The 54,899-nt window shown below is 57.6% G+C and carries 59 protein-coding genes and 2 pseudogenes (1 of these 61 cut by a window edge); 31 read left to right on the forward strand and 30 right to left on the reverse strand.

Annotated elements, in window-relative coordinates; all coding sequences use genetic code 11:
- Window positions 1-517: 517 nt before the first annotated feature.
- Both MK6180000_RS13915 and MK6180000_RS13920 read left to right on the forward strand, forming a co-directional pair.
- The gene (locus MK6180000_RS13915) at window positions 518-2,467 is read left to right on the forward strand and encodes a multicopper oxidase domain-containing protein (protein ID WP_212751906.1); all 1,950 of its coding nucleotides are present in this window, start codon (window positions 518-520) and stop codon (window positions 2,465-2,467) included.
- Window positions 2,468-2,496: 29 nt separating this feature from the next.
- Window positions 2,497-3,201: a copper resistance protein B gene (locus tag MK6180000_RS13920; RefSeq protein WP_138935274.1), complete on the forward strand. Its 705-nt coding sequence runs from the start codon at window positions 2,497-2,499 to the stop codon at window positions 3,199-3,201.
- A gap of 66 nt (window positions 3,202-3,267) precedes the next feature.
- Here the strand turns inward: MK6180000_RS13920 and MK6180000_RS13925 are convergent, their stop codons facing one another.
- Both MK6180000_RS13925 and MK6180000_RS13930 read right to left on the reverse strand, forming a co-directional pair.
- Window positions 3,268-4,659 (reverse strand): ATP-binding protein, encoded by a 1,392-nt coding sequence (locus MK6180000_RS13925; protein ID WP_138935275.1) that lies wholly within the window; start codon window positions 4,657-4,659, stop codon window positions 3,268-3,270.
- Entirely contained in the window at window positions 4,659-5,381 is a 723-nt protein-coding gene (locus MK6180000_RS13930; RefSeq protein ID WP_138935276.1) for a response regulator, read from the reverse strand. Before MK6180000_RS13930 ends, MK6180000_RS13925 begins: the two co-directional genes overlap by 1 nt.
- Window positions 5,382-5,563: 182 nt before the next feature.
- Between MK6180000_RS13930 and MK6180000_RS13935 the strand changes: the two genes are divergently transcribed.
- Window positions 5,564-5,863: a hypothetical protein gene (locus tag MK6180000_RS13935; RefSeq protein WP_138935277.1), complete on the forward strand. Its 300-nt coding sequence runs from the start codon at window positions 5,564-5,566 to the stop codon at window positions 5,861-5,863.
- A 328-nt stretch (window positions 5,864-6,191) separates the two neighbouring features.
- Here MK6180000_RS13935 and MK6180000_RS13940 read toward each other — a convergent pair whose 3' ends face one another.
- From MK6180000_RS13940 to MK6180000_RS13975, 8 genes are all read right to left on the reverse strand, one after another.
- Window positions 6,192-7,211 (reverse strand): hypothetical protein, encoded by a 1,020-nt coding sequence (locus tag MK6180000_RS13940; RefSeq protein ID WP_138935278.1) that lies wholly within the window; start codon window positions 7,209-7,211, stop codon window positions 6,192-6,194.
- A gap of 616 nt (window positions 7,212-7,827) precedes the next feature.
- Window positions 7,828-8,643, reverse strand: coding sequence for a phosphodiesterase (locus MK6180000_RS13945; protein ID WP_138935279.1), 816 nt, complete (start codon window positions 8,641-8,643; stop codon window positions 7,828-7,830).
- Entirely contained in the window at window positions 8,643-9,674 is a 1,032-nt protein-coding gene (locus MK6180000_RS13950; protein ID WP_138935280.1) for an ABC transporter ATP-binding protein, read from the reverse strand. Before MK6180000_RS13950 ends, MK6180000_RS13945 begins: the two co-directional genes overlap by 1 nt.
- Entirely contained in the window at window positions 9,671-10,462 is a 792-nt protein-coding gene (locus MK6180000_RS13955; protein WP_138935281.1) for an ABC transporter permease, read from the reverse strand. Before MK6180000_RS13955 ends, MK6180000_RS13950 begins: the two co-directional genes overlap by 4 nt.
- A gap of 3 nt (window positions 10,463-10,465) precedes the next feature.
- Entirely contained in the window at window positions 10,466-11,269 is an 804-nt protein-coding gene (locus MK6180000_RS13960; protein WP_138935282.1) for an ABC transporter permease, read from the reverse strand.
- A 66-nt stretch (window positions 11,270-11,335) separates the two neighbouring features.
- On the reverse strand, window positions 11,336-12,343 hold the full coding sequence (locus MK6180000_RS13965; protein ID WP_138935283.1) for an ABC transporter substrate-binding protein: 1,008 nt from the start codon (window positions 12,341-12,343) through the stop codon (window positions 11,336-11,338).
- On the reverse strand, window positions 12,340-13,425 hold the full coding sequence (locus MK6180000_RS13970) for a LacI family DNA-binding transcriptional regulator (RefSeq protein WP_138935284.1): 1,086 nt from the start codon (window positions 13,423-13,425) through the stop codon (window positions 12,340-12,342). The genes MK6180000_RS13965 and MK6180000_RS13970 overlap by 4 nt, the downstream gene beginning before the upstream one ends.
- A gap of 429 nt (window positions 13,426-13,854) precedes the next feature.
- Entirely contained in the window at window positions 13,855-14,637 is a 783-nt protein-coding gene (locus MK6180000_RS13975) for a helix-turn-helix transcriptional regulator (RefSeq protein ID WP_138935285.1), read from the reverse strand.
- 127 nt (window positions 14,638-14,764) lie between these two features.
- Between MK6180000_RS13975 and MK6180000_RS13980 the strand changes: the two genes are divergently transcribed.
- From MK6180000_RS13980 to MK6180000_RS14005, 6 genes are read left to right on the forward strand one after another with little or no spacing between them, the layout of a single operon-like run.
- Window positions 14,765-15,919 (forward strand): class II histone deacetylase, encoded by a 1,155-nt coding sequence (locus MK6180000_RS13980; RefSeq protein ID WP_138935286.1) that lies wholly within the window; start codon window positions 14,765-14,767, stop codon window positions 15,917-15,919.
- Window positions 15,916-17,229: an ABC transporter substrate-binding protein gene (locus MK6180000_RS13985; protein WP_138935287.1), complete on the forward strand. Its 1,314-nt coding sequence runs from the start codon at window positions 15,916-15,918 to the stop codon at window positions 17,227-17,229. The genes MK6180000_RS13980 and MK6180000_RS13985 overlap by 4 nt, the downstream gene beginning before the upstream one ends.
- Window positions 17,230-17,234: 5 nt before the next feature.
- Complete coding sequence (locus MK6180000_RS13990; protein WP_138935288.1) at window positions 17,235-18,002, forward strand: ABC transporter ATP-binding protein; 768 nt, start codon at window positions 17,235-17,237, stop codon at window positions 18,000-18,002.
- Window positions 17,999-18,715 carry an ABC transporter ATP-binding protein gene (locus MK6180000_RS13995; RefSeq protein ID WP_138935289.1) on the forward strand — a complete coding sequence of 239 codons (717 nt, stop codon included), beginning with the start codon at window positions 17,999-18,001 and terminating at the stop codon, window positions 18,713-18,715. Before MK6180000_RS13990 ends, MK6180000_RS13995 begins: the two co-directional genes overlap by 4 nt.
- Before the next feature lies 1 nt (window position 18,716).
- Window positions 18,717-19,595: a branched-chain amino acid ABC transporter permease gene (locus MK6180000_RS14000; RefSeq protein WP_138935290.1), complete on the forward strand. Its 879-nt coding sequence runs from the start codon at window positions 18,717-18,719 to the stop codon at window positions 19,593-19,595.
- Entirely contained in the window at window positions 19,592-20,602 is a 1,011-nt protein-coding gene (locus MK6180000_RS14005; protein ID WP_138935291.1) for a branched-chain amino acid ABC transporter permease, read from the forward strand. The genes MK6180000_RS14000 and MK6180000_RS14005 overlap by 4 nt, the downstream gene beginning before the upstream one ends.
- 55 nt (window positions 20,603-20,657) lie before the next feature.
- Here the strand turns inward: MK6180000_RS14005 and MK6180000_RS14010 are convergent, their stop codons facing one another.
- From MK6180000_RS14010 to MK6180000_RS14030, 5 genes are read right to left on the reverse strand one after another with little or no spacing between them, the layout of a single operon-like run.
- Entirely contained in the window at window positions 20,658-22,136 is a 1,479-nt protein-coding gene (locus MK6180000_RS14010) for an aldehyde dehydrogenase (protein WP_138935292.1), read from the reverse strand.
- Between the two features lie 9 nt (window positions 22,137-22,145).
- Entirely contained in the window at window positions 22,146-23,180 is a 1,035-nt protein-coding gene (locus MK6180000_RS14015; RefSeq protein WP_138935293.1) for an LLM class flavin-dependent oxidoreductase, read from the reverse strand.
- A 2-nt stretch (window positions 23,181-23,182) separates the two neighbouring features.
- Window positions 23,183-24,106, reverse strand: coding sequence for a flavin reductase family protein (locus MK6180000_RS14020; RefSeq protein WP_138935294.1), 924 nt, complete (start codon window positions 24,104-24,106; stop codon window positions 23,183-23,185).
- Window positions 24,103-24,882: an alpha/beta fold hydrolase gene (locus MK6180000_RS14025; RefSeq protein ID WP_138935295.1), complete on the reverse strand. Its 780-nt coding sequence runs from the start codon at window positions 24,880-24,882 to the stop codon at window positions 24,103-24,105. Before MK6180000_RS14025 ends, MK6180000_RS14020 begins: the two co-directional genes overlap by 4 nt.
- On the reverse strand, window positions 24,854-25,453 hold the full coding sequence (locus MK6180000_RS14030; RefSeq protein WP_138935296.1) for an amino acid synthesis family protein: 600 nt from the start codon (window positions 25,451-25,453) through the stop codon (window positions 24,854-24,856). The genes MK6180000_RS14025 and MK6180000_RS14030 overlap by 29 nt, the downstream gene beginning before the upstream one ends.
- 107 nt (window positions 25,454-25,560) lie before the next feature.
- Here MK6180000_RS14030 and MK6180000_RS14035 point away from each other — a divergent pair, with 107 nt between their 5' ends.
- Window positions 25,561-26,409, forward strand: a complete 849-nt coding sequence (locus MK6180000_RS14035) for a LysR family transcriptional regulator (RefSeq protein ID WP_138935297.1) — start codon at window positions 25,561-25,563, stop codon at window positions 26,407-26,409.
- A 92-nt stretch (window positions 26,410-26,501) separates the two neighbouring features.
- Here MK6180000_RS14035 and MK6180000_RS14040 read toward each other — a convergent pair.
- The 8 genes and pseudogenes from MK6180000_RS14040 to MK6180000_RS14075 all read right to left on the reverse strand — a co-directional run.
- A pseudogene (locus tag MK6180000_RS14040) lies at window positions 26,502-26,648 on the reverse strand (oxidoreductase); the annotation flags it as partial.
- A 180-nt stretch (window positions 26,649-26,828) separates the two neighbouring features.
- Window positions 26,829-27,254, reverse strand: coding sequence for a GlcG/HbpS family heme-binding protein (locus MK6180000_RS14045; protein WP_138935298.1), 426 nt, complete (start codon window positions 27,252-27,254; stop codon window positions 26,829-26,831).
- A gap of 48 nt (window positions 27,255-27,302) precedes the next feature.
- Window positions 27,303-28,517 carry a CaiB/BaiF CoA transferase family protein gene (locus MK6180000_RS14050; protein ID WP_138935299.1) on the reverse strand — a complete coding sequence of 405 codons (1,215 nt, stop codon included), beginning with the start codon at window positions 28,515-28,517 and terminating at the stop codon, window positions 27,303-27,305.
- The gene (locus tag MK6180000_RS14055; protein WP_138935300.1) at window positions 28,514-29,299 is read right to left on the reverse strand and encodes an enoyl-CoA hydratase/isomerase family protein; all 786 of its coding nucleotides are present in this window, start codon (window positions 29,297-29,299) and stop codon (window positions 28,514-28,516) included. Before MK6180000_RS14055 ends, MK6180000_RS14050 begins: the two co-directional genes overlap by 4 nt.
- Entirely contained in the window at window positions 29,296-30,576 is a 1,281-nt protein-coding gene (locus MK6180000_RS14060; RefSeq protein WP_138935301.1) for a TRAP transporter large permease, read from the reverse strand. Before MK6180000_RS14060 ends, MK6180000_RS14055 begins: the two co-directional genes overlap by 4 nt.
- Window positions 30,576-31,142 carry a TRAP transporter small permease gene (locus MK6180000_RS14065; protein ID WP_138935302.1) on the reverse strand — a complete coding sequence of 189 codons (567 nt, stop codon included), beginning with the start codon at window positions 31,140-31,142 and terminating at the stop codon, window positions 30,576-30,578. The genes MK6180000_RS14060 and MK6180000_RS14065 overlap by 1 nt, the downstream gene beginning before the upstream one ends.
- 122 nt (window positions 31,143-31,264) lie before the next feature.
- Window positions 31,265-32,245: a TRAP transporter substrate-binding protein gene (locus tag MK6180000_RS14070; RefSeq protein ID WP_138935303.1), complete on the reverse strand. Its 981-nt coding sequence runs from the start codon at window positions 32,243-32,245 to the stop codon at window positions 31,265-31,267.
- Window positions 32,246-32,306: 61 nt separating this feature from the next.
- Window positions 32,307-33,464: a pyridoxal-phosphate-dependent aminotransferase family protein gene (locus MK6180000_RS14075; RefSeq protein WP_138935304.1), complete on the reverse strand. Its 1,158-nt coding sequence runs from the start codon at window positions 33,462-33,464 to the stop codon at window positions 32,307-32,309.
- Window positions 33,465-33,602: 138 nt separating this feature from the next.
- Here MK6180000_RS14075 and MK6180000_RS14080 point away from each other — a divergent pair, with 138 nt between their 5' ends.
- A complete protein-coding gene (locus tag MK6180000_RS14080; RefSeq protein ID WP_138935305.1) occupies window positions 33,603-36,500 on the forward strand; it encodes an FAD-binding and (Fe-S)-binding domain-containing protein in 2,898 nt (965 codons plus the stop codon).
- 11 nt (window positions 36,501-36,511) lie between these two features.
- The gene (locus MK6180000_RS14085; protein WP_138935306.1) at window positions 36,512-37,204 is read left to right on the forward strand and encodes a GntR family transcriptional regulator; all 693 of its coding nucleotides are present in this window, start codon (window positions 36,512-36,514) and stop codon (window positions 37,202-37,204) included.
- Between the two features lie 182 nt (window positions 37,205-37,386).
- Here the strand turns inward: MK6180000_RS14085 and MK6180000_RS14090 are convergent, their stop codons facing one another.
- Window positions 37,387-37,566, reverse strand: a complete 180-nt coding sequence (locus MK6180000_RS14090) for a hypothetical protein (protein WP_138935307.1) — start codon at window positions 37,564-37,566, stop codon at window positions 37,387-37,389.
- An 81-nt stretch (window positions 37,567-37,647) separates the two neighbouring features.
- The gene (locus tag MK6180000_RS14095) at window positions 37,648-38,088 is read right to left on the reverse strand and encodes a hypothetical protein (RefSeq protein ID WP_138935308.1); all 441 of its coding nucleotides are present in this window, start codon (window positions 38,086-38,088) and stop codon (window positions 37,648-37,650) included.
- A 249-nt stretch (window positions 38,089-38,337) separates the two neighbouring features.
- Here MK6180000_RS14095 and MK6180000_RS14100 point away from each other — a divergent pair, with 249 nt between their 5' ends.
- The 4 genes from MK6180000_RS14100 to MK6180000_RS21030 all read left to right on the forward strand — a co-directional run bounded on the left by MK6180000_RS14100 (window position 38,338) and on the right by MK6180000_RS21030 (window position 40,898).
- The gene (locus MK6180000_RS14100) at window positions 38,338-39,636 is read left to right on the forward strand and encodes a tyrosine-type recombinase/integrase (protein WP_138935309.1); all 1,299 of its coding nucleotides are present in this window, start codon (window positions 38,338-38,340) and stop codon (window positions 39,634-39,636) included.
- A 176-nt stretch (window positions 39,637-39,812) separates the two neighbouring features.
- Window positions 39,813-40,403: a hypothetical protein gene (locus MK6180000_RS14105; protein WP_138935310.1), complete on the forward strand. Its 591-nt coding sequence runs from the start codon at window positions 39,813-39,815 to the stop codon at window positions 40,401-40,403.
- Window positions 40,404-40,487: 84 nt separating this feature from the next.
- A complete protein-coding gene (locus MK6180000_RS21025; RefSeq protein WP_138935311.1) occupies window positions 40,488-40,673 on the forward strand; it encodes a helix-turn-helix transcriptional regulator in 186 nt (61 codons plus the stop codon).
- A gap of 15 nt (window positions 40,674-40,688) precedes the next feature.
- Window positions 40,689-40,898: a hypothetical protein gene (locus MK6180000_RS21030; RefSeq protein WP_138935312.1), complete on the forward strand. Its 210-nt coding sequence runs from the start codon at window positions 40,689-40,691 to the stop codon at window positions 40,896-40,898.
- On the opposite strand, the gene MK6180000_RS20725 is transcribed toward MK6180000_RS21030, so the two are convergent.
- Window positions 40,820-41,170, reverse strand: a complete 351-nt coding sequence (locus MK6180000_RS20725; protein ID WP_246040529.1) for a hypothetical protein — start codon at window positions 41,168-41,170, stop codon at window positions 40,820-40,822. The genes MK6180000_RS21030 and MK6180000_RS20725 overlap by 79 nt on opposite strands.
- On the opposite strand from MK6180000_RS20725, the gene MK6180000_RS21035 reads away from it, so the two are divergent.
- The 6 genes from MK6180000_RS21035 (at window position 41,078) to MK6180000_RS14140 (ending at window position 46,015) form a co-directional block, all read left to right on the forward strand.
- Window positions 41,078-41,773, forward strand: a complete 696-nt coding sequence (locus MK6180000_RS21035) for a DUF7146 domain-containing protein (RefSeq protein ID WP_425466847.1) — start codon at window positions 41,078-41,080, stop codon at window positions 41,771-41,773. The two genes, MK6180000_RS20725 and MK6180000_RS21035, sit on opposite strands and share 93 nt — an antisense overlap.
- Window positions 41,770-43,272: a YfjI family protein gene (locus tag MK6180000_RS14125; protein WP_246040531.1), complete on the forward strand. Its 1,503-nt coding sequence runs from the start codon at window positions 41,770-41,772 to the stop codon at window positions 43,270-43,272. Before MK6180000_RS21035 ends, MK6180000_RS14125 begins: the two co-directional genes overlap by 4 nt.
- Window positions 43,269-43,613 (forward strand): hypothetical protein, encoded by a 345-nt coding sequence (locus tag MK6180000_RS14130; RefSeq protein ID WP_138935313.1) that lies wholly within the window; start codon window positions 43,269-43,271, stop codon window positions 43,611-43,613. Before MK6180000_RS14125 ends, MK6180000_RS14130 begins: the two co-directional genes overlap by 4 nt.
- A 280-nt stretch (window positions 43,614-43,893) precedes the next feature.
- Window positions 43,894-44,001: a type I restriction-modification system subunit M N-terminal domain-containing protein gene (locus MK6180000_RS20535; RefSeq protein WP_215811715.1), complete on the forward strand. Its 108-nt coding sequence runs from the start codon at window positions 43,894-43,896 to the stop codon at window positions 43,999-44,001.
- Window positions 43,998-44,882 carry a DUF6615 family protein gene (locus MK6180000_RS14135; protein ID WP_138935314.1) on the forward strand — a complete coding sequence of 295 codons (885 nt, stop codon included), beginning with the start codon at window positions 43,998-44,000 and terminating at the stop codon, window positions 44,880-44,882. Before MK6180000_RS20535 ends, MK6180000_RS14135 begins: the two co-directional genes overlap by 4 nt.
- The gene (locus MK6180000_RS14140; RefSeq protein ID WP_138935315.1) at window positions 44,882-46,015 is read left to right on the forward strand and encodes a DUF4268 domain-containing protein; all 1,134 of its coding nucleotides are present in this window, start codon (window positions 44,882-44,884) and stop codon (window positions 46,013-46,015) included. The genes MK6180000_RS14135 and MK6180000_RS14140 overlap by 1 nt, the downstream gene beginning before the upstream one ends.
- 264 nt (window positions 46,016-46,279) lie before the next feature.
- Here the strand turns inward: MK6180000_RS14140 and MK6180000_RS14145 are convergent, their stop codons facing one another.
- On the reverse strand, window positions 46,280-46,471 hold the full coding sequence (locus MK6180000_RS14145) for a YgjP-like metallopeptidase domain-containing protein (RefSeq protein WP_138936518.1): 192 nt from the start codon (window positions 46,469-46,471) through the stop codon (window positions 46,280-46,282).
- A 31-nt stretch (window positions 46,472-46,502) separates the two neighbouring features.
- Here MK6180000_RS14145 and MK6180000_RS14150 point away from each other — a divergent pair.
- The 3 genes and pseudogenes from MK6180000_RS14150 to MK6180000_RS14160 all read left to right on the forward strand — a co-directional run.
- Window positions 46,503-46,663: pseudogene (locus MK6180000_RS14150) on the forward strand (IS3 family transposase); the annotation flags it as partial.
- A 53-nt stretch (window positions 46,664-46,716) separates the two neighbouring features.
- The gene (locus MK6180000_RS14155) at window positions 46,717-48,513 is read left to right on the forward strand and encodes an SIR2 family protein (RefSeq protein WP_138935316.1); all 1,797 of its coding nucleotides are present in this window, start codon (window positions 46,717-46,719) and stop codon (window positions 48,511-48,513) included.
- 4 nt (window positions 48,514-48,517) lie between these two features.
- The gene (locus tag MK6180000_RS14160) at window positions 48,518-48,898 is read left to right on the forward strand and encodes a hypothetical protein (protein WP_171054632.1); all 381 of its coding nucleotides are present in this window, start codon (window positions 48,518-48,520) and stop codon (window positions 48,896-48,898) included.
- A 72-nt stretch (window positions 48,899-48,970) separates the two neighbouring features.
- On the opposite strand, the gene MK6180000_RS14165 is transcribed toward MK6180000_RS14160, so the two are convergent.
- A complete protein-coding gene (locus tag MK6180000_RS14165; protein ID WP_138935318.1) occupies window positions 48,971-49,579 on the reverse strand; it encodes an HNH endonuclease signature motif containing protein in 609 nt (202 codons plus the stop codon).
- A gap of 397 nt (window positions 49,580-49,976) precedes the next feature.
- The gene (locus tag MK6180000_RS14170; protein WP_138935319.1) at window positions 49,977-50,690 is read right to left on the reverse strand and encodes a helix-turn-helix transcriptional regulator; all 714 of its coding nucleotides are present in this window, start codon (window positions 50,688-50,690) and stop codon (window positions 49,977-49,979) included.
- A gap of 108 nt (window positions 50,691-50,798) precedes the next feature.
- On the opposite strand from MK6180000_RS14170, the gene MK6180000_RS14175 reads away from it, so the two are divergent.
- Window positions 50,799-51,206, forward strand: a complete 408-nt coding sequence (locus MK6180000_RS14175) for a GFA family protein (RefSeq protein WP_138935320.1) — start codon at window positions 50,799-50,801, stop codon at window positions 51,204-51,206.
- A complete protein-coding gene (locus MK6180000_RS14180) occupies window positions 51,203-51,640 on the forward strand; it encodes a VOC family protein (protein ID WP_138935321.1) in 438 nt (145 codons plus the stop codon). Before MK6180000_RS14175 ends, MK6180000_RS14180 begins: the two co-directional genes overlap by 4 nt.
- Window positions 51,641-51,709: 69 nt before the next feature.
- Here MK6180000_RS14180 and MK6180000_RS14185 read toward each other — a convergent pair whose 3' ends face one another.
- Window positions 51,710-52,597 carry a LysR family transcriptional regulator gene (locus MK6180000_RS14185; RefSeq protein ID WP_342777727.1) on the reverse strand — a complete coding sequence of 296 codons (888 nt, stop codon included), beginning with the start codon at window positions 52,595-52,597 and terminating at the stop codon, window positions 51,710-51,712.
- 95 nt (window positions 52,598-52,692) lie between these two features.
- Between MK6180000_RS14185 and MK6180000_RS14190 the strand changes: the two genes are divergently transcribed.
- The 4 genes from MK6180000_RS14190 to MK6180000_RS14205 all read left to right on the forward strand — a co-directional run.
- Window positions 52,693-53,451, forward strand: a complete 759-nt coding sequence (locus tag MK6180000_RS14190; RefSeq protein ID WP_212751907.1) for a class I SAM-dependent methyltransferase — start codon at window positions 52,693-52,695, stop codon at window positions 53,449-53,451.
- On the forward strand, window positions 53,448-54,176 hold the full coding sequence (locus MK6180000_RS14195) for a DUF2306 domain-containing protein (protein ID WP_138935323.1): 729 nt from the start codon (window positions 53,448-53,450) through the stop codon (window positions 54,174-54,176). The genes MK6180000_RS14190 and MK6180000_RS14195 overlap by 4 nt, the downstream gene beginning before the upstream one ends.
- Window positions 54,177-54,439: 263 nt before the next feature.
- Complete coding sequence (locus MK6180000_RS14200; RefSeq protein WP_171054633.1) at window positions 54,440-54,865, forward strand: DUF4437 domain-containing protein; 426 nt, start codon at window positions 54,440-54,442, stop codon at window positions 54,863-54,865.
- Window positions 54,862-54,899, forward strand: partial view of a metalloregulator ArsR/SmtB family transcription factor gene (locus MK6180000_RS14205; protein ID WP_138935325.1) — the 5' end (the start) only. 283 nt of this gene lie beyond the right edge of the window; the window shows 38 of its 321 coding nt (coding positions 1-38); it begins with the start codon at window positions 54,862-54,864; its stop codon lies off the right edge, out of view. The genes MK6180000_RS14200 and MK6180000_RS14205 overlap by 4 nt, the downstream gene beginning before the upstream one ends.

The following is a 54,899-nucleotide window of genomic DNA, read 5'->3' on the forward strand; positions in this document are numbered from 1 at the left end:
ACGCGCGCGGCATATTCTGGGGATGGTTGCTTGCCTTGACCGTTTTGGTCACGGCAGCGTTCCCGCATATGTCGTTCGCAAATTACGTGCCCAGCCAATCTGAGGCAGCCCAACCTTCATCGATGCATCAGACAATGCAGACCGATCTCGACTGTCACTCGTCTGGGACATCCCATGAGCAAACAGGTGGCTGCGGAGCTATGATGGCACATTGCTCGTCGCTTCTGCCGCAGCCAACTCTGCTGCCAAAGCAAATGCCCATGCAGATTTCGGTTGAGTATAGTTTCGGCATCGTCGTGCCTTATCAGCTGCCATCTTTCAGCGAAACGCCGCCTCCGCGAGGCTGATCCTGTTCGCTTTGCACCCCGCCGAGCAGACGGTCAAAGCAGACCACACACAGTCCTTTGCCTCAGTCAGACGCGCTTTGTCGCGGCATGATCAATTTTTGGACTGCAATCGTCAGCACGTTACGCGGCGCCGCTGCGCTGCTATCAAATCAATTCTGAAAGGACCGGAGATGAAACCCATCCCCCTTCTCAAGACGGCCGTATTGGCCGCCGCCCTCGCCCTATCTGGCGGCATGACACTGGCAGGCACCTACAATGTCAGCGTCGACAGGATCCGCATCGATGCCGGCGAGTTCAAGAAAACCGGCATCGGCTATAACGGCAGCCAGAGCCCGACCGTCCTGCGCTTTAAGGAAGGCGAGCAGGTCACGATCAACGTCAAGAATAACCTGCGAGAAAGCACATCAATACACTGGCACGGGTTGATCGTACCGTTCCGGCAGGACGGCGTTCCCGGCATCAGTTTCAACGGGATTAAACCGGGCACGACATTCACCTACCAGTTCCCAATCAAGCAGGCCGGGACGTACTGGTTCCACAGCCATACCGGCTTCCAAGAGCCGGACGGAGCCTTCGGCGCAATAGTGATTGAGCCGAAGGGCGGCGAGACGGTCCGCGTCCAGCGAGATTATGTCGTGCAACTGACCGACAAGCATCCGCACAACGGCAGCCGGGTTTTCCGCAATCTGAAAATGTCGGCAGACTACTACAATCGCGCGCAGCGCACGCTGGAGGATCTGGTGCGCGACTCGCGCGAGGATGGCTTCAAGCAGGCGCTTCAAAATCGGGCGATGTGGGGCAAAATGCGCATGATGCCGACCGATATCGAGGACGTGCAGGGCTTCGCGCCCCTCATCAACGGAATGGGCACGCAGCAGAACTGGACTGGCATTTTTAAGCCGAGCGAAAAAGTGCGCCTGCGTCTGATTAACTCGTCGGCGATGACCTATTTCGATGTCCGGATACCTGGTCTGAAAATGACAGTTGTTCAAGCCGACGGGAACGACGTCAAACCGGTAGCGGTGGACGAGCTGCGTATCTCGGTGGCGGAAACTTATGACGTGATCCTGCAGCCGCGCGAGGCCAAGGCATACGGCATCATCGCCGAATCCATGGGCCGCACGGCGATGGTTCGCGGATCGCTGTCGCCCACTCAGGGCTACGCCGGTCTCGTTCCGCGGATGCGCCCGCAACCGCTGCTGACCATGGCCGACATGGGCGGCATGATGGACGGTATGGACATGGGAGGAATGGACATGGGTGGCATGGATCACAGCGCCATGACGATGTCATCGCAGAGCAGCACTATGCCCGAAGACATGGATCACAGCAAAATGGACATGTCCGGCGATATGGAAGGCATGGACCATAGCAAGATGGACATGTCCGGTGATACGAAGGCCGTGGACCACAGCAAGATGGACATTTCCGGCGATACGAAGGCCGTGGACCATAGCAAGATGGACATGTCAGGCGATACGAAGGCCGTGGACCACAGCAAGATGGACATGTCTGGCAGCGCTAAGGCCGTGGACCATAGTAAAATGGACATGTCTCGCAGCATGAAGGGCATGGATCATAGCAAGATGGACATGTCAGGTGGCATGGCAGGCATGAATCACAGCGCCCGCGACAGCAAGATCGGCGAATTCTACGCACCGGGCAGCGGGCTGATCCCGAGCGCGGCAAACGGTGGCAAGTTCCTGTCCTACAACGATCTGAAGGCAGCCCGGCCGCTTTATCGCGATCGCCCGGCGACCCGTACGATTGAGCTGCGTCTGACAGGCAACATGGAGCGCTATATCTGGTCCATCAACGGCGTGAAGATGGATGATGCCGCACCGATCCGTCTGAAATATGGCGAGCGTGTCCGCTTCAAATTCATCAACGAGACGATGATGTCGCACCCGATGCACCTGCACGGCATGTGGTCGATCCTAGACACCGGCAAAGGCAAATGGGATCCGATCAAGCACACGGTCAGCATTGCGCCCGGCACCACCGTTTATACCGAAACCGAGGTCGATGCGACGGGCCAATGGGCCTTCCACTGCCACCTGTCCTACCACGCCGAAGCGGGCATGTTCCGCAAGGTGATCGTCGAAGGCGGTCCGGCATGAACGGCGTTATCAAAACAAGGGTTGAACCGATGAAAATGATTTACCTGCCCGCAGTGGCAGCGACGCTGGCGTCCATAATCGGCGCGCCAGCAGCGGCCGAGCCTATCATCTGGGGCTTTCAGGCCGAGCAGCTGGAATACCGTTTCATGGACGGCGAAGACGCCTTCGTGTGGGATTTCGACGCGCTCGCCGGGTCTGATGAGTTGCGCTTCGTCTGGCGCAGCGAGGGCGAGATTGGCGAATCCTCGGGCGACTTTGAGGGGCTGGAGAACCAGCTACGTCTGCAAATGCCGATTTCGACCTTCTTTGACTCGGTCGTCGGTATTCAGGCAAGCACACCGGACGGGGCCCCCGACAGGTACAACGCCGTCTTTGGCGTCAAGGGGCTGGCGCCGCAGTGGTTTGAAATCGACGCTGATCTTTATGTGTCGGACCATCCGTTCTTTCGCTTCGAGGCCGAGTATGAGGCGCTGCTGACGAACCGGCTGATCCTGACGCCCAGCATCGAGATGAACATGCCGCTGAAGGACGATGCCGCCAGAAATCAAGCGGCGGGCGGGCCGACATTCGAGATTGGCGCGCGCATCAGCTATGATCTGATCGACCGCGCCGTATCGCCCTATATCGGCGTCAATTACGAGCGGGCCTTCGGCGGCACGTCCGACATGCTGCGCGCGGCGGGCGAGGACAAGGATGCGTTTTCCATCGTTGTCGGCACGCGCATCATGTTCTGACGAACGCTGTAAAAAAAGAATGCTCCCCGCAGGTCGCTTGCCTGCGGGGGGGGGCATTGGGGCCGGTTAACTCTGGTCCGCACCCTTTCGCGGCAGGATGAGCGCCGCCATCAGCCCGCCCTCTGGCCGGTTCTCCAGACGAACATCGCCGCCATGGGCGCGGGCAATCGTTCGGGCGATTGATAGGCCCAGTCCTGTCCCGCCCGTATTGCGAGAGCGTGATTTCTCAAGCCGAAAGAAAGGCTCAAAGACGCGCTCCAGATCCGCTTCGGGAACGCCCGAGCCGTTATCGACTATTTCGATAGCGATAGTTTCTGCAACGTCCGTAACAGACACCGTGGCACCGCCCCCATATCGCTGTGCGTTCTCGATGAGATTCCGCAAGGCGCGGCGGATTGCGTTCGGACGCATCCGGACATTTACTTGGTCGATCTCGCCGACCTCAAAACCATCATGCATGTCCTGCTGAAGCCTCTTCAGAAAGTCGCGCATTTCAACAGTCTGCGCTTCTTCCGAGGTGGCCATGCCGTGCGCGAATGCCAGGGTGGATTCGACCATAACCTGCATCTCTTCGATGGACGAAATCATGCTGATCCGAATGTCCTCCTCATCGACGATTTCGGCATGCACACGTAGCGCCGTCAGCGGCGAGCGCAGATCATGTCCCAGCGCCGCCAGCACTCTGGTGCGGTCTGCAATGTGGCGGGTCAGGCGGCCTTGCATGTCGTTAAAGGCGACCGTCAGATCGCGCACCTCGCGCGGACCCGTTGCGGGCAAGGCGCCCGGCGTCTCGCCTCTGCCAAAGCTTTCGGCTGCCGATGCCACACGCCTCAGCGGGCCAGTAAGACGACTCAGAAGAAACCATACCGCGCCGATCAGCAGCAAAGCGGCGGTGATGCCAAAACTGAGGGTCGAGATGACCGGCCATTGCAGCGGAGGTCGATTGAACCGCGTATCGACATTCAGCCACCGCCCATCCTGCAATCCAACCGACACGCTCATTTCCAGCGACGACAGCCCGCCTTGCATCATTTGTAGATGCAGATTGCTGGCATCCGCGTTGATATGGGACATTGGCATCAACGTGCCGTCAGCCTCGTGCAGTTCGACCCGGATCGGGCGGTCATCGCCTGGCCCCAGAAGCGTGCGCATACGCGCCTCGACGCTGCCGCCATCTACATGATTCAGATGATCAACAGTCGGCGTGGATGTCACGTCGAACCGCACCAACGGCGAGTCAGCGGCGCGCAGGATCGAGGCCTGTAATTCCGGCGGTGCTTCCTCGATCAGGCGGGCGACGTTCGCGGCCCGCCCCGCCGCCTCAGCCCCCAGTGCCGCGCGAACCGCAAGCCCGCGTTCGTCCACGAAAAGCCACAGGCTGATCGCTTGTGCCAGCATCAAAGAGCCGATGATCAGCAGCACCAATTGGCCCTGTAAGCTGCTCAAAAATCTGCGCATCAGCCTGCATCCTCGACATCAGTAGACAGGCAATACCCCCCGCCCCGCACGGTCGTGATCAGCTTAGGGCGCATGGGGTCCTTTTCGACGCTGCGTCGCAGCCTGCTGACTTGATTGTCGATCGTCCGGTCAAACAGCCCGGGCGTTCGCCCAGCAGTTAGATCAAGAAGCTGCTCACGCGTTAGAACGAGGCGCGGCCGCTCCAGAAGGACTGTCAGAAGCTTAAACTCAGAGACAGAGAGTTGCGACTCGGCGCCCTCATCACTTGTCAACACGCGCGTGTCGGTATCCAACGTCTGATGCCCGAATCTGACCCGCGTTCCGGTGAATGTACCGCCAAACACCTCGGGCCGGGACGAACGTCTGATGATAGCCTTTACGCGCGCCAGTAATTCGCGTGGATTAAAGGGCTTGGCCAGATAGTCGTCGGCGCCGACTTCCAGGCCGACAATGCGGTCCATCTCTTCGCCAAGGGCCGTGAGCATTAAAATAGGTATTGAACCATTTGAGGACAGACGCCGGCACACCGAAAGCCCGTCTTCGCCCGGCATCATGACATCCAGCACGATCAGATCAAACCGGCTCTTCGCCAATTCTGCATCCATTTCAGCCGCATTTTCGGCCTTCGTAACCCGCATCCCGTTCTTCACCAAATAGCGAGAGACCGCATTTCGAATTTCAAGGCTGTCGTCGACAATAAGGATATGATGCACATCAGCCATGCAGCAAGATTATAGGTATTGAACCGGGATGTATCCGCTAATTGACTGAAAAATGTAACGAAACGTATCATGGGGCCGCTAGGTAACAATCCATTACAAAGCCGCCCGCGCGGCCCATTGCGAACGGTTTTGCAATGCTCAAGTTGGGGTCATCGACAACGAGAGCAGAAGGAATCTTCACAATGAAAAGCAATATCATCCAAGCCTTGGCACTTATCGGCGCCATTTCCGCAGGCGGCGTCGCCCAGGCAGATAACGGCTTCAAAACAGGCCATCACCCATTTGTTGCATCGAGCGCCGGGACAAGTTCAGGCGTAATGACGAAAGGCAGCGTCGGGCACAACGGCGCCTTTATCGACGGCAAGGTTCAACCTGACCGCGCTGACGCCCATTCCCAGAGCGTAACCAGGGGTGAGATGACCATGGGGCGCGATATGCAGTCCAATGGCCCGCTTCCGCCCGCAGCAGACGTGAACCGCTGATTACTCCGGCATTATTTTGCACGGCGGAATAACTTCCGCCGTGCATGCAGTCTAATTGCAAACCACCCAGCTACAGCCAAACCTCATTCCTCATCGGGCGTGCGAATTAAAGGACTCAGTTGAGATTTAAGGCAGCTAAAAATCAGCCGGTAATGGCGTTAACTTTCAAAAACGCCCTGTCGATGGCGGCTTCAACCGGACGTCGCGAAACGAAGCAGCCTTCGACCAATGCTCGACACCTGAAACGCTCAAGACGAGCAGAACCGTCAAAATTGGCCGCATCTCGAACAATGAGCCGGGAGGCTGAACAATCCAATTATAGTCCTATTTAATTGACTGTAGGGGCTGTTCCAGAACTTGCTTCACCGCTCGGACTCGTTGAACTTTTTGCAAGCGCTACACTGTCCCAAATCGCCTGAACAACGGACACCTTCATTTCGTGTGAGGTATGTTGGTCCACGATAACTTCAACATTGTCGTCATATACCTCTTTGGCTACAGATTTGAAATGACTTGCCGCTGGCTCCATAAAGCAGCATGGGTCCTGATCATTGAAAACGAAAAATAGTTTTCGCTTTGCGCCCGCATCTGCAGTTTGACTCGCCAGAAAGTAAAGCTGCCAATAGTCGACGTCAGAATATGTTGGGCTGGCCATTTCCTCGTAATCGCCAAAGAACTTCTCGGTCGTACGATATATCATCGGCAAACTGCCAGCGTAGACGATCGCATAGTCGACCTGCGGGATCAATGTAGCCATCCAGGTTGTGTACCACCCTCCGCCGGACAGGCCCAAAAGCGACACTTCGTCATAGTTATCCATCACCGATTTGATCGTGTAGTAATGCGGCGAAAGAAACAGCGACAGTGCGTCTCTTTCTGGCATAGTATTGTCATGGTACAAAAAGAAGTTGCCGTGCCGGTGCGCTTCTCTCCAATTCAGACGCGTTTTCTGCCCTGGATACTTTCCCGATGGAAACTCTACGGCGCCTGTGTTCAAGCCGATCCCCACCATTGACATAGATAAAAAATCGCAACCCGCCTCATTCGAGGAGTCCCGCAGAGCCTCGTGATATTTGAACCCAAATGGGTCCCCACCATGGCCCTGCATATAAACGCGGAGGCAGGATGCGCTCTCGGGCGCTTTGGATAGGATTGCTCTTGTGTTAATGCCGTATAGTTTTGCGCTAATCTCGGTCTGTCGATCGTCGATAGCTTCTGTAGATATTTTCACAAGGTCCTCGGGCAGGATAACACGCTCTTTCAGCCTATCACGTACCGTTTCAAGGTTTTCGTTTAACTCAACCAACCCTTTTGAAATTTCGGCGGTATCTATGGTGAAATCTGCCATCCTGACTGGAGGGTGCGGGGCATACTTTCGGTAAAGGGACCGGAGAAACTCGTGCGGTGGAAGCTCCAAGTGGCGACCAATAAAACCAAAGCTGAACGATGCGACGCATAGCACGAAGCAAAATATAATATATTTCATTTTTATCAAAAGTGATCCAGTTGGATTGGGCTCAACGACGAAACTCGGCCTCAATTACACGCATAACTTGCACGAAAGTTTTCGATGTTGTCAATTCTGGTCTCGCAAGGCGCGCGTTTTTTCCAAAGTGAATGACTAATGTGCCTCATGAATGCTTTGCCTAGATGTTGCTGCAGAATTGAATTGGATTCTGTGCCTTTGGCCGGACATGGGGCCGTCACCTGTGTAGGATCTGACGTATAGGTTCTGCACGTTTGGCGTCACCTCTTATTGCAACGCGACTTCGGCAGCTTGCGTTACCACGTACGGAAAAGAGGGAAGACGGTGTGAGTCGTGCGCGTCGCAGTTGCCAAGCTTCGACTGGTGGTTTTCTGGCCATGCGCATGTCGCTACTGCATCATCGCCGGCAGCCAAAGTGACAGCTGAAGAAACGAGATCTGCACTGCAAGAACCACGAGATCGACGGCAATGAAGCAGTCTACCCATAAAAGGGCCACGGCCCGCCAAAGCGGCCTACGGGAATAACGTTCGACACAAGGCAAGGCTGCGGCGCATTATGCCATTGCCAGAGCGTGACACCTCCTGGCTCCATAATCAGCGAATTCACCGACGTAGGCAGGTGGGACAGATGGACGGCATGGCAGGGCGCGGGCGCAATCTGGCACGTGACACGGCCGATCTGCGTGGTCAGCGTGCGGTGAACATGGCCTGAAATCATGCGCGCTGAGCCGGGATACGCCTCAAGCCGCGCCAGCAGGGCACCGCCGTTGCGCAGGTTATTGGTATCCATCGCGATCACGCCAGAGTGCATCCATGGGTGGTGGGTCGCCACCACCACGGGCTGGCCGTTCGCAGCGGCAAGCGCGGCGTCCAAAAATGCAAATCCCTCGTCGCTGAGTATCCCATGATGTGAACCCTCAACCAGCGTATCGAGGCCGATTAGCATGAACTCACCAAAGTCGCGGCTCCACTGGATTGGGCCAACGTCAGGCATCCAAGCCTCATCCGCAAAGGCCGCGCGCATCGTGTCGCGCGCGTCATGGTTACCGGGAATAGCCATGTATGGCAGATCCAAATCCGCCATTGTCGCTTTTAGCCGTTCGTATTCGGCGCACGTGCCAAAGTCGGTCAGATCGCCGGTGATGATCGCACACTCCACTGGGTCCAGACGCGGCAGGACGCCGTTCACGGTGGCAATAGCCTCGCGCAGCGCGGCTGCGGTGTCAGACTTACCATAGGCCAGTTGCCCCTCGGGCACGATATGGGTGTCGGTGATCTGGATGAACGCGGGCATTAGGCGATCTCCGCCTCAGGGCCAAAGGACAAGATGGCACCCGGCGCTATGCTGAGACGGACCATCTCGCCTACCTTAGGCGCGCTGGCCCCGACATGCAGCAGGGCCAGCGGCTCTGGCGTTATGCCGGACAAGACGATGCGATAGTGTGTGCCCAAGAAGGTGACGGCGTCGATCCGGCCCGTCAGGGGGCCATTCTCGTCCAGCTTCACATCCTCGGCGCGCACGAAGGCCGTACCGCCATCTGCCACATCCAGCGGTAAAACACCGCCGTCTAAATGCAGCGCACCCCCGCTGATCCGCCCAGCCAAGGGCATCGCATCGCCGACGAACCGCGCCACGAAAGGCGACGCGGGCGATCGGTAGAGCGCCTCTGGCGTGCCTATCTGAGCGATGCTGCCATGCGACATGACAGCAACGCGGTCGGCAATCGCCATCGCCTCTGTCTGGTCATGGGTGACAAAGATCGCGGTGATGCCGAATGTGCGCAACAGTACCGCCAGCTCGTCCCGAAGCTGGCCACGCAGAGCCGCATCCAGCGCCGACAATGGCTCATCCAGCAGCAAAATGCGGGGGCGAGGTGCAAAGGCGCGCGCGAGGGCGACGCGCTGGCGCTGCCCGCCCGAAAGCGCATTAATCGGGCGATCCGCGTAGGGGCCGAGGCGGCATAGCGCAATTACCTCATCCACGCGCGCGTTTATCTCGGCCTTGGGCAATTTCTGCATCTTTAACCCGTAGCCAATGTTGCGCCGCACCGACATATTGGGAAAGAGCGCGTAGGACTGAAACACCATCCCGACTTTGCGTTGCACCACCGACAGGGCCGTCACGTCATCGCCGCCAAAACGGATGACGCCGCCGGCATCAGTAGTTTCAAGCCCCGCAATAATACGCAGAAGGGTCGTCTTGCCACAGCCCGACGGGCCCAGCAGCGACACGATCTCGCCCTCGGCTATATCCAGATCGACGGGCGTCAGCGCGCGGATATTGCCGGGAAACGTCTTGGCGACGCCTGACAGTTTAAGCGTCATGTGAGTATCCTTTGCGCGCGGGCCGAGGCCCATTGCATGGCCATCAACAGCGGCACGATCATGATGAAAAACACCAGCGTGTAGGCCGATGCGATTTCCAGCCGCATCGACGCATAGCTGTCAGCCAGCCCGACAGGCAGGGTTTTCAGGTACGGCGTGTGCAACATCCATGTCAGGTTGAATTCGCCAATCGACAGCGTCACAACCGTGAGCGATCCGGCCAGAACGCCGGGCAACGCGTTGGGCACAGCTATGTCAATGAACCGCCGCCATGCGGGTGCGCCGAGTGAGGCCGCCCCCTCCTCCAGCGTTTTGAGGTCGATGGCGGCCATGACCGACAGAACCGACCGAACCATGAAGGGCAGCGTATAAAGAACGTGACCGACAAGGATAAAACTCCAATGCGCGCGAAAGCCCTGGACCGAGCCATAGACTTGCAGCAGCGCCAGAGCGAGGGCGAGGCCGGGGATCGCGAGAGGCAACGAGATAAACTCCTCCAGCACGCGGGACATGCGGCCGGGGTTGCGCGCCAGCGCGTAGGCGGCGGGCACGCCGATAAAAAGCGTGCAGATGAGGCAGCAGAACGCCAGCCAGATCGACAGGAAGATCGACGATGAATAAAGCGTCCAGACTTCGCCGATCCATTTTAGCGTCAGGCCGGATTTGACGCCTTGGAAGTAGTTGACCGTGACACCCGCCAGCACCGATTGCAGCGTCGGCACCAAAAGGAAGGCGCAGGCGATCAGGGTGACAGCCAGTTGCAGAATTTTCGCAGGGGATTTCAGCATATCCTAGCCCCCCGCCGCCACGGTGCCGCCCGCGAAACTGCGCGCGATTAGCAACATGGCCCAAGTGACCAGCCCCAAGACCACCGACAAGGCCGACGCCATGGCAATATTCGCCGATAGGGTAAATTCGGTGTAGATGACCATCGGCAGCACGTCGATATTTGTGGCCAGCGTGAAGGCGGTGCCGAACGCGCCCATCGCCGTGGCAAATGCAATGGCCCCCGCCGCGATCATCGCCGGCATGAGGGCGGGTAATAGCACGTCGCGCACGATGCGATATGGGGAAGCGCCTAACGTCAGAGCCGCCTCCTCCAGCGCCGGGTCAATCTTTTCGGCGGCAGCCATAACCGTCAGAAGGACGCGCGGAATTGAGAAATACAGGTATCCCAGAAAGAGACCGAAGGCCGAGTAGGCGAACACCACATGACCCGGCGTGATCTGGTTTATCAGGCCTTGGCGCCCACCCAGAAGGATGATCATGAAGCCCACCACAACCCCCGGAAACGCCAGCGGCAGCGTCAGGATTGATAGCAATATACCGCGCCCCGGAAACCTATTGCGCACGAGGAACAGCCCCGCGGTGGTCGATATTGCCAGCGCGGCAATAGTAACGAGAACGGAGATCACAACCGTCTGGATCAGCGTTGACAGGTAGCGCGGCTTTTGCAGGATTTCGAGGTAGATCGCCCAGCCAGCCTCGCTCTCGCCAGAGGCGAGGATCAAGCGCACCAGCGGCAGCGCAAGGAAGGCCAGCGTGAAGATTGCCAGCGGCAGAAAACAAAGCGCAACGAATGTGCGGGATGACATGGGCGGACCCTTTCCGAACAGTAAAAAGGGGCAAGGCGCATGGCCCTGCCCCCAGATCACTTAGGCCTACTTCACCTCGGACAGGTAACGCTCGCCAAAGGCGGCTTGCACCTCTTCCATCTTGGCGTAGTCCACGGCCACCGCACGCTCGTAATCGCTGGCGGGCAAGAACTTGGCCGCAACTTCCGCAGGCAGTTCGACCGGGCGGGCGGGCTGAAGGTAGGCGTTGGTCCAGATCGCCTGCCCCGCGTCTGACAAGATGAAGTCAAGCACGCGCTTGCCGACCTCAGGGTGCGGGCCACCCTTGACCAGGCTCATGACATAGGGCACCCGCACGGACCCCTCGCAGGGCAGTACGAACTCGAAATTGCCGTCCTCTTCGTATTTACCGCGATAAGCGTTGAAGTCGTAATCAAACAGGATAGGAATTTCGCCCGATACGACGCGCGCGTATGATGTCTGCTTGGGCACGATGGGCGAATTTTCGGACAGTTCGTTAAAGAACTTGATCGCCGGATCGAAGTTGTCCAGATCGCCGCCGAACGCAATATTGACCGCGACCGCACCCGCATACCCGACAAAGGCAGACGACGGGTCGAGATAGCCGACCATGCCGCGATACTCGGGCTTTTTCAGATCAGCGAAACATTGCGGCACCTCGGCGCCGCCCAGCGCATCAACGTTCACGAAAAAACCGAGCGTGCCGTAGTGGATGGCAAACCATTTGCCGTCCGGATCACGCAGGCCCTCGGGAATTTCGTCAAATAGCGCTGGTTTGTACGGCTCAACCACGTCCATGGCGCCAGCCTTGATACCTGTGGTGACGCCATAATAGGCGACGTCTGCGACAGGGTTCGATTTCTCTGCCAGTAGCTGGCTTAGGGTCTGGCCACTATTTTTGTTGTCATGTGGCATCTGAACGTCAAGCTGCTCGTCAATCGCCTCCAGCATGGAGGCCCAGTCGGCCCATTGCGGCGGGCAATTATAGCAGATCCCTTGCTCGGCAGCGGAGGGCGAGGCAAAAGTTGCGGCGCAGGTGGTTGCGGCCAAGGCCGCCGTGATCATATATCTCATTGGTTCGTCCTTGTTTTGATTTGAACTGAGGCGAGGGGAACAGACGGTGGCGGGGTTGCAGCCCGGCCGCCGTCCACTTTCTCCGGCGCGGCGGCAAGGGTCGCCCCCGCGCGGAAAACGAATGGCAGGGCCGGCGGCTGACAAATCGCCCCACCCTGCATGACATCCAGCAGCGTGCCGGCAGCCTGCCTGCCCATTGCGCCCGCGTCCGTCTCGATCGTCGAGAGGGGCGTGGCCAACAGGCGGCCGATGCCGATGCCGTCGAAGCCTATAACTGACAAATCGCGCGGCACGTCGCGGCCCAAAAGGCCGGCGGCGTTTTGTACGGCCAACGCAAGAAAATCGTTTGACGCAAAAAGGCCCGTGAGCCCGGAATGTGCGCGCAGTACGTCCGCGACGCGGCGGGGGCAGCGGGCGTCGCGCTCCTCCATCTCGATCAGCGCGGGGTCGGGCAGGTTAGCGGCGCGGCATTCGGCCAAAAACCCGGCAAAGCGGCTGCGCGAGCGGTCGGATTCGGCAAAGCGTAGCGCGACGAAACCCAGCCTGTGATGCCCACGCGCTATGAACTGGCGGGCGACCTCGCCAGCAGCGGCGAAGTTATCGACATAGGCGGTGGTACAGCCAGGCAATGGATCGTGAAACATCAGCGACACGGGCACCGCCGCCGTTCCTAGCGCCACACTGCGCGAAGGCGCAGCCATGGTCACGATCAGCCCGTCGACCTGACTGGCGAGCAGGGTACGCAAAATATCCTCGTCCACCGCCTCGTCATAGTTAGACGCACAAACAAGCGGCTGGTAGCCTGCCGCGCGCAGACAGTCCTGCACGCCTTGCATCGCCTCGGCGAACACCGGGTTCGCCAGCGACGGCACAAGGCAACCGATGGTCATGGACCGGCGGCTTTGCAATGCGCGGCCGATGGCGCTGAAGGAAAAACCCAGATCTTGCGCGGCGCGGCGCACCCGCACGGTCATCTCCGCGCTGGCTGGCCCTGACGAATTCAGCACACGACTGGCCGTCGCAACGGCGCATCCCGCCTCGCGGGCCACATCCTTTATTGTGATGCTGGCTTTTTCGATCACACGATTCGCTCCCCCCCTGAAAACGTTTCCATGTCAGGTTAACAGCCCATTTTGCGTCTGAATAGCAGTTGATTTGCGAAGTTTTGGTGATAGTCCTTTCCAGCGAGAATGGCGGCAGTACATCGCATCCAGTGTCTGGGGGCTCTCGGCCTAACAGTACGATCAATCTCGATCAGGTGCTGTTACAAAAAGCGGCCCCCTGCGGACCGCCGGGAACGCACTATAAATATGGCATCGACTATGTGCCTCCAAGCGAGTCGCGGATCAGGAGATAAAGTGCGCAATCTGATGGGCCTGCGCGCCTGCGGCGTTCGTCCGCCGCGCCTGCAAATCCGCTGAGGTTCCGCTTAATGTTGCTGCCCGGCAATCCCATCGATCAGCACCCTATCCGTACAGGGCCCGATCAGATCTGTTGCCAGATAGCGCTTCTCAGTCTCTCATATGTTCAACCAGAAGCGAGAACAGCTCATTCTGGGATGAAATTCGTAGCTTTTTATAGATGTTGCGCCGATGCACCTTGACCGTCTGGTCCGAGATGCCGAGGTGCAGACCCGCCGCCCGGCTAGAATGTCCCTGCACGATCAGCGCGGCTATTTCCGCCTCACGCCGCGATAGATCCTTGTCACCGCCGCCGCGCAGGGTTTGATACCGTTCGATCAGATCAGGCGCGCTCGTCAGCTCCAACATATCCACAGGGCGGCGCGTAATCGCCCTCAGCCGGTTCATCAAAAGGGGAGAAAGTTGGCGAAAGTAACGCAGATTGCCAGCGCGAAACCGCCCGTGGCTGCGCGAGCGTCCCAGTGACAGATGCAGTGCTAGGTTGGCATTTAGCCTTAGGGTCGCGCCCAATTCGTCCACCAGACCTGTGCGGGCGTAATACTGGGCGTGATATTCGCTGGTCTCAAACCGATCTGGCGCAATCTCGCGCAGCTGATGAGCGGTGAAATCGTCGGCGCCAAAGGCGGCGATAGCGAACGGATCCAACAGGTACCCTATTCGGGCGTACTGGGTTTCGAAAAACTGGCTTAGCGCCGTGTCGGGGATATGCGCCAAGAGGGTGACTGGTGGGCCTTCGCGCTTGAACTGGATGACCGTCAGGCATTGCGCAGAAAATGTTTCTTCAAAGTAGTCTACAAGCGGTGCCTTGAGCGCCTCAATCGTTTCGAGCCGAATTAGGTCGTTCAGGAATACGTACTCTCTGGCCTTATCCAATGTACCTTTTCCTCAGATGCTCAAACTACCACCGTATGGTAAATTTGACCCCTAACAATACCAATATGGTGGTATTTTCATATTTTAGCTTCCAGTTGAAACTGGGGCCAAACAGGGGAGGGGTTTGATGCAATTTCATACCAACACGAAATGTGCCCGCCGCACCGGATGGGTCACTTCTGAGCTTTATTATTGGCACGACACCCAGAACTATTGCGGATTTTTCGAGCCAAGCATGACCGTCCAGCCCGGCATGCACTTTGAAAATCCCGAGACCAAACGTCGGTTCCACGGGTTGGTCGAGGCGCTGGATCTTGCGCCGCACCTGCACGCGCTGCGCCCTCATTCCGCGAGCGACGAATCGATCCGCATGGTTCATCCTCAAAGCCACATCGACCACATTGCAAAGGTCTGTGCATCGGGTGGCGGCGACTTTGGCGAGATGACGCCGGGCGGCCCCGCCACTCTTGATATCGCGCGACTTGCCGTGGGCGGTGTTATTGATGCCGTCGATAAGGTGGTCGCGGGCGAGTGGGACAACGCCTATGTGCTGTGCCGCCCGCCCGGCCATCATGCCGAGCCGGAATGGTCGCGCGGCTTTTGCATTTTCGCTAACGCCGCGCTGGGCGTGAAACACGCGCAACAGGCACACGGAATTAAACGCGTCGCGACTATTGATTGGGACGTGCATCACGGTAACGGGTCTGAGACCATCTTTTACGACGACCCGTCCGTTCTGACGATCTCGCTGCATCAAAACCGGCTCTATCCGCCGGATTCAGGTGACTATACCGATACGGGCCGCGACGGCGGCGAAGGGGCGAACCTAAACATCCCTCTGCCCCCCGGATCCGGCAGCGGGGCTTATCGTACCGCATTCGAAGAGCTGGTGATCCCGGCGCTTGAGGCGTTCAAGCCCGAAATGATCTTTGTGCCCAGCGGCTTTGATTCCTGTGCGCTCGACCCGTTGGGGATGCAGATGCTGGCGTCGGGCGACTACGCATGGATGACCGCCCGTCTAATGGAAGTGGCAGACAAACATGCCAAGGGCCGCATTATCATGACGCATGAAGGCGGATACTCTGCTGTTTACGTGCCATACTGCGGGTTGGCGACACTCGAAGCTCTGTCGGGTGCTGACACCACGTTCGAAGATCCATTCGCCGCCATTGTCGCAGCCTATGGTGGGCAGGAGCTGAGTGGAGATCAGAAGCAGGTTATCGACAACGTGAAAAAATCGTTTTTCAAAACGGTACGCTCAACAGTGGAGTCAGAAACATGACGCAACCTAGCAATCCATCGCGCCGCAGCTTTATCCGGGGGGCCGGAGCAACCGCCGGCGGTGCAGCCATGCTCGCCGGACTGAATACCGCCGCAAACGCCCAAGAAGGTGATCCCATCGTGATCGGCTGCCCCGCGCCGCTGACCGGCATCGTGGCCGCTGATGGTATCGAGTTTCGCAACGGCATGGAAATGGCCCGGGACGAGATCAACGAGGCCGGCGGCATTCTGGGACGACCATTACAGGTCGTTTTCGTCGATACAGAAAGCAAGGGCGATGACGTGGTCATCCAAGCTTCGCAGCGCCTGATCGACCGTGACAATGCCAGCGCGCTGATTGTCGGTTATAACCTAGAGACCGGCACAGCGATGCACGACGTTGCCGCAGATGCCGGAATAATCGCCATGCACAGCATGACCGTGGCCGTGCATGACGAGTTGGTGAAATCTGATCCCGACCGCTACTGGGGTACGTTTCAATACGACCCGCCAGAAACCATGTATGGTGCCGGGTTGCTGAAATTCCTCGCCGAAATTGAAAATGCGGGCACATTCAAACGCCCCAATGACAAGATCGCTATCATCACGGGCCCCGGCACCTATTCGGTTAACATCGCAAACGCGCTAAAGGATGGCGCGGCGGAATTTGGCTATGACGTGTCGATGTTTGAGACGGTAAAAGTACCCGTCACCGATTGGGGCCCCACATTGGCCAAGCTGCGCGCAGATCCGCCCGCAGTGATCGCCGTCACGCATTTCTATACCTCCGATCAGGCGCAGTTCATGAACCAGTTCATGACCGATCCGACCGACAGCCTTGTTTATATGCAGTATGGCGCCTCGCTGGCCGCGTTCCGGGACATCGCCGGTGACAATTCGGTCGGCGTGACTTACGCGACCGTCATCGGCGCCCTACAGGACGAGATCGGCACGGCATTTGCGGATGCCTACAAGGACCGCTTTGGCGCAAGCGCATCGCCAAATGGCGGCGGACAGACCTACACGGCAATGTATGCCTATTCAATCGCGGCAGCGCTGGCCGGCGGCCCCGGCGGCCCCTACGAGGAAGACCAGAACCGCCTCGTTGCAGAGCGGCTGAAATCTCTGATCTATCGCGGTCCGATGGGGACACTCCGCATCCACCCCGAAACGCATTCGGCGTGGTCCTACCCTACCGAGACGAACGATCCATCGCTCGGCATGCCCCATATCTTTAGCCAGATCCAAGACAAGACACAGGACGGGGTTCTGATTTCGCCTTGGCCCTATGAAAAGGGCACGTTCCAGATGCCGCCTTGGATGAAGGGCTAAGCGACATGCCGGACGGGCAGGTCAATGCACTTGAGTGCCGCGGCGTGATCAAACGCTACGGTGCGCTCGCGGCGGTCGACGGTGTGGATTTCACCGTCGGCCGCGGTGAGGTTGTCGGCATCGGCGGGCCGAATGGCGCAGGCAAGACGACATTCTTTGACCTTATCAGCGGCCTCTCCACGATGACCGAAGGGACTATACGCTACATGGGCCAAGACATTGCTGGCATCGCGCCACATGATCTGTGTCGCAAGGGACTATCCCGCACGTTTCAATTGAATTCCGGCTTTGACGGGCTGACAGTCTACGAAAATGTGCTCGCTGCCCAAGTCTTTGGTCGTCGCAGTGCTGGCGGCTGGATGCTGACGCGCCGCGCCGACAGGGACGCGGCCCGCGCAATCATCGCGGACATGGGTCTGGAGGATATCGCAGATGATCTGGTCGCTGGTGTGCCCGTGCTGGTCCGCAAGAAGCTGATGGTCGCGACCGCGCTGGTAAACGAGCCAGACATCTTGTTGATGGACGAACCCGTTGGCGGCCTGACCCCGCCCGAGATCGAAGAATTCATCGCTTTGGTGATGCGCCTCAAGGAACAGGGACTGACGCTGGTTTTCATCGAGCATGTGATGCATTTCCTGACATCCGTCGCCGACCGCGCGATGATTATGCATCAGGGCCAAGTCATCTATGATGGCGCGCCGCAAGGCCTGAGCACCGACGCGACGGTGACCGAGGTCTATCTCGGCTCGGCCGGGACGGGGCGAGGCGCATGAGCTATCTGATGGATTTGCGCGATGTGGTGTCGGGTTACCTCAATCGCCCTGTCCTGCACGGCGTGAGCCTGCAATTGATCGAGGGTGAGGTGCTGTCCGTGATCGGCCCCAATGGCCATGGCAAGACGACGCTGCTGCGCACATTATCCGGCTTCCTGCCGTTCCGATCGGGGCAATTAGAGATCGCGGGCAAGCGACTGGAGAAATCCAGCGTGCATACTCGCGTTGAGGCCGGTCTGATCCACGTGCCGCAGGGCGACCAGCTTTTTACCGAGATGTCCGTCGAGGAAAATCTATTGATGGGCGCATATCTGACGCCGAACGGACCCGAGGTGAACCAGCGGCTCGACAAGGTATTCGCGCTCTTTCCCAGGCTAAAGGACCGCCGCACCCAGCCTGCCAGTTCGCTTTCGGGCGGCGAGAGGCGGATGGTGGGGATCGGGCGCGGCTTGATGGCGGATGCCCGCATTTTGATGCTGGATGAGCCGTCGCTGGGCCTCGCGCCTCTCTTGATCGAACAGATCTATGAGGCGCTGCGCGTGCTTAGCGCTGAGGGGTTATCGTTGATCATTGTCGAGGAAAACCCAAGCCGGGTCATGGATATCGCTAGTCGGCTGCTGTTGATGGACGCGGGACATATCGTCTGGTCAGGCACGCCCGATGAGGCGGATAATTCGCAGGACATAATGAAAACATATCTGGGAGGGCATTGAGATGGAAATTATCATCCAGATCATCGTGACCGGCCTCACGATGGGGTCGATGTATGCCCTTGCGGCTGTGGGCCTTTCGCTGATTTACGGCACGCTGGGCATGTTCAACATGGCGCATGGCATGTTTATGACGCTGGGGGCCTATGCGGTGTTCAGCCTCGCCTCTGCGTTTGGCATCTCGCTGTTGCTGGCGGTTCCGGCGGCAGTGATCGCGGGCGCGGTTGTAGGGATGCTAACGCACCTTCTGATCGTGCGCTTCATGCTGCATTCGACCGAGTTTGAGACGAATATAATCGTCGCCACCGCCGGCCTTGCCATCCTGCTCGAAGATTTTGTGCTCAAGATCTACGGCGGCTATCCCTACCCGCAGCCCGTCAAAATTGAGGGCACTTTCTTTGTGGGCGGGGTCAGCATAACGTATCAGGCGGTCGTTATCATGGCTGTTGCTTTGCTCTGTATCGGCGTCGTGGCGTGGTTGCTGCTGCGTACCAAGTTCGGGCGCGCGATCCGTGCCACCGCCCTAAACCGTGATGCGGCCATGCTGATGGGTGTGCGCACAAATACCGTCTATTTGCAGGTCATGGCGCTGGCGGGTGCGCTGGCCGGCGTCGCCGGGCTGATGATCTCGACGCTGGCGACGCTGTCGCCGCAAATGGGGGGCGATCCGCTGCTCAAAGCGTTCGTGATCTGCGTGGTCGCAGGGCTTGGCAATGTCTGGGGCGCCGGCATCTGCGCCTTTGGCTTGGCGCTGATTGAAGCAGCCATTGGCTTCTACTTCGGAGTGCGCTTCGGATTTCCGGCAATGCTGATGCTCGTTATCCTCGTGCTGATCTGGCGTCCCTTGGGCCTCTTCGGCAAGGAAAAGGTAGTGCGGCTATGAGCACGCTTCAGCGTCATTTGATCATCGGTCTGGCGGTGATCGCCGTCTTTGCAGCCCTGCCTCTGGTCATCAGCGAACGCTACCTTCTGGGCGAGGTGATTATTTTCTTTATCTGGGCGATGGTCGCCATGAACTGGAATGTGCTGATGGGCCATGCCGGTGTATTCTCGCTGGCGCAGATGTTGTTCGTCGCTGTGGGGGCCTACGGCATGGCGATGGGCGTCACCTTTGTGGGCCTGTCGGTCTGGGCGGCAATCCCGCTGGCAGCGCTTGCATCCGCGCTATTGGCAGTTGTGGTTGGAATGGCCTGCCTGCGGTTGACCGGCGCTTATGTCGCATTGCTGACCTACGCCATCGCCGAGATGGTGCATGTGCTGATCATCACCGACACTGAATGCTTCACGCTAGTGCGTAACAATTGTCAGCAGCTTTTCGGCGGCTCCACAGGCTTCTCGCGCTTTGATGATTTCGGATTCCGTTCGATGCTTAAAGGTAACTGGATCCTCGGGAACTACTACGCCGTCCTGGTGGCGTTTGCGATCACGGTGTTAGGTGTCGTGGTAGTGATCCACGGGCGGCTTGGCCTTGCCTTTCGGGCGATCCGTGACAATGTCGGATACGCAAGCAGCCGCGGGATTGATCGCAAGAAGTATCAGATTGCAGCCTTCGTTATCACCGCGTTTCTGACCGGGCTTGCGGGCGGGGTCTATGCCGCTCATTTCCGCTTTGCCGGGCCAAGTCTGTTTGATTTTTCGACACTGATGTTCGTTCTGGCAATGGTGGTGGTTGGCGGTTTGGGTTCGACTTGGGGCCCGTTGATTGGCACAGGCTCGATGATGATCGTTGTGGAACTGTCCAAGGAAATGGGCGACGCTCGAAATCTGGTTCTGGGGCTGGCGCTGGTGATCTTTGTCATCGTCATGCCAAAGGGCTTGGCTCAAGCTGGGAAAATAGTTGCGGGCCGGCTCTTTCGTCGCTCAGCGCCCAAGATGACGACACCGCCTTGAACTTGGCTTAACTCCATCCTGTGTGGGCCGTGAAAGTGCAGCGAAGAGACGTTCGTCAACGCATCACAAACGGATTGGCCATAGGGCTCTCGGACGTGTTGATCCAAGTGGTTTTTGTGCAGGTGTAGTCGCGAATGGCATCAATACCTGCTTCGCGGCCATAGCCGGAATGATTGTACCCGCCAAACGGCGCAATCGGCGATATGGCGCGGTAAGTGTTCACCCAACAAATACCGGCTTTGAGCCGTGAAGATACCCGATGCGCGCGCGCAAGGTTTTGCGTGAATACGCCCGATCCAAGCCCGAACGGTGTGCAGTTGGCCAACGCGATGGCCTCCTCTTCGGTGTCGAAGGGGATGAGGGACATGATAGGGCCAAAGAGCTCAACCTGAAGCGTCTCAACGTCGTGGTTTTCGCATTCGACGAGCGTGGGAACCATGAAGTTGCCCGCGCCCGACAAAGGCGCGCCGCCAAAGCGGATTTTCGCACCCTGTGCCGTCGCTTTCGCCAATGTTTCAACGATCCGAGCGATCTGGGCATCGGTGCAGAGCGGCCCCATATGGGTGCTTGTGTCCGTAGGGTCACCGACCACAATATTAGTGGCTTTTTCTGCGATCCGCGCCACAAGCGCCTCATAAATTGGCCGATGGATTAGGCCACGCGATCCCGCAACACAGCTTTGACCGGACGCACCGAAGTTACCTGCAATCAGGCCGTTCGCGGCCCCTTCCAGATCGGCGTCGTCGAACACCAAAATGGGCGACTTCCCTCCCAGCTCCAGTGTAGTGACGGCAAAGCTCTCTGCCGAATTGCGGACCACATGACGGGCGGTTTCAGGGCCACCTGTGAAGGCGATCCGATCAACATCTTTGTGACGGGTTAGCGGAATCGCGCAGTTTTCGGCGTCCCCCGTGATGACAGACACAACGCCACCCGGAAAGCCTGCCTCTTCGATCAATCTTGCAAACTCTAGCATCGGCGCAGGCGCGATTTCGGACGCCTTCAATACCACGGCACATCCCGCCGCGAGCGCAGGTCCCAGCTTGGTGGCGGTCAGGAACATCTGCGCATTCCACGGCACGATCGCCACGACCACACCGATCGGCTCACGGCGCGTAAAGACATGCATATCGGGCTTGTCGATAGGCAATACGGCACCCTCAATCTTGTCAGCAAGACCGGCATAATAGCGATAATAGTCGCCGACATACGCCGTCTGAGTGGCAGTTTCAGACAGCAGTTTGCCGCTGTCGGTGGTCTCTAACAGCCCCAGCGCAGCCGAATTTTCCTCTATAAGATCGCCCAACCGATACAGCAGTTTGCCGCGCTGTGTCTGCGTCATATCCCGCCACGCGGCATCGTTCAAAACCCGCCGCGCCGCACTAATCGCGCGCTCCACATCTTGCGGTCCGGCGCAGGCGAATGTTGCCCAATCTTTGCCGGTTGCGGGATTCCGCGTGGTCATCACCTGGCCTGCGTGGCCCTCGGACCATGCGCCATCAATGAACATCTGAAAGTGGGGAAGCTTTGTCATTATCGGACCTCAATTAAATGCAGGCATCACGTCATTGATAAACCGTGACAGGGAATCGCGCTTGCGGGCAAATTGCATGCCACTATCGATCCAGAACGAATACTCATCATAGCCCAGATCCTCGTAGCGTTTGATCTGATCGATGACTTCTTGCGCGGTGCCGATGGTCAGGTCTCGGTGCATATTTGCGGGCGACATCAGCTCATTTGCGGCCATTTCAGCCTCCGATGGGCCCTCAATAAGGCCCTGACTTACCGGGCGCTTGTTTTGAAACCATGCGCCAAAGTAGTTGTAGAATTGCGACAACTCTTTTGCGGCAACGGACGTGTCATTCGCATCTGACGCCACATAAGTATGGTGCAGCAACATAATCTTGGGGCGCGGCCCGGCATGGGCGGCGCAGGCATCATTGAATTTAGTCATCAAACTTTCGATCTCTGCCATGCCTTGCCAGAGCGGCGTCACCTGAATGTTGAACCCGTTTTCAACACCAAATGCATGGCTGCTGGCATCACGCGCCGCAATCCAGATCGGCGGGCCATCCTTTTGCACGGGTTTGGGGGCAGAGGTGGTTTTCGGAAACTTGTAGTACGCTCCGTCATGTGCGCAATCACCGGCCCAGAGCTTGCGAAGCAATCGCGCACTTTCGCGCATCCGCTGGCCTGCGTCCCATGCGTCCATTCCGGGCATCAGGCGCTCATACTCATAGGAATACGCACCTCTTGCGATTCCCAGTTCGATCCGGCCATCCGTGATGAGATCGGCGGCGGCGGCCTCACCGGCCAAGGCGATCGGGTGCCAAAACGGCGCGATGATCGTCCCAGTTCCAAGCCGCACGTTCGTGGTGTGATAACTCAGATCAACTAGGCTAAGGAACGGATTGGGTGCGATTGTGAAATCCATTCCATGATGCTCACCCGTCCAAACCGCACGCATTCCGCCCTCGTCTGCCATCTGGGCAAGCTCGATAAGTTCTCGTCGTAAGACGCGCTGTTCCTGGTCCTGCGAGATCCGCTCCATATGGGCAAAAAGAGAAAAGTCCATGCTCAAGTCCTTCCGGACAGATTGTGGACGGCACCATGTTCGGTGTCGCCAAGGTAGAATGCAAAATTACGCGTTGACGCCTCTAGCGCGAAGCGGGTCATCATGCGTCCGATCGCAGGGGTGGTGTAGGTCAGCGCCCCCAACTCTGAGATCGGGACGGATACCACATCGGCGTCCGCCCCATCCGACGATCCAGTCGCCAGAAAGTAGGCATGATGCTCGCGGTTCTTTGCCCTCTCGAATACCGAATAGGCCTGGCCCAATTCGGCGGTGATTCCCTTGCTTGCCAACATGGTTTGCAAATCGGCGATCAGGCGCCCGCGATCAGAATGCATACATTGCGGTGGCCGAAATCCTTCTGCAGTTCGCTCTAGCAAAACGGTGTCGCCATCCTCAACAATCGCGCCGCACACAGCCGTTCCAATTGTTTCGTCAAAGGCAGCGCGCTCTAACCCGCGGCTAAAATACTGCCCGCCAACATAGCCAAGCCCTTGGTGTCCGGCATGGTGAAATGCCGCCACTTGGCCGATCAGAACGCAATGATCACCCGCCTGAGTGACTTGATGTGTTGTGCAGGAAAACTGGGCTGCTGCACCGTCAATTAATGGCACACCATGCAGGTCCACAGAATGCGCAACCTTTGCAAAGCGATCTCCTTTGAAGCTGGCAAACGTGTTCGATACTTCCTCTTGCCCTTCGGCCAGAATGTTGATCGCGAAATGTGTGCATTTAGCAAAGGTATCGTAGCTCGATAGAAACTTGCCGGGGCAAACCAAAAGCATCGGAGGGTCAAGCGACACCGATGAAAATGAGTTCGCGGTAAAGCCGACTGGTATGCCGTCTTCGCGCAATGCGGTGACGACTGTGACACCCGTTATGAAGGAGCCAAACGCATTTCGGAGCGCGTGGTGATCGACCTGCGTCATGTTGTTCGCTCTTTCAGAAAATCTGCCAGGATCACATTCACCTCTGACGCATGTGTCATTGGCAACATATGCGCTGCACCGTCCACCACTTCGGCCCGGCCGTCTTTGACCATAACCGCCATTTGCTGCGACATCTCTGGCGTCGAATTTGGCTCACGCCCCCCGGTGAGAAACAGCACAGGGCAGTGCATGTCGCGCAGCTCCTGATTGCTGGGGCCATCCTCGCGCGCAAAAGCGCGGTAAGCATCGCGGTATCCTGCCGGATCCACGCCGCTTAGCCAGCCATGGCAGGCGTCCCGCTGAGGCGACGGCGCATCGCCGAACCACCGCGCCAACGTCGCGCCGGGGTCGGCCACCGCAGCCCCACCCAAGCTGTCTGCCCGCGCCAATACTGCGGATTTTGCCGCAGGATCGCGTCGATATATCGCATTCAGCGCGGCAACACCGATTACGCGATCTGGATATCTCGTCGCCATATCCATGGCGATCATCGCGCCGAACGAGTGCCCGACAACAACGGCTGGCGCATCCAGCACCGCAGCGATTGCGTCGGTGAAATCAGCCATCTGCGCCCTCGATTTCAGGGCTGCGCTTTCCCCATGCCCCGGAATGTCCACCGCGACAACACGATGTGCTTTCGACAGTTCATCAATCTGCGCCGCCCACGCCTCCGCGCGTAGGCCGACGCCGTGAATCATTAGAACCAGTGAGCCTTCGCCGACTGAAATTGCAGCTATCGAGCCAGTCTTAGACCGCTGCCGGGTTGTCCAGGTCATGCCCTAAATCCTTCAGGTCTTGATATCTATCGCCGATGCGGTGATGGGGACGTCCGCTCATCGCAGCGCCCAAAACCACGATAACTTCGTCGTCACGCGGCGCATCGGGAATCGCAAATTGGATCGTCAGATAGTGCGAGCGGCGGCCCGCATCGTTCTTGTCCATCAGCGGCACCATGATCGGCGCATTGGCGCCGCCGCGTGTATTGGTGAAGGCCAGATAGGACTTGGCCGCCACCGCCTCGCGATAATGGTTGCCGAAGCGCAGCGTGTGGATCAAGCCAGAGGCATGCTCAATCTCTCCGTTCAGGCCGACAACAGCGGCTTTTCCGTAGGCCTCAATCGCATCACCAGACCCCGCCAACGCGATCATTCGCGCTGTCATCATCTCGCCCAGCACAGGACCATATGCGTGAATTTCCGGCTTCAAATCCTCGACAAAGCGGCCGGCCCATGGATTGCGCAAGACAACTGCGACCGCAAACATGCGCCAAGGACGCTCGGCAGCGCGATACCCCTCGACCAAAACTTCTTCATCATATGTTACGATTTTTCTTATTTCCGGGTTCATTCTGGCCTACCTGACTGAGTTTCCCGGACTATCGGCAGGGACGCCTCCGTTGACAAACGAATGATTTGGGGGCTCATGGATTAGCAAAACTAATGGATAACTTGACCATGGCAAAAGCTCTTCCACCGCTAGCGTGGTTTCGCGCGTTTGAGGCCGCAGCCCGCAGGCTAAGCTTTACAGCCGCAGCTACCGAAATCGGGATGACGCAATCGGCGGTCAGCCAACACATCAAATCGCTGGAAATGTCGCTTGGCGTTCCTCTTTTTGTCAGGCGCGCGCGGAGCCTGTCCCTAACGGACGACGGGCGAAAACTTTTGCCGCAAGTGGCCGCAGCGCTCGAGACATTGACTGCCGCTGCCCGCTCTTTTGACACGGGTCCTTCCGAAAATCTGCTGACGGTCGCCACATCGGTCAGCGTTGCGCAGTGGCTCATCGCGCCAAGGCTTGCAGAATTTTCCGCACAAAACCCCAACGTCCGTTTGCGATTTCTAAGCACGATCTGGCCGGACGATTTTCAGGCCATTCATGCCGATGTCGAAATTCCCTTTGGCTCGCACAACCAATTTGGCCGGAATGCGGTTCTGCTAGAGCCAAATGGACTGGTCGCGTTGAAATCTCCCAAGCTAATAGGTGACATTGAGACCCTCCCACTAATTGAATCTGTAGGCACGTCAGGCGGGTGGAAAACTTGGAAGGGCTCGATCGGTGGACTTCGCACACCTCAGTTCTTCGTGGACTCGTTCGGGGCTGCCTTGAATTTGGCCGTGCATGGCAGCGGAGTCGCTCTGGTCAGCGAAATTTTAGCACATCACGCCCTAAAATCGGGCCAGCTAGTTCTGGCTGATGGTGCGGCGACTAAGTGCAATGAAGGCTATTATATACGGGTCAACGAAAAGCTACCGACATCTACTCTGTTCAAAGATTGGTTACTCCAGCAATCGCAGAGATCGGTTTGACACGGAGTGTGCCCATTGGTTCGTCCAGTTTGACGGCAGCCAGGGGTGGATATCACTTCCTGATCCAAACCCTTCCCTCATACCCCTCTCGTTCAGCCATTCACATCCACCACAACCCTGCCTTTTACCTGGCCTTTTAGGATGTCGCGGCCCAGCGCAGGCAGATCGCTCAACGTAGCGGATTTCACCGTCGCCTCCAGCTTCTCCATCGGCAGATCGCTGTCGATCCGCCTGCACGCCCCAAACACGCGGACCACCACGAGCGCTGCACCCATACCGACGGGGAAACTATACGAGCCTGCTGAAACTTCGTCGAGGCAAGGGGTGGCCTGTCGTCCACCGTATGATCGGGCTTCCGACGATCCCGCGGCAAGACGACACGCTCCTTACGGAGTGATGCCCCGACTTGGCTTACCTTCTCAGCCGCCGTCAGCCACGAATCCCGCCTTTTCGATCGCGGCTATCGCGCAGGCCTCATCGTTGGTGGAACTGTCACCTGTGATGCCAATCGCGCCCAAAATATCGCCATCCTGCTTTATCAACACACCACCCGCGACCGGCACCAGCGATCCCTGCGCAAGCGCATTCATCGCTTGGATGAAAAATGGCTCGGTCTTGGCCCGTTCATACAGCGCCCGCGATCCCAGCCCCATGGCGACCGCGCCGCGCGCTTTGCCTTGGGCAATTTCAGGTCTGAGGTTGCTGGCGCCGTCCTCGCGCGCGAGGGCCATCAGATACCCGCCGCTGTCCAGAACCGCGACCGTCAAGGGCTTCAGCCCATTTTCGGTGCGCCATTGCAGACAGTCTTTGATGATGGCTTGCGCCTGATCGAGGCCGAGGGTCATATGTCATTTCCTTGTTTCATTTACCTGCGCGGTTAAAAGCGAAACGCTTTACAGAGGGTCGGCCGCGACCACAGCCCGCGACCGTATCAGGGCCTCTATCCGCGCGTCATCGCAGCCCAGATCGGCCAGAACCTCGCGGGTGTGCTGTCCCAACAGCGGCGCGGCACGGTCGATACTTGCGGGGGTCCGGCTGAACTTGACCGGGTGGCCGATTGTCTCGACCCTGCCTGCCCTAGGGTGATCGACCGCGACGATCATGTCGCGGGCGCGGGTCTGCGGATCGTCGTGCATCTGCATGATGTCATTGACCGGCCCGGCGGGCAACTCGGCCTCCTCCATCCGCTGCAGCCACGTCGCGGTGGTCTGCTGCGCAAGGTATCCGTTCAAGATCTCGACCAGTGCGGGCAGGTTGCGGATGCGCACCGCGTTCGCTGAGAACCTGGGATCATCGTTCAGCTCGGGCGCGCCGATCACCCCTAGAAAACGCAGCCAGTTGCTTTGGTTTGCGGCACCGACGTTGATCCAACCATCGCTGGTCTGGAACGACTGATAGGGCGCGTTCAAAGGATGAGCCGAGCCAAGTGGCGCGGGTTTTTCCCCGGTGGCAAAGGCAATGGCGGATTGCCAGTATGTCTGCACGATGGCCGCCTCGAACAGCGAGGTGTCGACCTTCTGACCGCGCCCTGTCTGCAAGACATTGGAATAGGCCGCACACACGCCCATCGCCGCCAGAATACCCGCGTTAATATCGGAAATCGGCGCGGCAACCTTGACAGGCGGGCGATCCGGGCCTTCGCCGGTGATCGACATCAGGCCCGACATGCCCTGCGCGATCAAATCGAACCCGCCCCTGTCGGCATAGGGGCCGGTGCGCCCGAACCCAGATATTTCGCAATAGATCAGACGCGGGTTGGCCTTGGCCAGATCCTCGTAGGACAGGCCCAGCTTTTCCATCGTGCCCTTGCGATAATTCTCGATTACGACATCGGCGTCGGCCAGAAGGCGGTGCAGGATTTCCAGCGCGTCGGGATCCTTCAGGTTCAGTGCGATGCCGCGCTTGTTGCGGTTCATCATCATATAGGCGGCTGCCTCGCCCTGGATCTCGGGGGGGACAAAGCGCCGGGTGTCGTCGCCATTGGGCTTTTCCACCTTGATAACGTCGGCCCCCATATCGGCCAGCATCAGTCCGCAAACCGGCCCAGCCATGATATGGGCCAGTTCAATCACGCGCAGCCCTGTCAGCGGCCCTGTTGGTGTGCTCATCGTCCTGTCCACTCGGGTTTGCGTTTGGCCAGAAAGGCCTCCATGCCGGTGCGGAAATCGTCGCTCATGTAGCACGATGTAATCAGGTCTGCATCGTCCACGGTGACCGCCGCGCGGGTGCGGCGCATCGCCTCTTTGGTGGCGCGCAGGGTCAGGGGGGCCATGGATCCCACATGATCGGCAAGCGCCGCCGCCCGCGCCATCAAGGCGGCCTCGTCCGCCAGAACCTCACTAACAAGGCCCACGCGCAGCGCCTCGTCGGCCTCAATCAGGCGCGCGGTAAAGATCAACTCGCGCACCCGCCCTGCCCCAATCAGGTCCGACAGGCGCGCAAGGTTGGCCGCGGCCAGGCAATTGCCCAATGTGCGCGCGATGGGATACCCGAACTTGAGGCTGGCCGATGCGATGCGGATGTCGCAGGCCGCAGCGATGGAACCGCCACCGCCCGTACACGCGCCGTTGATTGCGGCGATGGTGGGCACCGGGCAACGCTCAATCGCGTCCAGAACCGCGTCGACCCGGTGCTCGTAATCCAAAGCATCCTGCGCCGTCTCAAAGGCGCGGAACTGTGTCATGTCCGTCCCGGCGGCAAAGGCCTTGCCGCCCGCGCCGGATATAACCATGGCCCGGACGGACCCGTCCGTTGGCATCCCGGCGCAAAGCGCTGCAAGGCGTTCATACATCCCGAAGGTCAGCGCGTTGCGGGCGGCGGGCCGCTGAAACGTGACCCACAAAATACCGTCGCGAGTGTCTTGGCTTAGATCAGGTGTTTGCGTTGTCATCTGTAAAAATACTCCACCAAAAACATCGGGATGGCGGGCACGTAGGTGCATAGCATCAGAACTGCCAGCAGCACACCGACGAACCAGATGTTGACCTTGGACACCTCCCAGATATTGGCGCGCGCGACCGAACAGGCGGTGATCAGCACCGACGCGACCGGCGGGGTCTGTTGCCCGATTGCCAGGTTCAGGGTCACGACTAGGCCAAAATGCACCGGGTCAATCCCGGCAGCGGTGATTAGCGGAATGACGATGGGTATGACCAGAATGATCGCCGCGGCGGAGTGCAGGAAGAAGCCGATAATCAGGAAAAAGAAGTTCAGGATCAGCAGGATCGCCCATTGTTGCGTCGTGATTGACAGGATCCCCTGCGCCAGTTCCTGTGGTATCTGCGCGCGGGTTAAAAAGCCGCCCATCAACACCGACGCTGCGACAAGAAGCATGACTACGGCGGTTTGCATGCCACCGTCCAGCATCGCCCGGCGCAGGTGGCGTATATCAAGGTTGCCATACCACGCGGACACCGCAAGCGAGGCGATGACTGCGAGGCCCGCAGCCTCGGTCGCGGTGACATAGCCGCCAAAGATTCCGCCCAGAATTATCACCGGCAGTGTGAAGGCTGGCAGGGCATCGATAAAGGTTTCGCGCAACCGGCCCAGGCTGAACGCCGCCTCGGTTGGAAAATTGTAGCGCTTGGCGAACAGGTAGGCCACGACCATCAGCCCGGCCGCACCCAGAAGGCCCGGCACCAGACCGGCGACGAACAGTTGCTCGACCGAGGTATTGGCCGAGGCCGCATAAAGGATCATCGGAATAGACGGCGGGATGATGATGGCCAGCGAAGCCGAGGACGAGGTGACAGCCGCCGAGAATTCCTTGCTGTAGCCGCGTTTCTTCATCTGCGGGATCAGGATCGAGCCCATGGCCGCCACATCCGCCACCGCCGAGCCCGAGATTTCGGCAAAGAACAGCGACACGCCGATGTTGACCATCGCGAGACCGCCTCGGATGAAACCGATGATCGCCGAGACGAAGTTGATCAGCTTGTCGGTGATGCCGCCCGCGTTCATGATCGCACCGGCCAGAACGAACATCGGGATGGCGATCAGCGAGAATTTGGTCGATCCGTCGTACATATCCAACGCGATGGTCACCAGGCTTCCCGCCCCTTCGGTCGCAAGAAGGCCCAAGACACCACACATGGCCAGCGCCACGGCTATAGGAATGTTAATGCAGATCATCAGCAGCATCGCGATGAAAATGGCGCCTATCAGCATCAGATGCGATCCTTGTTCTTGTCGAGTTCAGTTTCGACCTCTTCTTCGATTTCCGCATGTTCGAGCGAAATTCCCGCAGACGTCAACTTGAGATAGGCGGGCAAGCTTAGGATCTGCCCAAGGATGAACAGCGAGGCACCGATGGGAATGACGGATTGCGTGAACTGGATCGGCACCCATGTCAGCGAAACCAGCGTGTCGCCCTCAAGCACCTCGAGTACCTGCAGACCGGCGCGGGCCATCAGCACAAAGAAGGTCAGCACGATCAGCTCTCCCAGCAGAAGTGCCGCAATCCGCATCTTGTGAGGCATCGCCAGCAACACCGTGTCAAACCCGATGTGGCGGCGGTGCAGCGCAGCTAGGGCGCTGCCGTAATAGGTGATCCACGCCAGCATGATTGCCGCAACCTCATCATACCAGGAAAAGCTGTCGCCCATCAGGCGGGCGATGACAGCCAGGCTGACAATCACTGTCAGCAGCACCATCTGACTAATGGTAATCCATTCAAGGATCTGGCTGACCCGCCGGTTGATGCGCGATAATACGGGATACGAAGCATGTTCCATTAAGGCCAGCCCTGTTGGACATCGCTCACCCCCAGCGTGCCAATATTGCGCATGCCGGGGCGGTCGACGGGTACTTTGAAACAAAACCGGGCGGCAGGGTCACCCCGCCGCCCGTTTAGATGTCAGCCCGACTGGCCGAGGCCAAGGACCGTGTCGATCATCTCTTGCGCACCGTCGACCTCTTCGGCGAACTGCTTGTAGATCGGCTTGGACGCTTCGATAAACGCGGCCTTGTCGGCGGTGTTCACCTCAACGCCGGCATCCTCAATCTCCTTGAGCAGGGTTTCTTCCATCTGGGCAGCTGTTTCGTAGGTGAAATCCTGCGTCTGGTTGGCGCACTCGGTCAGACCCGCGCGGATATCCTCGGGCAGCGCGTCAAACTTCTTCTTGGACGCCAGAATATAGGCTGGTGTATAGACGTGCCCGGTGATCGACAGGTATTTCTGCACTTCTTGGAACTTTGCCGATGCTATTTGGGCATACGGGTTTTCCTGACCGTCGATCACGCCCGTCTGCAACGCGGTGAACACGTCCGAGAACGCCATCGGGGTCGGGTTCGCGCCGTATTCCTGGAACATCTTCAGACGCCAGACACCGTTGGGCGTGCGCAGCTTGATCCCTTCCAGATCGGCGGGAACAGTGATGGGCCGCACGTTGTTGGTAATGTGACGAAAGCCGTTTTCGGCCAGTCCGACGATGTGATAGCCGTTTTCGTTCGCGGCTGTCTGGAACACATCCATCATGTCGTCCTGCACCCGGCGCATGTGGTCGCGGCTGACGATGATATAGGGCATCTCGAAGATGCCGAAGCTATCGTCGACAGACGACATGATCGACGAGGGCAGCGAAAAGTCGATCTGCGCCAACTTCAGCTTTTGCAACATTTCCTTGTCATTGCCCAGTTGCGACGACCCGAAGGTCTGCACCTCGACCTTGTCGGTCATCGACGCGTTGACGCATTCGGCAAAGTTGTCGGCGGTTGCCTCAAACAGCGATCCCGGCGCGCCAACATGGCCGAATTTCATCGTCATGTCTGCGGCCGACACGCTGGTTGCCAACCCTGCAATGGCTGTTGCGGCCAGTAGTTTTGTAATATTTTTCATTGTTTCTCCTCCCAGAGATTTACGGTTCTTTCAGACCGTCGTCCCACAGATGCAGCGCCCCTCAGCCCAACATCTGCATTGCAGCTTGCACCCCACCCTCCTTGTGGGGAACGTCCGCCTTCTTCAGACCCATTTCGACACCGGCCACCGTTGCGACCAACATCAGATCGTTAAAATCGCCCAGATGACCGATGCGGAACACCTTGTCGGCCACTTTGGACAAGCCATTGCCAAGGGAAATGTCAAAATGCTCCAGCGTGCTGGCGCGGAAGGCGTCGGCGCTGTGGCCCTCGGGCATCATCACGGCGGTCAGGACGCCGCTTTCCTGGCCCTGAGTGGCGCAGAGCACCTCAAGCCCCCAGTGGCGCACCGCCGCGCGGACCGCTGCACCGTGGCGGGCGTGGCGGTCAAACACGTTGTCCAACCCTTCCTCGTGCAGCATGTCCACCGCCTCATTGAGGCCGTACAGCAGATTGGTTGCAGGCGTGTAGGGGAAATAGCCGGTCTTGTTCGGCCCCTGCATCTCGGCCCAGTCCCAGTAGGACCGCTGAAGGGCCGCAGTCTTGTTCGCGGCCAGTGCCTTGGCGCTCGCGGCGTTGAATGACAGACCGGGGGGCAGCATCAGACCCTTTTGCGATCCCGATACCGTCACGTCCACGCCCCATTCGTCATGCTGATAGTCCAGTGACGCCAGCCCCGAGATGGTATCGACCATGAACAGCGCCGGATGCCCTGCGTTGTCGATTGCCTTGCGCACGGCGGCGATGGGCGACACTGAGCCGGTCGAGGTTTCGTTATGCACGACACAGACCGCCTTGATCTGGTGCTCTTTGTCCTCGGCCAGATAGGCCTCGATCTGATCCGGGTCGGCGCCGCCGCGCCAATCCCCTTCGATGAATTCAGCCTTCACGCCCAGCTTTTCCGCCAGCTTTTTCCACAAGGTCGCGAAATGCCCGGTTTCGAACATCAGCACGCGGTCGCCGGGCGACAGGGTGTTGACCAATGCCGCCTCCCAGGCGCCAGTGCCGGACGCAGGGTAGATAAAAACGCTTTCTTCGGTTTTGAAGATCGTCTTCAGCCCGTCCAGCGCCTTCATGCCGACCTTGGCAAAGGCCGGGCCGCGGTGGTCAATGGTCTGCTGTGATATCGCAGCAAGGATCCGGTCGGGAACCGCGCTTGGCCCCGGAATCTGCAAAAAGTGACGACCGGCTTTTCTCATGACAAAGGATCCCGGAGTTCTTGTGGAAATGATGTCCGCGGTTGTGACACCCGCTTTTCTATTGCCTAATCCTAATTTTGAATTCAAAATTATGTCAATGAAAAATATCGCGCTCTGCCGCAAGGAACTGGATCGGCTATGCCTCAGCTCTCGGATATCCTGAAATCCCGCGTCGAGGGAGACGTGCTCTTTGACCGCTTTTCGCGGGGGCGTTATGCGACGGATGCCTCGCTCTATCAGATGATGCCCCTAGGCGTCCTTTCGCCGAAATCCGAGGACGACATCCGCGCCGCCATCGACATCGCCCGCGAACAGGACGTGCCGATCCTGGCGCGCGGGGGCGGCACATCGCAATGCGGCCAGACTGTGAACACGGCGCTGGTTCTGGATAACACCCAGTATTTCAACAACATCTTGGAACTGGACGTGGCCAATCAACGCTGCGTGGTGCGCCCCGGTATCGTGCTGGACGAATTAAACCGCGCGCTGAAGCCTCACGGGCTATGGTTTCCGGTCGACGTGTCCACCGCATCGCGCGCCACCATCGGCGGTATGACGGGCAATAATTCATGCGGTGGCAAATCGCTGCGCTATGGCATGATGCGTGACAATGTCCTGTCTATCGACGCCTTTCTGGCCGATGGCAGCCATCACCATTTCGGCATGAACGGCCCCGTGCCATCGCCGGACTTCGCCGACCTGAGGGACGACATGCTGCGTCTGGGAACCCGCGAGGCGGACGAGATCGACGCTCGCTTTCCCAAGGTTATGCGCCGCGTGGGGGGCTACAATATCGACGCGCTGACACCAGCGCAGGCCCCCAACAACCTTGCCCAGCTTCTGGTCGGCTCGGAAGGGACGCTGGCCTATTCCACCGCGATCGAGCTGAAGCTGTGGCCAATCCTGTCGCAGAAGGTTCTGGGGGTCTGCCACTTTGCCACCTTCCATCAGGCGATGGACGCGGCCCAGCACCTTGTCACGCTGAACCCGCAGGGTGTCGAACTGGTGGATGCCACGATGATCGCGCTGGCCCGCGACATTCCAATGTTTCGCGCGACCATCGAAGAGGTCGTGACCGGCACACCCGAGGCCCTGCTGCTGGTCGAATTTGCAGAAGAGGATTCCACCCGCCACACTGCCAAGCTGAACGCGCTGGACGAGATGATGGGTGATCTGGGGTTTTCCTGGTCCGGCACCGGCAGCGCATGGGGCGGCGTAACCAAGGTGACTGACGCTGCGATACAAGGGCGCATTGCCGACCTGCGCAGCTCTGGGCTGAACATCATGATGTCCATGAAGGATGACGGCAAGCCGGTGTCCTTTGTCGAAGATTGCGCGGTCGAGCTGATCGACCTTGCCGACTATACCGCCGGCCTGACCGAGATTTTCGAGCGCCACGGCACCCGTGGCACATGGTATGCCCATGCCTCGGTCGGCTGCCTCCATGTGCGCCCGGTGCTGAACCTCAAGCTGGACAAGGACGTCGCGACGATGCGCGCGATTGCCGAGGAATGCTTCGACCTGGTGGCGCGCTACAAGGGATCGCATTCCGGCGAGCATGGCGACGGGCTGGTGCGCTCGGAATTTCACGAAAAGATGTTCGGCGCGCGCATGGTCGCGAACTTTGCCGAGGTCAAGAAACGCTTTGACCCAGGCGGGCTGTTCAATCCCGGCAAGATCGTGGATGCGCCAAAAATGGATGACCGCCGGCTGTTCCGTTATGGCCCCGACTACGCCGCCCCCGAAATGCAAACCGCGCTGGACTGGTCCGACTGGACTGGCAGCGGCGGCGGCTTTCAGGGCGCTATTGAGATGTGCAACAACAACGGCGCGTGTCGCAAACTGAAGGGCGGGGTGATGTGCCCGTCTTTCCGCGTGACGCGCAAAGAACAGGATTTGACACGGGGCCGCGCCAATACGCTGCGGCTCGCCATCACCGGCCAGCTAGGCCCAGATGCCCTGACATCGGAGCAGATGGCCGAGACGATGAAACTCTGCGTGTCCTGCAAGGGCTGCAAACGCGAATGCCCGACCGGCGTGGACATGGCCCGCATGAAGATCGAAGTGCTGGCAGCGCGCGCGCGCGAACACGGGCTAGGCCTACATGACTGTCTGGTCGGTTATCTGCCGCGTTATGCGCCCTGGGCGTCCCGCCTGTCGGTTCTGACGAACCTGCGCAACACCGTGCCGGGGATCGCGCGCCTGACCGAACGCCTGACCGGATTCACCGCCACGCGAGACCTGCCGGTCTGGAGCGCGCACCCCTTCAAAAACCGAGAGGTCGCGCCGCAGGGCAGCCCGCAGGCCGTGCTGTTCGCGGACTGTTTCAACCGTTATTTCGAGCCGGAAAACCTGCGCGCCACGGTCAAGGTGCTGGATGCCGCGGATGTCCGTGTCCAAGTAGCGGCCGCGCCGGACGGAGAACGCCCGCTGTGCTGCGGGCGCACCTTCCTGTCAGTGGGTCTGGTGGATGAGGCCAAGGCCGAGGCGCGCCGACTGGTCGATGCGCTGCTGCCCTACGCAGAGCAGGGCCTGCCAATCATCGGGCTAGAGCCCAGCTGCCTTTTGACCCTGCGCGACGAAATTCCTGCCCTTATGCCTGGCACGGACACGGCCCTGCTGGCCCGCCAGGCTCGGATGCTGGAGGAATATATCGCGGATCAGGACGGTAACCCGGATTTCAATCTTCCGCTTGGCTCGCCCGCACCCAAGATCCTTCTTCACGGGCACTGCCACCAGAAGGCCATGGACGTGATGTCCAGCATCCAAAAGACCCTATCGCGCCTGCCCGACACTGAAATAGAAACCATCGAAACAAGTTGTTGCGGCATGGCTGGGTCTTTTGGCTACGGTGTCGACACACATGAAATCTCGCGCAAGATGGCCGAGGCAGATCTTGCCCCGGCGGTGCGCGCCGCCGACCCCAGCACGCTGATCGTTGCTGACGGCACGTCCTGTCGCCACCAGGTAGGGGACACAACCGGTCGCAAGCCGATACACGTCGCGCGACTTCTTGAGATGGCCCTGAAACAGTGACGAGGCACCCGATGAGGCATACTGCCGCCCCACAACCGATCCAGCGCACATCCCTGCACCGGGAATTGGTGGACCGTCTGCAACTGTTGATTATCAACGGCGATCTGACACCTGGCGCGAAAGTGCCCGAAAAGGCGCTCTGCGCGCAGTTCGACGTATCGCGCACGCCCCTGCGGGAGGCGCTGAAGGTTCTGGCCTCGGACGGGCTGGTCCGGCTGGAGCCGAACCGGGGGGCATGGGTCACACCCGTCACGACCGGAGAGGTGGAAGAGGTGTTTCCCGTCCTCGGCGCGCTGGAGGCCCTGTCAGGCGAGCTGGCCTGCAAAAGCATCTCGCCCGATGAAATCGACACGGTGCGCCATCTTCACGCCCAGATGATTGGCAGCTATGAAACGCGGGATCTGGACAGCTATTTCGCACTCAACCAGCAGATTCACCGCGCGATCCTTCTGGCGGCGCGCAACGACACGCTGACGACCTCCTGTCAGGCGCTGTCGCTGCGGATGCAGCGCGCGCGCTACCTTGCCAACATGACCGAAGGCCGTTGGGCGACGGCGGTGCAGGAACACGAAAACATTTTGAAATACCTTGTCGACCGTGACGGCAAGAATCTGGCGCATACATTGCTGGGCCATATGGAGGCCAAGCGTGCCTCGGTGGTGCAATGGCTAAATGCGCAAGACCCGCTGCCCGACGCGTCGTAATCTGCCCGGCGACGTCCGTGACTGTACGCAGTCCCGGACAATGGGCGGTTTCCCCTGCAAAAGAGCATTTGACGCCTACGGTTCGTAGGAAGGTTGGAAATAAACATGGCAGTTTCTCCATCCGCCGCTTGCCTCCACATCGCCGACACCGCGCCGCCCCAAGCCTGCTAAGAGCCAGTACTTTACCGAATTTTTGCGCTGCCGCAGAAGTCGAATTCCGGCGTCAATCCCATACGCCCTACCTTCCCGTGGTTGACCGTCTTCAGGACATCGCCCAGATGCGTCAGGTCTTTGTTGGCGCTGTTGGGCGTCAGCCCCTCGGCATGAATGCGATCACACCAGTGTCCGCGGAAATTGAGCATATCGTCGCCTGTAATCTCTGTAAGTGGCTTATCGCCGACGACAGCGAGAAAATTCTGGATCGCCCACCTGCGCGGGTTTTTCTAGCGGCGAAGCCGATCCTCGCTTTTGCCGAGCGTTTTGTCCTTCGCCAGTGTCCAATACAGCTTGAGCGCGCTGGACACGGTGGTTACAGGCCCGGGCACGTTTCCGAAAACAGCCGCCGTAACTGCCTTATCTGGTGTGCCTTCGTCGTAAGGGATTGCTTTGATCCGCTTCAGCACCTCCCGCCGCGGTAAGTCAGCCACGTCCGCCGCATGCAGATATCGAAATCCCCGCCTCTGCGCGATCGTCTGCGCCGAGACATGGCGTCTGGACGCCTCCATGTCATCCCCAGGCAGACGAGCTTTCCAGAGTTCAAGTTGCTCGTTCCATATCGCGGCAACCTTTTGGCGTGCCAAGGCCATCGAATCCGTCTTGAGGCTCACGTACAAGGGCGCGCGGACCTCGACCGGCAGATACCGAGAAGGCACGCGATTGCGCATTCACCACACCGAGAGAGGTGCGGACAAGTCTATGAGGCGGCTTAGAATCTCGAATTAAATATATAAATCAATTTATTATGACAAAATTAATGGCGGAGACGATGCCCGCCATAAATGAGAGGTTACTCATCGCAACTTGTCGCAGTATCCTGTTTCATAACAACTATATGCACCCAACCCTGTCGTAACCTATTGCATCTTGATGCATCCATTCTCATACATGAAGGCGGGTACAATGAGGGGTGAGATATGCCGCGCGTCGCTAAAGAGCTTTCTGCATTGGATGTGAAGAGGCTGCAGCACCCTGGCGTGGGACGCAACGTTACCTTTGCAGTGGGAGGGGTGTCTGGCCTTCTCATACAGATAACCCCAAATGGCGCGCGGACGTGGTTGTTAAAGACGACGGTCGGAAAAAGACGCAGAGAAATCGGGCTTGGTGGTTTCCCCGATGTGACGCTGGCTCAGGCACGTGAGCGTGCGCGCGAGGCCAAAGATCAGATCCGCCGAGGCATCGATCCTATCGAAGAGCGCAAGGCCGCAAAGGCAGCGTTGGCCACTGCTCAAAAGCGTGGCCTGATTTTTGCAGATGCGACGGACAAGTGTCTTGCGGCCAAGCTGGACGCCTTCAAAAATACCAAACACCGCGATCAATGGCGCAACACCCTACAGACCTACGCCATGCCCGCGCTTGGGACGATGCTGGTGAATGAGATCACGGTACAGGATGTGTTGCGAGTGCTGGAGCCCATTTGGCAGACAAAGACCGAAACGGCGTCGCGTCTTCGCGGTCGCATCGAGGCGGTTCTGTCCTGGGCCACTGTGTCCGGACATCGCGTCGGCGACAACCCGGCTCGCTGGGCTGGAAACCTGAAAGAACTGCTTCCCGCTGCAGCCAAGGTTGCAAAAAAAGAGAACCATCCTGCGATCCAAACAGACGATGCGCCACGTTGGTTCGCTGCGTTGCGTAAGCGGGATGGTATGGGCGCACGCGCCTTGGAATTTGCTGCGCTGACCGCTGTCAGGTCACAGGAAGTGCGCGGCGCGCTCTGGGAGGAGATCGATCTCGACGCTGGTATGTGGGTGATCCCGGCACTTCGTATGAAGATGGAGCGCGAGCATCGTATCCCGCTGTCGACAGAAGCTATGGCACTCATAGCGGCTCTGCCACGCTTTAAGGGAAACCCTCACCTATTTCCCGCGCCTCGTGGAGGCGAGATGTCAGACATGACACTGAGCGCCGCAATGAAGCGGTTACATGCAGCTGACTTGGCGGATGGCGGGCATGGCTTTGTAGATCGTGTAAACAAACGCCCTGCTGTGCCACACGGCCTGAGAAGTACTTTCCGTGATTGGGTGGCAGAGCGCACGCATTTTCCGGCTGATATGGCAGAGGTCGCGTTGGCTCACACAATCGGAAACGCAGTTGAAGCATCCTACAGACGTGGCGACATGGTCGAAAAACGTCGGGTGATGATGACGGCGTGGAGTGACTTTTTGGCAGGCAGGCCAAAGTCTTGCAGTTCCGACGTACTGAGCTTGGTGGGTTAATGGGTCGCTTTATTCCATGTAATTGCGACCGTCCTTACGATAAATGCTACCGATGTGCCGTAGAATACGTCCTGCGGGAACTTGGATGGAACCCTAATTGCCAATGTCTTGGCAGCGGGACGCTCTGTGATGAAGAATGCGGCCCAATCCGAGCGGATTGGGCGATAGCCTTGGCTATGGCCGACGCCACAAGCAGTGAGTTTGCATTTCAACGACTAAATAGTCGCGGAATGAAGTTACAGAGGCTCTTAATCGCCAAGGATGGCCATGAAGTCGACATAACAGAGGAAGCGTTGTCTGAATCTCTGACCGCTAGGAACGAAGTCCACTTTGCACACTATGCACCAGATGTTGAAAAAGCGGCGATCGAACTTAATAGTGAAGCTCAAACGGATCCGATTAGCTTTGACGCGGCTCGTCACTTGGTGGCCAAACAAATAAGACTTGGCCATCCCATACCAGAGGCGCTGCGTGAGTGGGCCGCTGACACGATTGTCGGCTCAAACAAACGCCCGAAACAAAAGGGCAAGTATCGAGGCGCGACGTTGCGCCGAGACCGCCTGATAGCTGGACTGATTGGTGATATTGCGGACATGACCAATTTGAAACCGACAGCCGGCAAGCGCGGGGAAGGTACAAGCGCATGTAACGCTGTTGCTGAGGGGTTTAGCCTTTTGAGGCTTCAACCTGATAGCTACGAGTCGATGCTAAAAATATGGCGACGCCGAAAAGAGCTTTCCGAATTTAACTTTCATGAACGTGTGTAAAAACACTCATCACTTATTACAAACGACGGCCCAAAATCTGTAAATTACGTTGGCTCCAATCGCAATTGATTGGAGTGAACTGCAATGCCCGACATTTATTTGACCGACGTTCAACTCGCTGAACGCTACGCGATCCACCGTTCAACCCCGTGGCGCTGGACCAAGACTGACCCAACATTCCCTAAGCCAGTGAAATTTTCGCCGCAGTGTTCGCGTTGGAAGCTGTCCGAGATTGAAGCCTGGGAAACCCGGCGCGCTAAGGCATCTTAGTTAGGAGGACATGGCGTGAACAATTATAATTCCAAGAATACTAAATGGGTGTCATTCGTGGAGCTGGCCCAGCGGACTGAACTGGCACACGAAGATGGCCATCCCCCAAGGTTGGGTGGCGTAGATCCCAATGTTGAACTGGCACATCACGTGGCCTGCATCATGGCAGGTACAATCCTCTGCGTGAAACAATTTCCGCGCATCGCATCGGAGGAATTGTTGTGATTGACCTCATGAACCCCAAAAACCTCGCTGCTGACCTTGGTGGCAATTGGTTCCACAACTACGGGGTTGCGCCATGCCCTGTTTGCCAGCCTCAAAAGCGCAAGGACCAAAACGCCCTCACAATCAAAGGTGATGGCAATAGGTTGCTGTTGAACTGCAAAAAGAACGGGTGTGACTTCATGGATATTCTGATCGCCACGGGGATCCGCCCAGGCACGGTTGAGATCGATCGGATCGCGATCGAGGCAGCCGCGCAGAGCCGGGCGGCTCAAACCGCAAAGTCAAAGGCGCGCGCCCGGTCTCTCTGGGACCATGGCAAGGCAATCCAAAGGTCAAAGGGGGAAGCATATCTTAGGGCGCGCGGAATTATCGGCGTAATCCCCGACACTCTGCGCTGGTTGCCTGACACCTACCACGGACCGTCCGGCCAATACTTCTCGGCCATGATCGCGAACGTTTCTCCTACGGGCGGAGTTCACCGCACATTTTTCACAAAGAAAGGGCAGCGCTTGAATAAGTCAGCAAAGATGATGTTGGGGCCATGCTCAGGGGGCGCTGTGCGCCTGTCTGACGCCATCGGGCCTCTCGTGGTGTGCGAGGGTATCGAAACCGGCCTGAGCCTGCTCAGCGGCTTGTTGAGCGGCCCTCATGCCGTTTGGGCGGCATTGTCCACCTCAGGGATCAAAGGGCTTACCCTGCCTCACAAACCCAGGGATCTGATCATTGCCACCGATAGCGACGACAGCGGAGCGGGCAAGGACGCAGGCGACGTCTTGGCACGCACAGCATATGCGCTGGGCTGGAAGGTATCGCTCATGCCCGCGCCGGAAGGTATGGATTGGAATGATGCGCTGCAAAGCGGGGTGACGGTATGAGGATTGCAACCGCGCAAGCCACCCCTTTCAGCCCCTTGGATGATTGGGCCACGCCTGACACGTCAATCATTCGCCCTGAGCGCCCACCGGCCCCTGATATGTCTGAAATTGAATTTAACGCGGTTTTCGGGCCGTGGACCAATTGGCTGCGCTCTGCCGCTGAGGTGAAGGGTGCTCCAGTGGACTTCGTGGCGCTGTCTTTGCTGTCCACAGCCAGCGCCATCATTGGCAATACCCGCTGGGCTGTACCGTGGGAGGGCTGGAAGGAACCGCCCACCATCTGGGGGATGTTGATCGGCGATCCAAGCTCAGGGAAAAGCCCTGCCCTTGATGCCATCCTTGACCCGGTAAAGCAGATAGACAACGCACTGAGCGCTGAGTATTCGGCCAACCGCCAAGACTGGGCTGCGAAGGATGAGGTTGCCAAGCTGATCCTGGCGAAGTGGAAGTCAGACGTAAAAATCGCCATTGGGGAAGGTGACGAGCCCCCCTTGAAGCCGAAAGATGCAGACGCAGGCGCGCCACCCGTTCGTGGTCGCGTCCGCATCACGGACACCACAACAGAAAAGGCCGCTGAGTTAATGAGCGATGGCTGGCGCGGCTTGTTATTGTCGCGTGACGAGTTGTCAGGCTGGTTAGGCAGCATGGATCGTTACAGCGGAGGCGGTGATCGCCCGTTTTGGTTGGAAGCCTATGGGGGTCGCAGCTTCACAGTGGACCGCAAAAATAGCCCTGAACCCGTCATGATCGACCATTTGACGATTGCCATTCTCGGCGGCACACAGCCCGACAAGCTGGATAGCCTTTTGCTGAACAGCGATGATGATGGATTGCTTGCCCGGTTTCTTACTGTTTATCCAGCGCAGGTGCCTCTGCGCCGCCCAACAACCACATTGGACGCAGGTGTCGCGCAAGAAGCGATGGAGCGCCTGAGGGCACTAGAGCCAACCATTGACGATCAAGGGGCCAAGCGCCCGTTTTTCCTGCACCTAGATCCGCAGGCGCAGGATGTCTTGCAGGAGTTTCGGCAGCAATGCCGGGATTGGGAGACGGATGCGGCAGGGTTATTGAAAAGCCATATTGGCAAGATGCCGGGCATGGCCGTGCGTGTCGCAACAGTTCTGGCTTTGCTGGATTATGCCATCGGTGCAGCGCCAGCAGTCCACACCATCGGAGCGGAACACCTGGGCCGCGCCTGCCATTATGTGGGAGAATACCTGCGCAAACACGCGCACCGTGCCTATGGGGCGGCGTCCATGCCCGCAGAAGTTCGTGCAGCCAGCCGTATCGGTGAAATCATCATGGCCGAAGGTTTGCGCCAGATCAGCACCCGAGAGATACAGCGCCGGGGCTTGGTAGGGCTACAATCGGCAAAAGAGATTGGCCCCGCCTTTACCGTCTTGCAGGACGCTGGGTGGGTATCGTCAATTCAGCAATCAGGTCCGGGGCGTCCGGCCAAGATTTTCGCCGTTAATCCACGTTTGGAGGGGGTCCAATGAGCCGTTGGTTAGCGCTAGCGAGTGGTGCCACATTCGATCCCGATACCCCGCCTGACAACCTGACAAAACCTGACAGTACCCTCACCATTCAGCCGAATGAGGGGTTTTGTCAGGTTTTGTCTAATTGTCAAATAAGTGGAGAGGGTGAAAGCTCCACCCTCAAACCTGCCTCGAATACCAATGATATGCAGCATGGGTTTGCCAGCACCGGACACCTCAAAACATGGACGGGAAAAATCGTGTCTCTGGATGCATGGCGGCAGCTTTCCGAGTGGGATCGCCATGGACCTGATCAACGTCAATGGAATGGCAAGACTAACCAGTGGGGAAGCATAAAGTGACTACCATGATTATCTAACTGATACCGATCTCCGCAACATCTACGAAGGCTGCGCTCCATACACCACCGGAAAGCTAAGGACAGCACGCCGTGGTTGGAAATCGTGGCAACAGCCCGCGATAATCGGAATCTAAGACGTTTTGTGAACTCCAGGCTGGGTTCATCTCAGAAAAACCAATACAAACCGTGGGTTGCATAGGGCTACCTCTTCAGCCATATTTTAGGGAAAATAGTCAAATCGGCTGCCACATTTAGCCGCATATATAGGTCAGGGTATCAGAATGAGTTTGGAACAAACCCTCTTTGCCGCCGCTGACAAAATGCGTCGATCGCTGGATGCAGGCGAATACAAACACTTTGCCCGCGATTGGGTGGAGGAGGTGGCATGACGGTCATCGCCTCGGGCGACCTCCGCGCCTACCTGCGCGGACTGGCGCATCGCGTTTGGGCAGACCAAACGGAGGCGCGGCAGTTCGGCTTAAAGCTTCAGGAAGAATCGATCACCGAAATGCTGCTCCTGCAGATCGCGCGGGACCTTTCACCACTTGGGCTTAGGGTCCGCATGTTCTCAAAACGTCAGGAGGGTGGCTACACGCGCAAGGACGGCACCGTAGTGACTGTTGCAAACGGTGCGGACTGGGAATGGTTCATAGACTTGCCCGATTGTATGGTGGGTTTCCGTGTCCAGGCGAAGCGTTTGTTCGGCTCCGCACGCGAAAATGGTTCGTACAAAGGCTTCAAACCGGGCGGCACCCAAATCGACGATTTGGTCAATGCCGCAGGCACTGACATGAACCCAGTCTACGTCTTTTACAACCATGGCTTCACACGCAATTCATCTCTGTTCAAGCGTTCCACGACGACCAATTGGTTCGGCTCCAGCGCATGGGGATGTTCCGTTGCAAGCGCCGCGTCCATGAAGGCTTTGAAGTCCAAAACGCTGGTGTCGGTGCTGCCAGGGATGGTGCCTTGGCACCGGTTCTTTGCATTGGGCGAGAACGCAGGACGGGGGTGCACCGTCAGCAGGATGTTAGCAAACATGCCCGGCAACCAAGCGTTCAAGGTCGCGACAAAAAGACCGGACTGGTTGGGGCTTCTCCTCAACATGCGAGCCGACCAACGCCCAGATCAACTCGATGTGCCGGAAATATTCGGTGACGATGATGCTTCTGAAGACGGTGAACCCGAAGATGACACACCAATGAATCGGTTCCTGCGAAAGCGTGGCTTGAACGGCGTCGCCTATTTTGATTTTCGGAAGGAAAGCTGATGTTTCAAGTGAACCGTTCCGAAAACCGCCTGAAGAAGCTTGAAGAAAAGCGTTTTTCCGATCTGAACCTGCGCGAGCGGGAGCATTTGCAGGAATGGCTTGCCAACCAGCCCGATGCTTTGGGTGAAGAGCTGTTGATCATCCAAAAAGAGTTTGACGGTTTCGCCGACACCCGCGAACGGCTCGATCTTCTGGCCCTCGACAAGGACGGTCAGCTTGTCGTGATCGAAAACAAGCTCGATGATTCCGGTCGCGATGTGGCATGGCAGGCGCTCAAGTATGCCGCCTATGTATCAAGCCTGACCAAGGCGCAGATTGTCGACATCTACCAGCAATACCTCGACCGCTACTGCGGCGGGGGCAATGCGGTGGCCCAGATTTGCGATTTTCTGGAAGAGGAGGAGCTTGTCGAAGTTGACCTGAATCCGGGGACAAACCAGCGCCTGATTTTCATCGCGGCCAATTTCCGCAAAGAGGTCACCTCAACAGTCCTATGGCTACGCGAACACCGCATCGATGCGCGCTGCTTCAAGGTCATTCCCTATGTGTTTGGCGAAGAACTGTTTGTGGATATTCAGCCGGTGATCCCTACGCCAGAGGCTGCTGATTTCATGATAGGGATGGCAGAGAAAGAGACGGAGGCACGCGGTGCACAAGGCGAACAAAAGAGCCGCCATAAGTTGCGTCGCGATTATTGGGAGATGGCGCTGGATGCGCTGAAAGAATCGGGGGATACCCTTTATCAGAACATTAGTGCCGGTAAGGACCATTGGTTGAGTGCCGGATCTGGGCTGCGCTCTTGTCCATACGCGTTGATTTTCGGGAAGTCAGAAATCCGTGTTGAGTTCTCATTCAGTCGTGCGGAAACCGAAGAAAACAAGTGGCTTTTCGATAGGCTTATCCAAAACAAGGACCAGATCGAGACGGCGTTTGGAGATGAGATCCAATGGCTCCGGCTAGATGACAAAAAGGCATCGAGGATCCAATATGCGCTTTCCTGTGATGGCTATGATCGAGAGCGGTGGCCTGAATATGTCACATGGCATGTTAAGCATATGAGGAAATGGGAAGCCGCGCTTAGGGGGCCATTGGCTGAGCTCAATCAAGCACTGAAGGCAAGAGGGAGCGCTTAATGCCTTGGACTTCTGAAGCTGATCTTGAAGTATACTTCATCGAAGAGCTCCGCAAACTCGGATTTGCCTTGCAGCATGGCTCTGAAATTTCGCCTGAAACGCGAAACCCGATGCGAGCAAATTTCCGAGAAACGATCCTTGCTCCGGTATTTTTCGACACACTGCCTTGCCTAAATCCTAATTGCCGGAGAGTGCGGTAAACGCATACTCAAATACCATGGTTACCCACCAGACCTACAATATCTTATTGGAGCCACGTCTGGCTTATTCGTGCAGAAGAAGTTCAACCAATCCATCCAGGTGATGTTTAGCCTTCCGCCAGTCGCCAGCATGGGCGTCGATCAAGTTCCTGAATGCAGGACCGTGGTCGTGGTGCTTCAGGTGGGCGAGTTCATGGATCAGCACATAGTCGATACAGGTTCGTGGTGCTTTTATGAGGTGTGGGTTGATGATTATCTCTCCGGATGGCGAGCAGCTTCCCCATTAGCGATACGACTGCAATCACGTCAGACCGCATTCACTGTTGGCCAACAACGTGCCGCAAAAGCGCGTCGAGCGCATGAAAGATTTGATGGTGCCGCGCCCGACGCGCTTGCTCACAACGAAACCGAGGAATATGAAATGAGAACCCGCAAACTTTCGTTTTGAATGAGAGATCCTCGGGGGCGGCAGGGCATGAAACAAGCATTCACGGAGAGACCATGTCGATATTAGCCGGTGATCCGCTTACACAGCTCGCCTTCTCGGTTTACGAGAATAAGGGCGTTTACGCGTTGCTCGTGGGATCGGGCATGTCACGCGCAGCGGAAATTCCAACCGGATGGGAGATCACCATTGATCTCGTTCGCCGTACTGCAGCAGCGCAAGGCTTTGAAGATCAAACGGACTGGGCAGCTTGGTACAAGGATAAGACAGGCAAGGAGCCGAATTATTCTGAACTGGTCGGCGAATTGGGGCTGTCTCGCGATGAGCGCCGCTCAATCCTGCACAGCTACATTGAACCGGATGAAAAAGACCGCAAGGAAGGTCGCAAACTCCCGACGAAAGCACATCACGCCATCGCATCGCTTGTGCGCGAGGGTTACGTCAAAGTCATTGTTACGACCAACTTCGACCGGCTCCTGGAAAATGCCCTGCGAGAGCAGGGTGTGGAGCCGACTGTTGTCGGCTCGGTCGATGCCCTCAAGGGTGCCGAGCCGCTCTCTCACACGAACTGCTATCTCGTGAAGCTGCACGGCGACTACAAGGATGCGCGCATTCTTAACACAGACGAAGAACTGACCGCCTATCCCCCTGAGTATGACACACTTCTTGACCGCATCGTTGATGAGCATGGTCTTATCGTTTGTGGCTGGTCGGGAGAATGGGATCACGCGCTGCGCGCTGCAATTCTGCGCGCGCCAGCGCGACGTTATCCCTTGTTTTGGGCTGCGCGGGGCAAGCTCGGTGATGGAGCCGCAGAGATCGCCAAGCAGCGGGATGCGAAAGTGATAGAGATCGCTGATGCTGACGGATTTCTTGGCGTGCTGAAGGAACGGGTTGAAACCCTGGCCCGCACTCATCGGCAGAATCCGCTGAGCATCGATCTTCTGGTGAATTCGGTAAAGCGGTATTTGGCGAAGCCGGAGCACCGCATTCAGCTTGATGAGCTCTTCACGACGCAAACTCAGAATCTTCTCGATAAGCTCGACGCTGCTGAACTCACCGGTCAAGTGCAATTCAGCCTGGATGAATTCAGGCGGCGCGTTGCCCTGTATGAAGCCCTGACCGAGCCGCTTGCACGCATGGCCGGTGTTCTAGGGCGCTGGGGTGACGGTAGCGAGAAGTCTTTGGTGCTGGATGTCATTCGAATGCTCTGCGCCCATGCTGACCGCGAAGGGGCAGGTCTCAATGTCTGGCTGGACACCCGAACCTACCCAGCCGTTCTGGTTATGACCGGCTATGGTCTAGGACTTGCTCGCAGTGAGCGTTGGGCTGACCTACATGAATTGTATCTTTCGCCGGTCAAAAGACGCAACAGCAACGATACAAAGCGGGCCGTTGAGCGGCTGTTCCTTTGGGCATGGCCAGGAGGCAACAACGACTATTGGAAGAATCTCGAAGGGTTTGACCGGCGGAAGACCGCTCTGAGCGATCACCTTTGCGGGCTATTTGAAGAGTGGGGCAAGTCGTTTGTGGGCGTGCTGCCGGAGTTCGAGCGGCTCTATGAGAGCTGGGAAGTCCTCGGCAGTCTGGCGCACCTGGAACGGGCCGAGATCGCCGAACTTGAAGCCGAGTTGGCCGAGCAGCCAAGGAACGGGTTTGTCTGGTTTCCAATCGGGCGTAGTGGTTGGCATGAGCGGATGCGAGAGCGCATTCTGGAAGACTTTCTATCCGATGGCATGAAGCCGGTTCTCTTGGAGGCTGGCTTTGGCAAAGGAGATGATGACTTCCTGCAAAAGTCAGTCGCTAACTATCAACGATTGGCTGGACGTATTGGTTTTAACATTTCACAATGAATCATTGCCGCACGCCCTGATGATGGCCGGGCTCGATAAGTCCGCTGTCAGCGTGGTGACAGGAAAAAATACAAGCACGTTCAGCATCTTGGGCGTGGTAGCTTTTGCTTGCGTCCGCTTCCGACCCGTGACGGCGTTAATGACGATTGATCTTGGCACGCGGTGTCGTGTGACGATCCCGGGAGGTTTTGACATGGAGGCCGACTATCACGCCAGCAATGTCGACCACGTCACCGAACCGCTTTTGATGGGTTTCGAAAATGACAATGTCCCCGCCGCGTCGCAGCTTCACCAAAACAGTCATTCAGTGCATTGCGCTGCATATTCGAGAAGTGAAGGATTGCAACGCGAACATACCGTTCGATCTCAAATGCCGCTCAAATAGTGGTCTTCGGTTCGTAGCTACAGCTCAAATGCCCAGTTCAGCACGTCGAACTGGCTCGGTCAAATTGGCGGGTCAATCTTTGTGCAGATGCCAAGAACCCAGATTAGTTTTGTGCCAAGTAAGACCATAATTCGCTGGCTTGGTCTCGCCCGTGTAGGTGACCTGAGGAATGGGACTACCGAAGGCTATGTCGGACGATTGACTATCGTTAATGGGCTCCGGATCTGGCTCGCGTTGTTCGCGTTGAGGGCTCTTCGAAGGTAAGAGCTCTCTCTGAGCTACATCAACGGCTTTCAGGTCAGCTAGCTCTGAGAGCAAAGCTCTGCGCCTGTTTCCGGCGTTATCGCGGCGTGTCACAATCCGAAGATTGGTAGGGTTATTGTCTGATGGGTTGTGGTTTACGTGGTCGACATCAAAGTCCCTCGGCAGCCATTTCCCAAGAGTTATTGCTGCGATGAAGCGGTGCGTAAGTATCGACTTCTTGCCGTGCTGAAACCAAAGGTAGTCGTGACCTTCCCGGCTCTTGCTTCCGTTTGGTACTTCCCCCTCCACGACGCCCAAGAGATACTCAAACGATTTCTCCATGATGACCTCGTCCAGAGTGGGATAAGGTATTTCATGTGAGTGCTCTGTTTTGAAATGCCTCAACAATATGGACTTGACGTATTCTACATCTTCCATCTACAAGCATCTCCCCCAAGCAAATTTAAGTGGTCACTGTTTTCTGACCAAGTTTGCCGCGATATTTAACGGGTATCTATGCCAAGCGCCAGACTGATCAAATCCCGTTAGATACCATGCAGAGAGAATTATTACATATGGTCAGAACCAGACCAAAGCTAGAGCGAAAAAGGGAACCGAATTCCGCGATGCAGAAATGCGGTCACTGAGGAGCGATGTCGCTCAACTTGAACGGCCCAAAGCTGCCATTAATCGACTTAGTCGGCACCGCATCGCAGCTTCCCTAAAGCCGCCGTTCGTCGCAAACGCAGCATTGGCGATCGCTGAGGGGGGGGGGGGGGGCTCAGCGGACTTGACCGGTTGCGATGGTTGTTGCGCGGCGAACTCGTGGTGACGTCTAACTGGTATTAGCCGTTTGGTTATAACGTTGCCGATACTCATCCATCGCTGCCCGCCATTCGGCCTTCAAATGGTCCATCCGGCGCGGAGTTTTCTCAGTTAGCACCTCCCCCTCGACGATCCGTTCTGTCCGAAAATAGCGAAATCCCTGCCTGAGTTCACACCAGGCCGCCACGATCCGTCCATTGTCCCGATAGCCAAGCAGGATCGGCCAGATCACCCGGTCGGTCAGCACATTACGGGAGTCACGATAAGTAATGAACAATTTAACCCCCTGACGAATGGCCAGACGGATGTCCGCCGCCCCAAGCACTTCCGAGAGCTGCTCGACAGGTGCCACACTCACCGCAGGCTCAACAAAAGAGGTCTCAAACGTCCTTGGAACGACCGCTTCAACCTTGGTCAATAATTTCTTGGCCGCTAAGGCCAACTCGGGTTCGCCGCGTGTCCGGACCCATTGCGCGCCGAGGATCGCGGCCTCAATCTCATCGCTGGTCAGCATCAGCGGCGGCATATGAAACCCCGCCTCTAGGATGTAGCCGACGCCCGCCTCGCCCTCGATCGGAACGCCTTGTGCCATCAAGGCGGCAATGTCGCGATAAACCGTCCTTTTGGTCACGCCGAGTTCGTGGCCGATGGATTGGCCTGAGATTGGAGCTCGCGCGCGGCGCAGGATTTCGATGATCTCAAATAACCTGTCGCCACGTCTCATATCGGCCTCCCTCCAGCCAAACGTACAATGCTGACACTATGGTGACAACACGGTGTCAGCATAGGGGTGGTATGGGGTGACCATCGAAACAAAAAGAGAGGAACTTCGATGACCATCAAAGGAAGTTGTGCCTGCGGTTCGGTCCGCTTCGCCATAGAAGGTACGCCCTCCGGCTTGGGCACATGTCATTGTTCACGCTGCCGAAAACTCGGTTCATCGTCGATCATATTCATCAAACGGGAACAATTCAGCCTGCTCGAAGGCGAAGGCCATATCGAGACGATTCAGCCCCGCGCGCCCTATACCTACACCCGCTCCTTCTGCCGATCCTGTGGCACGGCCCTCGGGGAACCTCTGTCCCCGGATAAATCCTTTCCAATCAACGCCCAGTGCCTCGATAGCGACCCCGGGATTGCTCACTCCTTCCACGAATTTTCTGAAGACCGTCCGGTTTGGGATGCTCCCTTGGATATACTCCGTGACATCCATTCGACCCCGGGAGAGCCGATCCAATGAAAACGATCCTTGCCCTATCCCTATCCACATTCTTGGCAGCCTTGAGTGGGGCTCAGGCCGAGAACGCGCCACACGGCGATGCCATTCTCGCCATGGGCGCCTATGTTCCGACGAAAGATATGGCGTCATCGGAGGCGTTCTATCGAACGCTCTTCGACCGTGAACCGGCTATCCAACTCGACGACTTCGTTGCCTTCCACATTGCTGGCGGTTGGTTCGCAATTGTGGCGCGGGAGAGATACGCTCCTGACTCAGGCCCCGGCACCGGGTCCGTGCCGTATCTTCAATCCGGCGACCTGGAACAAGTGCAGGGCCGCGCCGCCCAGGCAGGCCTTTCCATGCCCAAGATTATTGCGGAGCCGGGCATTCATATTCTCAGGATTATTGACCCAAACGGCCAGCCGATCGAGTTCTTCATGCTGACCGGCCAATGAGGCAGTTAGCCGTTATGCACCGTAAACGTCAGACGCTGCTCTGAGGGTCATGGACGAGCCTAACTGCTTCTATCCAATGCCTTCTGCCAGCAGATCAAAAACCACGCGAATTCGTAGATTTGTCTTTAGCTCGCGGTGGGCCACCAGCCACGTCTCGATGCTGATTGGCTCAAACGCCAGATAAGGATTTTCAAGCTCCGGATAAGCCGCCCCTATTTCGATCGGAAGAATACCAATCCCAAAACCTTGCCGGATAAGTTCGAGCATCAGCGTGTGACTCGACGTTGAAAAATTGAAATTTGCTGTCGTTAGATTCACGCCACGTGATGTCATCAATCCAAGGCGCAGTTCTGGTTGGTCGAAACCGACAAACATTAATTTTTCAAGATCAGCGACCGTCTTTGGGCGACCAACTTCGTCAAGGTACTGTTTGGACGCAAAAAGATGCGCCGTTGTGTCCCTTAGCCGTTTCGCAAACAAGGTCTCGTCTTTGGGTCGACCATGACGGATTGCTATGTCAGCTTCACGCCGCCGCAAATCGCTTAACTCATTTGATGCGATAATCTCGATCTGAAGATCTGGCGCGGTGTTGCGCAATTTCTTGAGGATTGGCGGCAGAAAATGCGTCGCCATCAGGTCTGTAGCAGAGATCAACACATGTCCGGTCACAGCTTGGGATTGGCCGGTTGCGGCAAGGGATATGGTGTTTGCCGCATCGCCCATCGTCCGGAAATGTGAAAGCAACTCTACGCCTGATTGTGTCAGCAAAAGCGCGCGCGATGTCCGTTCAAAGAGTGTCACACCAAGCGCGTCTTCGAGACCCCCGACCTGTCGGCTCAGCGTTGGTTGCGTCAGCCCAAGGGCACGCGCGGCTGCGGATAGCGAGCCTTCTTCAGCGGTAACGAGAAACGCCCGCGCTTGGTTCCAGTCGAAAGCTGATCGTTTCCACTCCATCATTTACGTATACCAAACCAAGAATGATACGCAATTCCGTATCGATAAACGGCGTTCTATGTTTTGTCATCGACCAAACTTTAGGCAAGCAAAGAAATATGACGAAGCTAGAAAACCAAAGCCCGAGGGCGTCGCACACCCCTGCGATGGAAAAGGCAATCCCCATGACCTCTCGTCGCATTGGTTCTTGGGAAGTCTTCATTAGTAGGCGGCCGCTCTCCTCTGCGGACCTTGCCAGCCGTTACGACGCGGTCTCGGGTAGTTGGGAGCGGACGGCGCGTCGTTTTCAACTGGAAGCCGCGTATCGAGAACCGCTTGTGACCTCTCAAGTCGCAAGAGGCATTATGCAGATTGGGCCAGAGGCGCGGATACTTGATTGCGGCATCGGGAACGGGAGCCTATCGATTGCTCTTGATAGCATTCTTCAGGGTCCGGTCTACTACCATGGAATTGATACCTCTGCTGAAATGCTGGTGCAGGCCAGCTCCAAGATGCAGCACGCCGGGCTGCGCGCGCACCTTCTGCAAGCTGATGTTCTGACATTGCCCTATGATGATCAGTCTTTTGACGTTGTTATGGCCGCGCATGTCCTTGAACATTTACCGGACCCGCAACGCGCCCTTGCTGAGATGGTCCGCGTTCTAAGGCCGGGCGGAATGGTGTTCCTTTGCGTGACACGACACTCGATTTTCGGAGCACTCGTCCAACTTCTGTGGCGAACATGGGCGATCACGGAACAGCAGGGAGTTGCGTGGCTACATGGTTTCCAGCTTGTCGATGTCGGATACCAACCGGTTCAGCTCGGCTCCTGTGCTGGCTTCGCGAGCACTGCCTTTTGGGCACGGCGGCCCCAATGATCTCTTCAACTCGAAAAGTCCCCAAATTACGCCTCGCAAAATCAGAGTGGATCGTCCTTGGCTTCATCTTGGTCTATTCGTTCATTCCGGTTTTTGGCGGGTTGGTACGGGTTCTTGAGCTTGCAGGCGGGCCACAAATCGCACCAGCAAACCCGCGGGCATCGCTTGCTCCGCTCCCCATTACTTTCCACATCCTGAGCAGCATTCTGTTCTGCGTCCTCGGTGCTTCTCAGTTCTTGCCAAGCCTGCGACGCCAACGTCCGGCGGCTCATCGCGCCATCGGACGGGTGGTTGCGGTGGCGGGATGTGTGTCCGCGCTCACAGCTGTTTGGATGACGCATTTTTATGCCTTTCCCGAAGCGCTCCAGGGGGCCTCACTTTATTGGGTGCGGATGGTCTTGGGCCCAGCAATGATCGGCCTCATCATCTGGGGCGTAATCGCAATCAGATCCCACAAAGTTTTTCAACACAGCGCGTCAATGGTGCGGGCCTATGCCATCGCTCAGGGCGCGTCGACCCAAACCGTTTTGGGCATCGCCTGGATCATTGCGGTCGGCTCCGAAGCGATGGGGCCTTTACGCGACGGGCTGATGATCTTCGCTTGGATGCTCAATCTGCTGGCCGCAGAAATCTTGATACGCTCAATGCTAAGGCCGCCAAAGCGTCGGCAAAAGCATTCGTCACTGCCTCCTATTCGGCCTTCCACACCAAGAAACGAGATTTGAAATGACGTACCAAAATGGCAATCGAACCGGGCCATCGATGACTGCGAAGAGAAGCGTGACCCGGATGAGAGACAGAGGTCCCTGCAGCACAGGAACAAAACGATGAAATAAACTTGACCCAAACGCCCGATTAGAGAAGCGACCGTTGGACATGCAAAGCTTAACGTCTGTTTTACGCTTCTCCCTAATCGCAATGTCGCTTGACATGATACCTTTTGGTTTCGTATAGAAGTGATACCAAATAGTATCATAAAGGAATCAAAGTGAAACAATCATTCTTGGCATCGATTGTCGCATCACTCATTGCGCCCCTATCTGCACACGCCGAGCAGATCACATTATTGGACGCGGACGACTATGTTTGGGAGACAACGCCCGAAGGTGTCGCATTCTCTGCTCTACAGGGGGATCGGTTTGCAGAGCCTTATCAGGCGCTCGTCAGATTGCCCGCTGGAACGATAAGCCCACCACATGTGAAATCTGCAAATATGTTTGGGGTCACGTTGCAAGGTGAAATGATCCACTACGCCAACGGCGATGATCCTGACGCAGCCAGAGTAATCGGACCCGGTTCTTACTACCGCATTTCAAGCGGCTTGGCGCATATCTCTGCATGCGTATCCGATGAACCCTGCATTGCCTATCTGTATCAAGACGGGGCATTCGATTTCCAGCCCGCAGCACAATGACAGGTGCTGAACAGATGGGATTTCGGGCGCTGGC

The sequence above is a fragment of the Roseovarius arcticus genome (genome assembly GCF_006125015.1).
In the GTDB taxonomy this organism is placed as follows: Bacteria; Pseudomonadota; Alphaproteobacteria; order Rhodobacterales; family Rhodobacteraceae; genus Roseovarius; species Roseovarius arcticus.

Bases quoted from the DNA above. Each gene is read 5' to 3' on its own strand.
- MK6180000_RS13915 (WP_212751906.1), top strand. From the start codon at position 518: ATGAAACCCATCCCCCTTCTCAAGACGGCCGTATTGGCCGCCGCCCTC.
- MK6180000_RS13920 (WP_138935274.1), top strand. From the start codon at position 2,497: ATGAAAATGATTTACCTGCCCGCAGTGGCAGCGACGCTGGCGTCCATA.
- MK6180000_RS13925 (WP_138935275.1), bottom strand. From the start codon at position 4,659: ATGCGCAGATTTTTGAGCAGCTTACAGGGCCAATTGGTGCTGCTGATC.
- MK6180000_RS13930 (WP_138935276.1), bottom strand. From the start codon at position 5,381: ATGGCTGATGTGCATCATATCCTTATTGTCGACGACAGCCTTGAAATT.
- MK6180000_RS13935 (WP_138935277.1), top strand. From the start codon at position 5,564: ATGAAAAGCAATATCATCCAAGCCTTGGCACTTATCGGCGCCATTTCC.
- MK6180000_RS13940 (WP_138935278.1), bottom strand. From the start codon at position 7,211: ATGGCAGATTTCACCATAGATACCGCCGAAATTTCAAAAGGGTTGGTT.
- MK6180000_RS13945 (WP_138935279.1), bottom strand. From the start codon at position 8,643: ATGCCCGCGTTCATCCAGATCACCGACACCCATATCGTGCCCGAGGGG.
- MK6180000_RS13950 (WP_138935280.1), bottom strand. From the start codon at position 9,674: ATGACGCTTAAACTGTCAGGCGTCGCCAAGACGTTTCCCGGCAATATC.
- MK6180000_RS13955 (WP_138935281.1), bottom strand. From the start codon at position 10,462: ATGCTGAAATCCCCTGCGAAAATTCTGCAACTGGCTGTCACCCTGATC.
- MK6180000_RS13960 (WP_138935282.1), bottom strand. From the start codon at position 11,269: ATGTCATCCCGCACATTCGTTGCGCTTTGTTTTCTGCCGCTGGCAATC.
- MK6180000_RS13965 (WP_138935283.1), bottom strand. From the start codon at position 12,343: ATGAGATATATGATCACGGCGGCCTTGGCCGCAACCACCTGCGCCGCA.
- MK6180000_RS13980 (WP_138935286.1), top strand. From the start codon at position 14,765: ATGCAATTTCATACCAACACGAAATGTGCCCGCCGCACCGGATGGGTC.
- MK6180000_RS13985 (WP_138935287.1), top strand. From the start codon at position 15,916: ATGACGCAACCTAGCAATCCATCGCGCCGCAGCTTTATCCGGGGGGCC.
- MK6180000_RS13990 (WP_138935288.1), top strand. From the start codon at position 17,235: ATGCCGGACGGGCAGGTCAATGCACTTGAGTGCCGCGGCGTGATCAAA.
- MK6180000_RS13995 (WP_138935289.1), top strand. From the start codon at position 17,999: ATGAGCTATCTGATGGATTTGCGCGATGTGGTGTCGGGTTACCTCAAT.
- MK6180000_RS14000 (WP_138935290.1), top strand. From the start codon at position 18,717: ATGGAAATTATCATCCAGATCATCGTGACCGGCCTCACGATGGGGTCG.
- MK6180000_RS14005 (WP_138935291.1), top strand. From the start codon at position 19,592: ATGAGCACGCTTCAGCGTCATTTGATCATCGGTCTGGCGGTGATCGCC.
- MK6180000_RS14010 (WP_138935292.1), bottom strand. From the start codon at position 22,136: ATGACAAAGCTTCCCCACTTTCAGATGTTCATTGATGGCGCATGGTCC.
- MK6180000_RS14015 (WP_138935293.1), bottom strand. From the start codon at position 23,180: ATGGACTTTTCTCTTTTTGCCCATATGGAGCGGATCTCGCAGGACCAG.
- MK6180000_RS14020 (WP_138935294.1), bottom strand. From the start codon at position 24,106: ATGACGCAGGTCGATCACCACGCGCTCCGAAATGCGTTTGGCTCCTTC.
- MK6180000_RS14025 (WP_138935295.1), bottom strand. From the start codon at position 24,882: ATGACCTGGACAACCCGGCAGCGGTCTAAGACTGGCTCGATAGCTGCA.
- MK6180000_RS14030 (WP_138935296.1), bottom strand. From the start codon at position 25,453: ATGAACCCGGAAATAAGAAAAATCGTAACATATGATGAAGAAGTTTTG.
- MK6180000_RS14035 (WP_138935297.1), top strand. From the start codon at position 25,561: ATGGCAAAAGCTCTTCCACCGCTAGCGTGGTTTCGCGCGTTTGAGGCC.
- MK6180000_RS14045 (WP_138935298.1), bottom strand. From the start codon at position 27,254: ATGACCCTCGGCCTCGATCAGGCGCAAGCCATCATCAAAGACTGTCTG.
- MK6180000_RS14050 (WP_138935299.1), bottom strand. From the start codon at position 28,517: ATGAGCACACCAACAGGGCCGCTGACAGGGCTGCGCGTGATTGAACTG.
- MK6180000_RS14055 (WP_138935300.1), bottom strand. From the start codon at position 29,299: ATGACAACGCAAACACCTGATCTAAGCCAAGACACTCGCGACGGTATT.
- MK6180000_RS14060 (WP_138935301.1), bottom strand. From the start codon at position 30,576: ATGCTGATAGGCGCCATTTTCATCGCGATGCTGCTGATGATCTGCATT.
- MK6180000_RS14065 (WP_138935302.1), bottom strand. From the start codon at position 31,142: ATGGAACATGCTTCGTATCCCGTATTATCGCGCATCAACCGGCGGGTC.
- MK6180000_RS14070 (WP_138935303.1), bottom strand. From the start codon at position 32,245: ATGAAAAATATTACAAAACTACTGGCCGCAACAGCCATTGCAGGGTTG.
- MK6180000_RS14075 (WP_138935304.1), bottom strand. From the start codon at position 33,464: ATGAGAAAAGCCGGTCGTCACTTTTTGCAGATTCCGGGGCCAAGCGCG.
- MK6180000_RS14080 (WP_138935305.1), top strand. From the start codon at position 33,603: ATGCCTCAGCTCTCGGATATCCTGAAATCCCGCGTCGAGGGAGACGTG.
- MK6180000_RS14085 (WP_138935306.1), top strand. From the start codon at position 36,512: ATGAGGCATACTGCCGCCCCACAACCGATCCAGCGCACATCCCTGCAC.
- MK6180000_RS14090 (WP_138935307.1), bottom strand. From the start codon at position 37,566: ATGCTCAATTTCCGCGGACACTGGTGTGATCGCATTCATGCCGAGGGG.
- MK6180000_RS14095 (WP_138935308.1), bottom strand. From the start codon at position 38,088: ATGCGCAATCGCGTGCCTTCTCGGTATCTGCCGGTCGAGGTCCGCGCG.
- MK6180000_RS14100 (WP_138935309.1), top strand. From the start codon at position 38,338: ATGCCGCGCGTCGCTAAAGAGCTTTCTGCATTGGATGTGAAGAGGCTG.
- MK6180000_RS14105 (WP_138935310.1), top strand. From the start codon at position 39,813: ATGGCCGACGCCACAAGCAGTGAGTTTGCATTTCAACGACTAAATAGT.
- MK6180000_RS21025 (WP_138935311.1), top strand. From the start codon at position 40,488: ATGCCCGACATTTATTTGACCGACGTTCAACTCGCTGAACGCTACGCG.
- MK6180000_RS21035 (WP_425466847.1), top strand. From the start codon at position 41,078: ATGGATATTCTGATCGCCACGGGGATCCGCCCAGGCACGGTTGAGATC.
- MK6180000_RS14125 (WP_246040531.1), top strand. From the start codon at position 41,770: ATGAGGATTGCAACCGCGCAAGCCACCCCTTTCAGCCCCTTGGATGAT.
- MK6180000_RS14130 (WP_138935313.1), top strand. From the start codon at position 43,269: ATGAGCCGTTGGTTAGCGCTAGCGAGTGGTGCCACATTCGATCCCGAT.
- MK6180000_RS20535 (WP_215811715.1), top strand. From the start codon at position 43,894: ATGAGTTTGGAACAAACCCTCTTTGCCGCCGCTGACAAAATGCGTCGA.
- MK6180000_RS14135 (WP_138935314.1), top strand. From the start codon at position 43,998: ATGACGGTCATCGCCTCGGGCGACCTCCGCGCCTACCTGCGCGGACTG.
- MK6180000_RS14140 (WP_138935315.1), top strand. From the start codon at position 44,882: ATGTTTCAAGTGAACCGTTCCGAAAACCGCCTGAAGAAGCTTGAAGAA.
- MK6180000_RS14155 (WP_138935316.1), top strand. From the start codon at position 46,717: ATGTCGATATTAGCCGGTGATCCGCTTACACAGCTCGCCTTCTCGGTT.
- MK6180000_RS14165 (WP_138935318.1), bottom strand. From the start codon at position 49,579: ATGGAAGATGTAGAATACGTCAAGTCCATATTGTTGAGGCATTTCAAA.
- MK6180000_RS14170 (WP_138935319.1), bottom strand. From the start codon at position 50,690: ATGAGACGTGGCGACAGGTTATTTGAGATCATCGAAATCCTGCGCCGC.
- MK6180000_RS14175 (WP_138935320.1), top strand. From the start codon at position 50,799: ATGACCATCAAAGGAAGTTGTGCCTGCGGTTCGGTCCGCTTCGCCATA.
- MK6180000_RS14180 (WP_138935321.1), top strand. From the start codon at position 51,203: ATGAAAACGATCCTTGCCCTATCCCTATCCACATTCTTGGCAGCCTTG.
- MK6180000_RS14185 (WP_342777727.1), bottom strand. From the start codon at position 52,597: ATGATGGAGTGGAAACGATCAGCTTTCGACTGGAACCAAGCGCGGGCG.
- MK6180000_RS14190 (WP_212751907.1), top strand. From the start codon at position 52,693: ATGACGAAGCTAGAAAACCAAAGCCCGAGGGCGTCGCACACCCCTGCG.
- MK6180000_RS14195 (WP_138935323.1), top strand. From the start codon at position 53,448: ATGATCTCTTCAACTCGAAAAGTCCCCAAATTACGCCTCGCAAAATCA.